The sequence below is a fragment of the Cohnella cellulosilytica genome (assembly GCF_042431195.1).
In the GTDB taxonomy this organism is placed as follows: Bacteria; Bacillota; Bacilli; order Paenibacillales; family Paenibacillaceae; genus Cohnella; species Cohnella cellulosilytica.
In genome coordinates this window covers 1-57,671 of sequence record NZ_JBHMDN010000015.1, presented here as the reverse complement: position 1 = coordinate 57,671, position 57,671 = coordinate 1, and the positions used below count along the sequence as shown (strand labels likewise).

Below are 57,671 nucleotides of genomic sequence, written 5' to 3'. Positions count from 1 at the left end.
CCGAGCAGGCCCATGCCCAGCCCTTCGAGCGCGTACTGCATCGCGACCAGGTGCGGGCTCGCCCCGAGCAGCAGCTTCAGCCGAATCTCCCGGCTTCTCTGCAGCAGCGCCAGGCGGATCGCCAGAAACACCGTCAGGAAGCCGGCCGCCGCGAACAGCGCGAGCAGCAGCAGACCGTACTGCCGGGCGAACGACGCCCACTTCGCCGCCTGCTCCGCGAGCGCCTGCGGATAGACGACCTTCTCGATGCCGTCCATCTCACCGAAAGCCGCCGCAAGCTGCGCGTAGTCCGTCCCGGGAGCAAGCTGCAGGGCGATCGAGTCGGGGATCGCCCCGTCCTCGGAGAACGCTTCAAGCAGCCGCGGCTTATCCTGGAAAAACCGCGCCAGCGCCGCAAGCTGCTCCTCTCCCGTCACCTTGTCCGCGCGCTCGACGACCGACATATCGACGATCGCCTCCGCCACCTTGTCCGCCTCGTAGCCTTCCGCGACATACAGCTTCATCGTCAGCTGATCTTCTACATAATCGTACAGATCGGCGAAGCCCGACCGGAGCCAGACGGCGAACGACAGGAACAGAATCGCGAGGAACAGCAGCAAGCCGGCCGCCGCCGTCGCGCGCCAGTTCCGCGCCATGCCGAGTCCGGCCTCGCGCGCGAAATATCCGGCTTCCCTCATCCCGACCGCACCTTCCCGTCGGCCACTTCCCAGCAGGCCGCCGGAAACCGCGCCATCAGCTCCCGGTCGTGCGAGACGATAAGCATCGTCAGCCCCTCTTCCCGCTGCAGCTCATGGAGCAGGCCCATAACCTCCCCGGCCGTCTCCCCATCGAGGTTTCCCGTCGGCTCGTCGGCCAGCACCAGCTTCGGCTGGCCCATAAGCGCGCGCACGACGGCCACCCGCTGCTGCTCGCCGCCGGACAGCTCGCCCGGGTACTCCCGTTCGCGGCCTTCCAGACCGACGCGCGCCAGCAGCCGCCGCATATGCCGCTCGGTATCCGCGCCGTACAAGCCCCGGACCTGCGCCGCCAGCGCGATGTTCTCGCGCACCGTCTTGCGTTCCAGCAGCTCGTAGGCTTGAAACAGAATGCCGATGCGGCGGCGAAGATGATGCTTCTTCCACTCGTCCAGCGGCCGCCCGGCCACGCGGACCTCCCCGCCGACGGCCGACGTCTCCCGGGTAATCAGCTTGATCAGGGTGCTCTTGCCCGCTCCCGACCGCCCGGTGACATACGCGACGCCGCCTTCCGGCAGATGAAAATCCGCCTCGTCCAGCACCGTGCGCCGCCCGTATCGCACCGTCACTCCTGTCAGTCGAATCATGATGACGACTCCTTCTTACCTGTGAAATTCCAGCAGCGCATCGATCAGGCTCCGCGTGAACGGATGCCGCGGATGATCGATGAGCCTGTCCGGCGTTCCCTCCTCCGCGATCCTTCCTTCGTCGAGCACAATAAGCCGATCGCAGAAGCGGTAGGTCAATGCCAAATCGTGCGTAATAAAAATAATCGCCGTCCCGTACTTCCTCTGCAGCTCCGTCATGCAGGCGAGCAGCTCGAGCCGCAGCGAGGCGTCGAGCATCGAGGTCGGCTCGTCGGCGATCAGCAGCCGCGGCCGGCTGACGAAGGCGCGCGCCAAGCCGACGCGTTGGCGTTCGCCGCCGGACAGCTCGTGCGGATAACGCAGCGCGTATTTCCCGGGATCGAGCGATACGTCCGCCAGCGCCTGGTGTGTGCGCGCCCGCAATTCTTCCTTGTCGCGATGTTCCTTGCGAATGACGAGCGGCTCGGCCACCAACTGCTCGACCTTCATGCGCGGGGACAGAAACTCGTAAGGGTCCTGAAACACAACCGAGATCGATTGGCCCGCCTCCCGCCGTCTCTTGCGATGAAGGCGCGCCAGATCCCGGTTCAGGTAATGAATGCTTCCTCCGTCCGCCTGCTCCAGATTGGCGATAATGCGCCCGATCGTGCTCTTGCCCGCTCCCGATACCCCGACGATTCCTACCGTCTCCTGCGGCATAACGTGAAAGCTGACACCCTTCAGCACGTTCTGCGGACGGCCTCCGCCTCCGGCCGACGGATAGCTTTTTTTCAAATCCTTGACGGACAGCAGCGCCGGCTCGCCAAGCGCCGCCCCGTCACGAAATTTCACCCGGGGCATCAGACGCCCTCCTTCTCCCTACACCGTCGTCGCCGGCTCGCGCGCGGGGCCGATCTGCGGAACGGCCTCCAGCAGCTTGCGCGTGTACGGATGATTCGGATATTTTCGCAGCTCGGCCGTTGCACCCTGTTCAACCGCTTCCCCGCCGTTCAGGATAATCATGCGGTCTGCAATGCGCATGACGAGCGGCAGATCGTGCGAAATAAAGATCATCGCAATGCCGTACTGCCTCTGAAGCCGCTCCAGCAGCCGCACGATCTCCACCTGCACCTTCACGTCGAGGCCTGTCGTCGGCTCGTCGGCGACGATAAATTCCGGCTCGTTCAGCAGAGCCATCGCGATGATCACCCTCTGCTTCATGCCGCCGGACAGCTCGTGCGGGAATGCGGCCCCCCAATGCGCGCTCAAGCCCACCTCCGCAAGCAGCTCGTCGATGCGCCGATTGGCCTCCGCCGGCTTCATCGGCCGATGAAGCTTGATCGCCTCGAGCATCTGCATGCGGATATTCAGCACCGGATTGAGCGCGTTCATCGCCGCCTGCGGAATGAGCGCGATCCGGTTGCCGCGCAGCCGGCGCAATTGCTCGGCCGACAGCTCCGCCAGATCGAGCCCCTTGAGCCGGATGCTGCCTTCCACGCGGGCTGGCGGCTTGAGCAGCTGCATGATCGCCGCGCCGATTGTCGTCTTCCCGCTTCCCGATTCGCCGACGATGCCGACGATTTCGCCCGGGCGGACGATCAGGTTAAAATCCTTGACCGCCCGCACGATGCCTCCGTCCTTGGGGAACGTCACCTGCAGACGCTCCACAGTCAATACCGGAGCCTCCGCCCGATTGTCCATCCCCCGCTCCGACAAGCGCGCGTACAGCGTTCGGTCGGCGCGTTTCTTTCGCGCCGGGGCAGCGGCATAGGCGGACAGCCTCGGGTTCGCTTTCTCCTCCAGCCAGTAGCCGACGAACGTGCAGCCCAGCACGACGATAATGATGCAGATTCCCGGCGGGAGCACCCACCACAGCCACGCCTCCGTCAGGAAGGCGCTGCGCGCGTTCGCGTAAAACAGCATGCTGCCCCAGCTCTTGGCAAGCGGGTCCCCGAGACCGAGGAAGCTCAGCGACGATTCCATCATGATCGCCGCGTTGACGCCCTGGACGAACTGCGGGATCAGCAGCGGGAACACGCCGGGCAGCACGTGCCTGCGCATAATGTAGCCGTTCGTCGCGCCCATGGAGCGCGCCGCCTGGACCGATCCGCGCGAGCGCAGCGACATAATTTGCGAGCGCAGCTCGCGGGCCACCTTCGCCCACATCACAAGCGAGATGATCATAATCTGCGTCGCGATGCTCGGCTTCAGGAAGACGCCGATCACGATCATCAGCGGCAGGAAGGGCAGCGTCATCATCACGTCGACAAGCCGCATCATCAGCGCGTCGATCCAGCCGCCGAAGTACCCGGCTACGATTCCGATCGCCGCTCCGATCAGCATGACGCAGACCGCCCCGACGATTCCGACGGTCAGCGATACGCGCGCGCCGCTGACAAGCTCGGCCAGAATATCCTGGCCGATGTCGTTGGTGCCGAGCCAATGGGCCGCGCTCGGCGCTTCCAGCGGGCCGCCCGAACGCTCCTTGGCGTCGTAGGGCACCGCGAGCGGTCCAATCAAGGCCAGCAGCACGACGAGCGCGATCAGCCCCATGCCGATTTTGCCCAGCGCCGCCGCCCTGTTACTTTTCCCGCTCATCCGGCCACCCCCGATCTTCTGCGGTAACGCGCGCGCGGATCAACGAGCGGGTAGGTCAAGTCCGCCAGCATATTCGCCAAAATGACGGACACCGTGGACATGAGGAACACGCCCTGCATCAGCGTAAAATCCCGGGCCATCACGCTCTCGTACAGCAGGCTGCCGATGCCGGGATAGCTGAACACGGTCTCCACGATGACCGCTCCGCTGAACAGCATGCTGAGACTCATCGTCACATGCGTGTACACGGGCAGCATCGCGTTGCGCATCGCATGCTTGAACATCAGACCGCGCTTGCCCACGCCCTTCGCCTCCGCCAGCATCATGTAATCCTGCCCGAGCGCGTCCAGCATCGTCGAACGCATCAGCAGAAAATACGTGCCGATCGACGCGATCGTAATCGTCGCGACAGGCATGGCCAGATGCTCGGCGACGCTGACGTAATACGACCAATCGTCGGTGCGGATCATCGGCGCGGCCCCGTAAGTCGGAAACCAGCCCAGCTTGACGCCGAATACGGCGATCAGCACCATGCCGAACCAGAACCCGGGCATCGACTCCACCGTCAGCACGGCGGTCAGCAGCGCCGCGTCCCTTTTCCTGCCTCGGTTCCATGCGGCATACACGCCCAGCGCAACGCCGATGAGTGGCGTCAGCACCAACGGCGGAACGACGACAAGGAAGGTCCATGGCATCCGTTCCCTGAGTACCTCCGTTACAGGCTTGCCGTACTTTGTGGACAACCCCATATCCAGAGTCGCGACGCTGGCGATAAACCTGCCATACTGCTCCAGCACCGAGCCGTCCAGCTCCAGCTCCTTGCGCACGGCCTGGCGCTCGTCCGGCGTCATCTCCTCGTACAGCTCCTGGCCGATGACGAACGCGAGCGGATCTCCCGGCGCCAGCCGCGGCAGAGCAAAATTGATCGTCAGCGCGAGCGCGATAACGGCGAAATATTGTATGCATTTACGACCGAGCCGCAGGAAGAAAGAACTTCTTCCCGCAGCCCGCACAGTTGTCCGGCTGGACATGCCGCGCATCCCTCCTTACCTGACCGGTTATAGCGGCGCGCCTACGGCCGCCTTCTTGCCCGTCTCGCCCAGGAAGGAGAACTTGTGAATAATGCCGAAGCCGGGGGATTCTACCCAATCGTCGTATTTCTTCGCGTTGTAGGCCCAATTCTGCTCCGGATAGTAGACCGCGATCGCGGTCGGCTGGTCGTTATACACCGCCTGCATCTTGAAGGACACCTGCTTGCGGCCTTCGATCGTCGTCGTATCCATCCATTCCTTGGTCAGCGCGTCCATCTCCGGATAAGGAATATCGCGGCTCCACAGGTAACCCGAGCGATGCGACATAATGAATTGGTCCGGGTCGCCCACGCCGTGGGCGGTAATCGAGCTGAGCATGAAATCGTACTGCTTCTCCGAGGAACGCGCCGACACCGTGGACGCATCGAGCACCTCCACCTTCAGCTTAACGCCGATCGCCGCGTAATCGTCGACCATAAGCTCCGCCGCGCGAATCCAAGACGGCTCCGCGCTCGTCACGATCAGGCTCATGTTCATCGGCGAGCCGTCCTTGTACTCGCGAATGCCGTCGCCGTCGGAATCCTTATAGTCGAGCGTATCGAGCAGAGCGTTCGCCTGCGAAGGATCGTAAGGCTGCGCATTGTCCGGATTGGTCCACGGCGAGTCCGGGTGAGGGTAGCCCTTCAGCCCCGGCCGGCCATGGCCGAGCAGCACCGTGTCGGTAATATCCTGACGATCGATCGCCATCGACATCGCTTTGCGGAAATCCTCGTTGTCGAACGGCTCCTTCTGATAATTTTGCACCAGCTGAATAATCGTCAGCTCGTCGGTGCGCTGAACCTTGAAATCTCCCGCGTTGTCGAACGACGTCAGCAGCTCGGGCGGCACGCTCTTCGCCGAGACGTCGATATCGCCCGCCTTCAAGGAGTTAAACATCGCCGTCTGATCGGTAATGATCGGCATATATAGCGTCTGAACCGTCGGTTTGCCCAGATAATACTGCTCGTTGGTTTCGAACTTGTAATACTGCTCCGGCACGTATTCCACGAGCTTATACGGCCCCGTGCCGACAGCCAGATCCGTGAACTGGCGCGGGTTCTCCACGTTCTCCCAGACGTGCTTCGCCAGAATCGGCAGGTCGGCGAACGTGACCGTCTGCAGAGAAGGACAAGCGTATTCGCAGACGAACTCCAGCTCGTTGTCGCCGAGCTTATTGATTTCCTTAATGCTGGGCACCTCGTTCACGTGGTGGGTGTGGCGGTTCTGCGGACCGTCCCGGTAATACTCGTACGTGAACTTCACATCGTCGGCGGTAAACGGCACGCCGTCATGCCAAGCAATGCCGCTGCGCACCTTGAGGCGCCAGGTCAAGTCGTCGATCTGTTCGGCCGATTCCGCCAGCATCGGGATCGGATCGTCTACGTAAGGAGACGGACCGAACAGCTTATCGAACACGAGCTCCGTCATAAAGTCGACGCTGGTCGTATAGATGTTCAGCGGTCCCGCATCCGACGGGATGCCGATCGTCAGCTTGTCTACGGCGGCCGTAACCGCCTGCGCCGTCTCCTGCGGCGACGCGCTTGCAGCGCCGGCGGCGCCGGACGGACTGCCCGCGCTGTCGGTATTCGATGAATTGCTGCACGCCGTCGCGACAAGCAGCAAGGCGATAATTCCTCCCAAGATCCACTTTCCAGTAAAATGATGCATGAAAATTTGTCTCCTCCCGAACCCTTTGAGCAAGTATTTTATGACACTCACACGATATATGATAATGATTCTCATTGTCAACGGCTCCGAGGGGCGGAGAAAAGCCGTACTCTCTTGAGTTCCTTGCCTACGCACCGCATTATTCAAATTTTGAATAGTTTCATTGAAAGGATCGAGCCTTCCGTTCACCGCCTGCGCAACCGGGAGACAGGCATGGCCGTCTCACCGCATGCCAAATAGGACTGTCCCCTTATGGAACAGTCCTATCGCCATGTTGACGATTGCGCAACCTCGTCCTTTTGTTCTGCAAACGGTCGATTAACCGACTCAGCGCTGCGTATCGACCACAATTTCTCCTACCGCGGCATAAGCGTCGATCTGGAAGCTTGGCGTCCCGATCGTTCCGATTTTTTTGTTCGCGGCCTGCTTGCTGTATTCGACTTCATCGAGTCCCACCTTGATTTCCCCGACCTCGCTTTCCAGCTTAAAGCCGGCGTCCCGCGGAGACTCGCTCAGATGGATGGCGATTCTGCCCGCGTCCGTTCTCGCTTTCACATCGTTGGCAAGAACAAGGCTTTCCACAACGATTTCTCCCGCATTCGCTTCCAGGTCCAATTTTCCGGAAACGGCCTTCAGCCGAATGTTCCCCGCATCGATCCGAATATCCGCGGCTGTCGTCTTTACGTCGGAAGCTTCCACAGAGCCAAACGCGTTGCGCACCTTCAGCTTCCGGTACATTTTGTCCGGCAGAGAAATCCGCAGCTTTCGGGCTCCGGTCCGATCCTTAATCGAAAGTCCCGATTTCTCCTCGATTTTCACTTTCAACAAGCCGGACTCCACCTTCGCCTCGAACGCGAACCGATCGCGCAAACCGTCGTCCGCCAGCAGTTCCACTTCCGCCAGCTCGTCCGCCGAGCTTTCAATCCGAATCTCCATCGCCTGCGCGCTTACTTCAAGTTCCTCAATCTCGTCCTGTGCATAGGAACGCTTCTCCACAGAAACAAGCTTGTCCGAGCCCGAATCGTCGCCCATAACCGTTTGCTGAACCTCTTCCGTTATCGAGCCGGCCAAATCCCCGCATGCAGTCAGCGCCGTCGCCATAACGAGAATCGCGAACAGCTTCGCGTTATTTCTCTTTTTTCTCACCTTGTCCGCCTCCGGTTTCCTCCACTCTATCTTCCCTCATTATAAAGATACTTGCGGATGATCATTCATCATCAACCGCACAGCTGTTCCGGCGATAGCCAGTTATTGATATCCAGCGGCTCAATGGTTACGTTCATCTATATATTTTCCATCTCATAGATTTTTTGAAGGGGTATGGATGTGTTGCATTTTTTCATCGTCCGCCTCTGCGTTCATATATGATAAGACGGTACAATCTATCCAAGCCTTCTGGAAAAGCACGGAAGAACTATGGAAACCGGAGGACTGAAAGTGAGACGGCATATTCAAAGCCTCGTGTTGTACCTATTGGCGGACGATGGAACGAAACTAGCCGGTCAGATCGCCCAGCTTACGGTAGACGAATCGAATGCCGCAAAGGTAACCCTCGCGGACATAGCCCCCTATGGCACGGCGACGGACGCTCTGACCAATAAGCCTCTTCAAGGCGTAAAAGTCTCCGTCTATTGGGCGGATACCAAACTAAACCGCAGCATGGGCCGTAAGCCGAACACCCGTGTTGAGTTGCCTAGAGTCCAAGGGATGGCCAACCGAAATACGAATCTTCAGTCGACGGCAACGGATGGGCAATTCGGCTGGCTGCTTCCTCCCGACGGAGATTACTACGTCATTGCCGAAAAAGAAGGTTACAAAACATACGACGGCCACGGCTCAATCCTCCATGTCGGCAAAACTGCCGTCAAGTTGAACTTTGCTCTACAAGCAAAAGTACTGGAAAAAGGGGGATTAAAAGCGTTCGTCTCCGGCTACCCGAACGGAACGTTCCGGCCGAACGCGGGCGTAACGCGAGCCGAATTGGCCTCCATGCTGCTGAAGGCGTTAGGGCTCCAACCTCGAGCTTCAGCTGTCGAATACAGCGACGTTCCCGATACCAACTGGGCTGCCGGAGCGATCGCACATTGACCGAGCAAGGCTTGATGGGCGGTTATCCAGACGGTACCTTCGGACCAGACCGGCCGATTACGCGCGCCGAGTTCACCGTCGTGCTAGTCAGAGCCAATCAACTGTCGCAAGGGAATGGTGAATCTTCCCTATGCGATATCGACGGCCATTGGGCGAAAGGATCCATTCTTCTCGCCGAGCAAGCGGGTCTGATCCACGGAAATCCGGACGGCACGTTTAATCCGGATTCGAAATTGACTCGCGCTCAAGCCGTCGTCATTCTCAACCGTATGCTGGGCTTGACCTCGCAGGAGAAGTTCGAGCATCGGGAGCTATCGGACGTTCCTGCCGACTTCTGGGCCTACGACGACATTATGCGGGCTATCGCCGATCATGAATACCAGAAGCTAGGTAATGGCCTTACGCTCTGGAAGTAAGACAACTAAAAAACCGGAATCTGCCGCGGCAGACTCCGGTTTTTTAGTTGTTCTCCAGCCATATGTCATGCCACGGCATCGGCCAATCGCTCGCCGACGGGACGCTTATTCCAGGGATGAAGGTTATCCGCTTCGCCCAGGTCGCGAATAGAGACTCATTCCCTTGCTCGTCACTCGCTCCAGCGTTCGTCGTTGAGCTTCCCGCACGGCTTCCCACTGTTCCGTCCTTCCGAAGTAGTACCGGTACGTCAAGCAAAAGTGACGCAGCAGGGGGTGATAGATGCCCCCGAGCGGGTTTGAAGACACGCCCTAGGGTAATGCTTCTCACCAGTTGCACGTATAATTGCCTCATGCTATCATAAGAATAGAATCAAGGAGCCGGACGCCATCCGACTCCCCTGTACAACATTTGGGTGGGAAGCCTCCCCAGAGAAGACTTATTTGAAAATAACCCGTTCCCCTGGCGCTAACCTGGGCGGGTTATTTTCGCTTTTTCAGATAAGTGAGCAACGTCAGCAAAAACATGCCGAGCATAATCACTTCTGTAAGCGAAAATTGCATGAGCATCACCTCCACTCTGGAGGCGATACTTCCCCACCCAAGCCTATTGTACATCCGTATTATAACAAACTAAAAAAGAGATTCATAGAATATGGAAGTACCTGCATCTCAAGCGATTTATCTCTATTTTCATCATAATGACAAGCCTGAAGCTGCATTCGAAACCAGATCCTCGCGTCTGCTCATAACCTCAAAGATCATGTTAGCCCCGAGCTTGAACCCGTGAATAAAGGCGGCTTCGACATGTATGCTGTCCATGCTGTCGCACAAATCAAAATATTCTTCAAGTTCACGGTACATTTCCTCGTCCAACCTGCTACTCCACTGTTCCTTCATAGCACCAATTTGCCTGCCTAACGGTCGATACTCCGGATGAGACGGCACAATTGTCTCGTCGGGTTGAATCTGCCCACGGTATAAAGCTGACAGGATCGATTCCATGTTCATCCTCCCAGAATGTCATCGCATCGCTTGAATGAGGTTCCTGCACATGGTAGGATATTTATGCAGTCTGCTCACGTAGCGATTGCGTGCAGGAAGTAGCGGTATTCTTCTCGGGATGCTCGCTACTTCTTCTTTATTTTTGGAGATCGTCATACACCTTCTCAATCCCTTTGCGAACGATATCTGAACGTGTCGTATTTAGCTTCTCAGCGGAAGCATCGAGCTTGTTCATAATTTCCTGATCGACACGTATCTCAATCGTTCTGCTTTTGGGTTTGTCTGATGGAGGACGCCCCATTTTTTTAGTGGACATCGCTTCACCTCGCTTTTTGTCCTGACAACAATATATTATTGTCTGGACAAAAAGTCAATCTGATCATTTTGCAGAACAATAATTTTTCCCATCCAATACCACTCAGGACACGATGAGATGAATTGTCTCGTAGCGTCGCAAGCACTGAATTTGGTTGCCCATCAAATTCGCTTGTTAGGCGCATACTTCAAATTGCATCAAGCAGATTTGGCATAAGCAAAAAAAACCGTTACTACTCCTCCAATCAATCTCCTATCCCCTCACTCCCCATACTGCATCCGAAACTGAACCGGGGTCATGCCGGACAGCCTATGGAACGTGTGTACGAAATGGCTGTCGTCCTGGAAGCCGACCTCGGCGGCGATGTCCTTGACCGTGCGGGAACGCCCCGCGATCAGCAGCTCCTTGGACTTCTGAATGCGGAACCGGACCAAATATTGATAGGGGCTGATGCCCCAGCTTTTGCGGAACAGCGTGTTCAGATACTGCGGGCTGACGCCCAGCGTATCCGCCATGCGGTCGAGGCCGAGGTCCGGATCGCCGTATTTTTCCTCGATAAGCAAATAGATCGGCGTCAGCCTTTCATGGCCTTTGGACAGCGACGGCTGGCCGCTCGATCGGCCATACTGTTTCAGCCACGAAAGAAAAGCATAGACTTCGAGAGATCCGCTAATGCCCGCAAAATCGTAGCTATGGCCGATTCTCTCCCGATAATGCCCGTGAACGCCGGCAAGCGGGCAATCCTCGTCCCAGCCGATCGGCATCGCCACGGGAATGTCCAGCGCGGCGGCGATCGGACTGGCGAGCGCCCCGTCGAACGTCATAAACCAGGAGGACCAGCCGCCCGGGTCGGGCGCATAGCTGTGCGGCACATGAGGTTTCAGCAGAATACCCTGGTTCGGCTGCAGCCGGAAGGTCGTCCCGCTTACCGTAAACTCTCCGCCCCCCTCCACCGTATGAAGCCAGTGAAAATCCTGAAAGCCATGCTCCCGATGAATCGGCGTCTGATCGGTATAGCCGATGCTCGTCAAATGAAGCGGCAATCTCCGGTCCCACTCCGTCGTGACGAAATGCCTTCCGTAGTACATCCTCTCGCCAACCTCCTGGAGTTTCATTTTTCGATACGTTTTAGGCAGTATATTATATTTAATTCGGATATTCCTTCAACTACAATAAGGGCGTAAGTTGAATTATACAATATCCAACCGAGTAGAGGAGCGGATAAGCGCATGACGTTAAAGCTTGGTTTTATCGGAACCGGAGGCATTGCCAATCAACACATTCGCAATTTGGTGCAGATGGAGGGCGTCGAGCTGGCGGCGTTCTGCGACGTCGATGCCGGGCGGGCGCAAAAAGCCGCGGACGAGCACGCCGGAGCGAAAGCGTATTCGAAAGTGGACGATATGCTGGACGGCTCCCGATTGGACGGCGTTTACGTATGCGTCCCTCCGATGGCCCACGGGGAAGCGGAAGATCGGCTTGTCGAGCGAGGCATCCCTTTTCTGGTGGAGAAGCCGCTCGGAATCGACCGGGAGCTCCCGCGCTCCATCGGCGACAAAGTAAAAAATCGCAAATTAATTACTTCCGTAGGCTACCACTGGCGTTATAATGAATCTGCGGCCCTGGCCAAAAAGCTGCTGGCGGGCAGCAAGCCCGGCATGGCGCTCGGCTACTGGATGGGCGGAATGCCGATGGTTCCGTGGTGGAGAGTGCAGGCCGGGTCCGGCGGACAGTTCGTCGAGCAGACGACCCACATCGTCGATCTGCTCCGCTACGTGTGCGGAGAGGTGCAGGAGGTGTACGCGGCTTATGCGCTCCGGGTTATGGGAGACAAGGTGGAAGGCACCGACGTCCCCGATGTCGGCACCGTAACGCTGAAGCTGGCTAACGGCATGATCGCGACGATCTCGAATACGTGCCTGCTTCCGGTCGGCCATCACGTCGGGCTGGACATTTACACCGGCAGCGGCGTGCTGGAGCTTAGAGGAGACGGGCTCAAGGAAATTGCCGCCGAGGGCACGAGCGTGCATCCGAACGTCACCAACCCTTATTACGTCGAGGACGAGGCCTTCCTGCACGCCCTGCGTACCGGGGACGCTTCGCGCATTTTATCCGACTACGAAGACGCGCTGAAAACGCACGAAATTACGATCGCCGCGAACGAATCGGCTTTGTCCGGACGTCCGGTGAAGCTTGGCTGAGCGGATCATTACATTTGGGAGTCAGAGGAGGAGCTTGGAGCGACATGAAATTTTCGTTGTGCATCGGGGCTTACCAAGGCAAGGACGTCGTCTATCATCTGGAAAAAGTAAAAGAGCACGGATTCCAGGGTCTGGAATATTACGCGTGGTGGGATTTGGGCGATCTGAAGAAGCTGGCGGCGGAACAGGAGCGCATCGGCGTCGGACTTAGCGCCACCTGCACGAGGTTCGTCAGTCTGGTGGACGAGTCGCTGCGCGACGCTTATCTGGATGGCGTTCGCCAGACGATCGAAGCGTGCCGCATTCTCGGCGTTCGCTCGGTCATCTCCCAGACGGGCAACGTGCTGGACGGCGTGCCGCGGGATCGGCAGCGTCAGACGATGGTGGAGACGCTGAAGCGCTGCGCGCCTCTGTTCGAGGAAGCCGGAATCGTGCTGGAGGTCGAGCCGCTGAACGGACTGGTCGATCATGCCGGCCATTTCCTGCAGCGCTCCGACGAATCGGTCGACGTCATCGACCAGGTCGGCAGCCCGAACGTCAAGCTCGTGTTCGACGTCTACCATCAGCAGATTACCGAGGGCAACGTCATCCGCAACGCCACCGGCTATATCGACCGCATCAACCACTACCATATCGCCGACAATCCGGGACGCAAGCAGCCGGGCACCGGCGAGCTGAATTACGTCAACATTTTGCGGGCCATCAAGGGCACCGGCTTCTCCGGCTTCGTCGGCCTGGAGTGCGGTTACACGATCGATCCGGACGAGGCGATCCAGCAGTTTAAGGAAGAGATTTTGTCTCAAGTGCTGTAATCGAACAAGGAGGCCGCCGGAATGGCGGCCTCCTTTTGAATTGAGCGGTCTGCGGAACGTGTACTTTAATGAGGATAAGCCATCTCGAACTCGATGCCGCAAGGACCGCCGTCCGGGTTCGGCTCGAGATCGACGGCCGTGCCGTCGGCGCGGAAGAGCGGCCGATAGTGCGTATTGATGCGCGTGGCCGACGCATTGGCGTAGTGGCAGATGAACGCGCGGCGGAACCGGTCCTTCGTCTTGTTCCGGTAGGAGCCGTGGATCAGATTGCCGTTGAAAAACAGCACGTCGCCCCGGTCCATTACCGCCGGGATCGCTTTCTGATCCTTTGGCGGCTTAACGTAATGCGTGGTAAACGACTCGTTCGAGTCGGCCGTCTCCGGACAAGAAATGTCGTAGTCGCTCGTCTTCGGCACGACAAGCAGTCCGCCGTTCTCTTCGTTCGCCGCGTCGACCGCGGTCCAAGCGGCGATGCAGTTGCCCGGCTCCACCTGAAGGTAGAAATTATCCTGGTGCAGCGCCTGTCCGCGCGATCCCGGCGGCTTGTAGTAGAACATGCTTTGCGCGGCCAACGCCTCTTCGCCGTACAGATCGGCCAACACCTTCATCACCGGCTCGTGCAGCATGTATCTCTTGGCCGCTTCGTTGAACCGGTGAGGATGCATGACCCGCGGATACCTCTTCAGCGGATCGGCGTTCTCCCCGTTCAGATCAGGCTCGAAATAACCGGGCACCGCCGTATGACTCATCTCCTCGAACGTCTCGTCGATCTCCCGCAAATCCGCCTCGGAAAACAATCCTTTTACGATGACATAACCTTCCCTTTCGAAAAAAGCAAGCTGCTCGTCCGTCAACGTCTTCCGTTTCGTTTCCATCTTCATCGCTCCCTGCTGGCAATTTCATTGCTCTTGACATCAGCTTACCCGCTTTCGTATGTTGGATGAAGTAAGATTGCTGCTGTAAAGTACCTGTATTCTGCTGCAAATCATGCCGAATGGAGATTGCCTATGCCGCGCCATAACCGTTCCGGGGAATATGCCGATACGCCGGGGGACACGATGCTCGCCGGACACTTTCACGAAACCGACCGCTACTTCATCGGCCGTCCTGAGGGAAGGGACGACTGGCTCATTGTCATGACGTTAAGCGGGGAGGGTTATTTTCGCACGCCGGCGGGCGAGAAACGCTGCCCCGCCGGTCAAATCGCGATTCTGCGCGCCGGAATCCCGCACGAGTACGGAACGATGCCGGGACAGCAGTGGAACTTCTTCTGGGCGCACTTCGGCAAACTATCGGAAACCAGCTATTTGCCGGAAGAGGAGGTGCTCGTCTCCGAGCTGCCGGAAGGCGAAACGCGCAAACGGGCCTACCGTGCGTTCCGCAGCCTGCTCCGCGATTCCCGAGAGCGTTCGGCCTACTGGCAGGCGCTGTTCGAGAACGCAATCCGCGAATTGCTGCTGCTCGTGGCGCAGCGCCTGGAGAAGCGGCTCGATCCGCGCATCGAGCAAGCCCTGCAGTTTCTGTCGCAGAACATGCAGGAGGAAATCCGGCTGGAGCGCGTAGCCGCCGCCGTCGGCCTCTCCTCCTCCCGGCTCTCGCACCTGTTCAAGCAGGAGATGGACGTTCCGATTCTCGACTACCTGAACGGCATGAGGCTTCGGCAGGCCGCCCTGCTCATGCGTCACATGGGCAGATCGGCCACCGAAGCCTCTCTCGACGTTGGGTTTAACAACTACAATCACTTCGCGGCTTTATTCCGCCGCATGTACGGGGTCAGTCCGCGAGGTTTTTCCAATTCACGCTAAAATTAATAGGTTTGGCCGACCGTCTCGACATATTTGCCGCTCGTTGAATCCTCGAAGGGGAGGCTCCCGCATCCGGCCCTCTATTCGGAGGCCTCCGCCTGCTTGAAGTAATACGCGGCGCCGGACTTGAAGCCGTTGGCGAAGTTCACGATATCCGCGCTTCCCTTCACTTCTTTGCCGACCTGTACGTCTTCGAAATGCTTCGCCAAATAATCGAATTCGGCGTCGGCCATTTTCAGCTTAAGCGGGCTCATGTAATACTCCAACTTGGCCAAATCTTTATTGTCCATCATTCCGCCGAGCACCTCGCCCAATCCGTAGGTGTATTTTTTGGCTTCTTTAATAATCTCCTTGTAATCGTCCAGCTCCAGGGAAAAGGCGCTCACGCTCCAGACGGACGAACTGACTCCGATAAAAGCGCCCGTCATAAACACCAAATAATCGTCGCCGGTAGGCGATACGGGCTCAAGCGCCATCAGATAGTCGGCAAACCCGCCGTGCTCTCCCGTATCCATGACGGCAATCGTCTCGTAGGTCTCCGGATCGATCTCCAGCCACGCCCAACGGTTCTCTCCGTATATCCTCGTCGCTTGATCGGGAATCAGCATCGCATTGGAGGAGTCCTTCGCCCGTTGTTGGAGAAGCTCCGGGAAGCCTTTTTCCTCCATGTATTTCAGATCCTCCTTGCGATTGGCGGGAAGGCTCAGGATAAGCTTGGCATCGTCCGGGCTTCTCGACCACACCTCCATGAAGTCCGCCGAATTGCCCGGCAGCACGGCGCCCTCGAACCGGGAAGCGTACAGACCGCTCATAATATGGAAAGCCCGCTTGGACTCCTCCGTACCCCGATGCAGCCTATTGGCGGATTGCTGCAGGTCGACGCTTGTTCTCAGCTGCGATGAACCGTCCTTGGCGCGCACGGTAACGACGATAACCCGTTCTTTATCGGTACGGCCTGCAGTCACGTCAAGGCTGTGGGCAAGCTCATCCTCATAGGTCGTCTGACTGGCAATAAACCGGTATAAAATATTGCGCGTATACCAGACAAGCGTCGAGTGGTCATCCGGCCGCTTCGCTGCCTGATAGGCGCGGTCGGCCGCCTTCTGGATCGTTCCGGTCGCTGCGGCGGACAGGTCCGGAAGATTGACGGCCAGCGTGTGGAACACGCCGCCGATCTCCTCCCCTTCCTGAAGCTTCGTTTCGTGAACAAGCTTCTTCTGCGGCAGCTGAACTTCGATTCGTACGCCTACGACCTTGAATTTCCGAGGATCGATCTGCTGATCGCCTGCGATTTGTATCGTCTGATTTTCCAGAACCGCGGTATACAGGCCATTGGCTCCGCCTACGCGAATATCCACCGCCTCCTTGCCTAACTGATCCAGGTCAAGCGAGGTATTCAGCACGCGCACTTCCTGTATTCCGGGGTCGCCGCCGCTTTCGCTGCCTCCCAATGCGCCCGCCACGTCTCCTGCAACGGCATTCACTCCCTTGTTTTCCTTCGGTTTGATTTTGTAATAGACGCTGATCGTGCTTTGCACAGGCGTCATGCTCCGTCCTTCTTGCCCGGCGGGGAGGAAGACCAGCCCGGTCAGCTCGGACAAATCCTTCATGAAGGGCACGACAAACACTTTCGCTTTGCCCTGCTCGTCGGAATAGGACCAGGCCGGCAAATCTTGCAGCTCCGCTTTATCCACGCCGCCCAATTCCATCAAAGCTTGCCTGCCCTGATCGGTCAGCTTCACCATTCTCAGCGACGGGCTGTAACCGAGCTTGGCCAGCAGGCCTCCCGTCAGATTGGCCAAGTCCCCTTCCGTTCCCCACCCCTGGGTCAGCACGGACTCGGGCGAATTGCGGTACATATAGTAATAATCCGACGCTGGCAGCCATTTCAGCCCGTTGATCAGAGCTTGAAAATCCGCCAACGTTTTCACCGACTGCATTTGCTGCAGCCCATGCACGGTCGGCAGAGGAGCCGGAACCGTCTCCCTTGGGCCGTTCCCGGCATCCAGATCCGCCGTCTGCGCGGCATTTGGCGACGACTGAGCCGCCGCCAGCGCTTTGTATTGGCTGATCGCTTCCGTCAGCGCCGTCGACAGCTGAATATCGAACTTCCGGTCAAGCTCGGGAGACACCCGTTTGACCAAAAGCCCCTCCTCCTGGAAGACGTCCTTCGTCACCGGCAGCTCCAGGCCGCTGAAATAGGCGGATTGCAGCTTCCAGGATAATTCAGCCTGCTTCGCCGGGAGAGAGAAAACAAGGAAGCCGCGCCGGGAAGTCCCGTCGAATACCGCCCAGTCCTTATCGATGCCGAGCAGCAGCCCGTCGGTGATCGGATCGGGCAGCAATTCCGGCGGCTCGTCTGCGAATTGCCCCCCCTCCGCAACCAGTCGGAAGGATTCCCTGAACCCGGACGTGCCGGAGCCGTCCTTGATATCGGCAATCGTTACGTCCGCCACGATATAGTCTCCGCTGCCGGACTCGATGTTTCTCACTCTGGAGAGCGCATTTACCGTAAGCGCCATGCCGTCTCCCTGGTAAGCCGAGCGCTTTGCGCTGCCTGAGCTATTGCCTGATCCATTGCCCGCGCTCGCAGCACCTGAACGATCGCCCGCACCATTGCCCGCATCCGCAACGCTTGCGCTATTGCCCGAACCATTGCCCACACCCGCAGCGCCCGCCCCCTTGCCGCCGATCGGCAGAACGGTCGCTCCGCCATACAAATCGACGTACAGGTCCATCGGCATGCTTTTCAGAGCGTTCGGCGTCTGGAAAGCGAATCTCGCCTTGTTGGAGGAACCGGGCCCTATCGTCACAGGCCGCAGCAATCCGTAGGGCAGAAGCGCGGTAGCCGTATTCACCGGAATAAGGAACGGCCCCTTTCCGGTCTTGACGCTCAAATAAAACCGTTGCCCGGGGTCCAGCTTCAGATCGGCTTGAACGTTGGAGTTCAATTCCGCGTCTATCACCTTGAATACGCTCGTTTTTCTTTTCAGCTCGACGTTTTCGATTTTCTCCATCTCGCTGCTCGCCTTCAACGTCAGACCGAACGTATCCGACAGCTTGCCCGTTACGCTTGTCGGCAGCTTGGTCAAGGCAAGCTCCTCCCGCTTCGGAGGCGCCCCGACCAAGGACAGCGCGATATGACCGTACGTCGTGTCATAATAATTCAGAGATGCCTGCTCGATCCTCTCGTCGGGAACGAGGAAGACCAGCACTCCCCGAATCGTCTCATCGGGCCGGATGGACACGCTGCCTTCCCCGGGCGGAGCCAGAGGCGTCTCTGCCAGCCAGGTTGCCGTCGAAGCCGGGTAAGAGCCGGATTCATTCACATCCATAAAGAAATGAGAAGCGAAATCGGGAATCAAATACGGAACGCCTTCCGCATAAATATTTTTGATATCCATATCGACCGCGGCAAAGCTCTTTCCGGGAGGCGCGTCAACGCCTTTCAGCCGCTTCAGGAAATAGATCTCGCGAGCGCTCCATTCCACGGCCTTGTTCTTCCCTTTCACAGCGTTTAGCGGAATGCGCTTGTAAATCTTCACGTCCTCGCTCGGAATATCCCGACCATAGACAAGAGAAGCCGTCGCAAGCTCGTATTACGCGATTTTCTTGCCGGCCTCGTAGCCGATCGTATCCAGCGCAACCCGATCTTGGGCGTTCAGCCTCACGGGAAAGTCGACCAACTGGCTGTCCGTATATTGACGAGAGACACCTTGCTCCGAGCCGTTGTTGATGGAAAGGGACAACGACACCTTCTCGGCAGGCTTCCGCTTCACCTCGGCCAATGCCTCCTGGAAGGCTTGAGCCAGCACCTGCGGATCTTCGGAGATGACGTATTTGCCGCCCGACTTGTCCGCGGCCCATTGGAACGCTTCTTCGCTCTCTCCCGTTCCCAAGCCTACCCACAGAACCTGAATGCCCTCCTCCTTGATGCCCGACAGGATTTTCTCGAACATTTCCTTCTGATACGGCTCAACGTCCAAAGCCGCGTCGGTCAAATAGACCATCACTCTTTTGTCCGAAGGAACCTTCTTTAACGAGCGGTACGTCGCGGACACGGAGTCGAGTATGTTGGTGCCCCTGCCGACCTCAAGATGGCCCAGCGATTGCAGAATCTCCGCCTTGCGGCGGGTAAACACCTGTTCAACGCTAATTCCGGAGGAAAAGCTGATCAGCTGCATCAGGCTATTTTCCGGAATTTGCCCGATAAAATCGTGAAAAAGGTCTTTCATCTTATCGATCCGGTAGTTGCCGTCCCCGCTGGCAGGATCAACATCCATGGAGCCGCTGACGTCCAGCGTCAGAGAGATCGCCGGAACGTCGGAGGGCGCCTGCTCCTTCGGCCGTTCGTAGATCAGCTCGAATTGATTGCCCAGCCGGTCGTTAATCGAGGTAAACACATGCGCAAGCACGGCTGCGTCCTTGGCGGAATAATAGGTGCCTTCCGACATTCCGGCCAGCTCGAGCAGCGTCGCGGAGTCGTGATCCGGGCCGAAGCCGATCATGAACAGCGGAATGCCCGAGGCTTTGACGGCCTGCACCACCTCCTGCTTGGTCGCTTTGCTCCCCGTTCCCGCTTTCTCGGCGCTGCTGTCCACGCCGTCCGAGAATACGACCATCGTCGGCCGCTGCTTCTCCTGCAACAGATCGAGTCCTTGCACGATAGAATCGTATAAGGCGGTATTGCCTTTCGCTTTGACCTGCTTCAGACTTTCCAGCACTTCCTTTTTGCCGATTCCCGGCAGCAATCGCGCCTCCGAGTCGAAGTCGATGACCTGAATGCGGGCGTTCTCCGGAAGTCCCTGAATAAAAGTCCGCGCGGATTCCAGCACCTGATCCATCGACTTCGCCATGGAGCCGGAGGAGTCGAGCGCCAGGACGACGCTGGGCGGGATTTGCAGCCGATCGAGCTTGAGGACTTTTCCCGGCCGCCCCCCTTCGAGAATCCGGATATCCGCCAACGTCGGGGTATATTTGGGACTTTGGGAATCGAGCAGCATAAAGTCGATCTTGGCCCGATCCCCCTGCTCGGCGATCTTCTCCATCTTGAGCAGGCTCTCTCCGCCGCTGGAATCCCCCAGCTCGTCGTTGCTGTAGGAGTTGGCGAGCAGAGGCTTGATTTCAAGCTCGGTCATCTCTCCGGCGCTGACCGGAATCAGTCTTGTATTCAGGTCGACAGCCCCCGTCTGGCCGCCCCGCTGCGTCGCCTTTACATTCCAATAGCCGGGAGGGAGCCAGAACAACGTATCTCCTTCCGGCGTCTTATCGCCCGTCAAATTAAGCTCCGGATGGCTCATCGTCACCCCCGGGGACATTTCCACCTGGATCGAGCCCAGCATGTTTCCCCGAACCTTCAAGGCGCCCAACTGCTCCCCGTCCCGGAACGAGCTGATTTCCTCCCCCTCGTCGAGCGTAAAGGAGATCTCCCGGGGATCGGAGCCGCTGCGCCAGGTCACTCTCCACAAAATAGGCACGGACGGGTCCTGCGGAATATCGCTTAACGTATACTCCTTGGTTTTGTACACGTACATCCACTTGCCGTATTGGAGATCCCTTCTGTATTGGCCTTGCTCGTAGGCCCCTTTTCCGAGCACCTGCATCTCGCCTTCCGCCAGCGTGGCTTTGATGCTCTGGTATTTGTGATCCTCATTATTCGTCATAAAATAGAGTTCCTGATTGTTGAAGTCGGCGGTTTTGAAGGTTACAGTCTCTCCCTGCCGCAGCTTCAGCTCCCGGTACGCCGTCAGCAGGTACCCTCCGCCGTTCTTCGAAGCCACGCCCCACCAGCGATGTCCTTCAGGGTCGTCGACGCGCATCACCCATTTGTCCTCTGCCGGTCCCCGGTAAAATGCGCCGCCAAGCTCCGCAACGTACAAATTCAGATCGTCGAACGGATCGACCGTTTTATCCGTCCACTCCACCTGCATCTGCCAGGCCGTGCCGCTGGTCATTCGCGACGTTTCCATATTGTTTTCATCGATATAGCGAAGCTCCTGATATTGGTTAGGCAGCAGCTTGACGGATTCGTAGTTATTCTGGGAGCCGAAAGGATTCAAGTAAGGAATCGCGATATCCCACTTTCCGATTGCGTACGTCTTTCTGCGGGGGGCCTCCTTAACAACTCCGTTTACCTCGGAACCGCCGGCTGCAGCGGAGGGATTCAAATCCATCACTCCCTGGATTCCGCCGGGCTTGACTTCGTTATTGCCGCCGAATATCGCGATAGCGCCGTACGCCAAAATGCCGCCAATCAGAAGGAGAAGGGCGATTTTGACGTTCTTTTTAATGAACAGGTTTTTCATTACAGACCTCCGCTTCTGTCTTGTTCCGGGAAGTACGATCGCCAACCCGCGTTATCCCCTGCCTTCCCCTTTCAATCGACATCCGAAAATGTATGGCCGCAGGAAGAACAGAAGCGCGCGTCGATGGGAACGGATTTGCCGCAGTCGCAATCCTTTTCATTCGCGAGCAATTTGATCTGCTTTTTTAATTCCTGAATTTCGTTTTCCAGCCTTAAAATCTCCTCTATGTTCGTATGATAGTCCGCTTGCCCGCCTTCCGGTTCGCGATTGTTCGCAGCCAGAAACACGATCCGGCCAATATCCCGATAGTGCTGCTCGATTTCTTTTTGCTTGCCGCCGCTCTGCATTTTGAGCTTATTGACTTCCACCAGCGTCTTCGCCTTGCTGCCCGCTTCCGAAAATCCCGATTTCACTTTGTCCATAAAACTCATCGCAATTCCTCCAATTTTTATGAAAATGGTCTGCCTTACTCCCACCACGCGATCCTCCGGCAACTCCCTCTCCCCAATTTAGCACCGCGGCATTTTTTGCGATATTATACCTTCGTATACTTTTGAGTCCCTTTGTCCGGCAAACGTAAAAACACCGCCCCCCGATTGGCTGCAAAGCAGCCTTCAGAGAGCGGTGTTATATTAATTAAAATTAGACTCCTTCATGATAATAAACTCGAACTCTATATTTAGGGATAAGAATTGAACCAACATTGGCTGGAATGTCCCCATGAGAATGCATAAAGAAAGCTGCGATGCCGGGTAGGCTCGCAGCTTTCCTTCAGATTTCAAATTCTACCGTACAGACGAGACGCGTGTCAGTGTCATTGGGGGCGTCTCCATCGATTTCATAGCGCTCATACTCGCATACGATCAAGCGATACGGTTTGTCCCCTCGGGGACTTGGCAATGTAATTTGGCCAATCCATGTTTCTGGATTTTCAATTGGCGCCAGATAATAAGTAAAGTTGGGAACCGGCAACCATCCCTGCTCATGTTTATGCGGATCCATCGTCTCAAGCTTTACCACAACTGCCCCGATTAATGGCCCACTCGGAGCAGGACCGGATAGGCTGACGTTTAACTTGCGTGAATCGGCCAGATCCTCTTGGATAGTAACTAGTCGGTTGGAGGCTGTCTGGATAAAATCCATCAACACCACAGGTGAGAGGTGTGCGCCTTTTAAAGACATAGGTTGGTAACGTGCCAGCGCCAAACGAACAAAAGGAAAATACTCATTGTAAGTGTTAATATCCACATTGCAGTACCAACGTTTATTATCTTGGTCATATTGTACGGTATGGCCCGCCACATGAAAGTCTGTGTTGGGCACTTCTTGTAAATCATTTACAGTATCCTTAACAACTGCTCGCTTGAAATCTTTAAGTTGGGGCAGGGAAGGAAATTCTCGTGTTTCACTGTTTCGGATACAATCTTTGCCCCACTGCGTAATATAAGATACTGGAATTGAGGCGCTGGTAAGGTCGGGCCAGAGAATGACTCCAAGCAATTCTCCTTCGCCAGATGAGAACCATGGCCGGTCCAGATATATTCGCAATCCGCCACCCTTTCGATGAATCTTCGTTCCGTTCATGTCGTGTTCACGCTCCCATTCAAACGCGGGAACGGCATATAGCACCTTAGGCGAAGCAGGAGGGGCCGAATTATAAATATCCAGAGTCACACTTTCCGACGATCGCGTAATTGGACCGGGGAGATACAAATACAGAACATGAACCGACTCCCCTTTCCGTATAGCGCCAGTAGCGGTTCGGGTAATGGTTCCACTGCCGTAATCAATTGTATAATCTTTTTTTCGCTCGTATTTGATTTTCTTGTCTTTGCTAAGCACAATCTCCGTGTTCTCAACGATACGCGTGTGTCTCAGCTCCGTGCCCTGAGAACGATTTAGCGTACACCAATCTTCATAACGAGTATGAAAGTACTCACTAAACCGACTCGTGGCATCCGCGGTATAAGTCACCCGGCGGTACTTGGTATCGCCAAATTCATGCCGGTGGTCCAAGTCCAAAGTAGTTTCGTTCGTAGTGGCGTCTACTTTAATTTCACTAACATGAGCTTGATGAGATATCGTCATACATTCGGGCTCGGATAACGCATCTACAGGCTCCTGCCAGCTTGCACTAATATCGAGTTTAACGGTTGACTTTCCATCCATCCCAATGGAGCCCGTTAAAGTTACATAGGTCTGACTCTTTTCTCGGTTTGGGACAATTTGTTGAAAGACTGGCTCAATCAGTGGCTGCCTAACAGCATGCACGAGGGTTAGTTCTCTGTTAGGTGTTAACATCCATAGTCGGCCTTCAAGCGCTAGCCTTCGTAGATAATCGCGAGTAGCCGCTGATGCAAGCGCGGGATCCGCTTCTTCTATTATTTGACGAATTCCCATCAAGTTATAATCCTCATCTGACAGGTAGGAGCTTAGACGGATGGTTGCTGTTTCTGCCTTTGGCAAATACACCTTTAATAATCGGCGGTGCGGATCCCAGTTAGGTTTTTCGGTACCCTCTTCAAGCCGCAAGCGGAAAGGCAGTGCCTCGAACCAGTCACCTTCAGTAGAAAATGGTATCATTATTGTCTGGTCAATTCCCGCCCCAGGTAGTCCTAGAAACGCGGCCCCCCGTGAGACTGGATCAGGCAAATAGGGTAAACGGAGCTGCGGATCTTCGTGTGGCTCTTCTGAAAAACTGCCGTCTTTATTGATCATAAGCTGGTATGCATTAGGATCCAAACCTGACGAAATATCAAAACATCCGTGTTGTTCCGCCATTACTTGAGATACTTTTGGTGGCGCAATGTGACGCTCATTATAGGATTCAGCAGACGAGTTGAAATTACTTCGTATGACCAGATGATGTACCGACTCACCTGGACCAGTGTCCTTTCTTAGAACGACAACTGGAGATTCCACAGGTTCATAGCGGCTATAGAGCAGATCTCGCGTCTGAGCGGTGTCCGCAACTGACTTCGGTAGCATTTCATTCCAGTTCCTGCTGTTGCCGGCCAGATCCACAGCCCTCATCCGAAATCGATAAGTCCGGCCGAATCGTAGTCTGGGAAGAGATCCTGAAACAGGTTTGAAGTGGGTCTCCAATTGAAAATTACTGCTGGCATTATTGCTCGCCGATGCGACAGCATCCTGTGGGTCGATGACCTTACCGGGTCGCGGCGCTACCAAGCTCCAGCCTCCCCAAGTAAAAAGTGACTGATGGAGATAAAAATCTGGCGAAGTTTTGTCTGCGGCCGTTGTTAGACCCATGGAAATAAACCCCTCGTCGGTGAGCCTAATCCTATGATTGCCGAAGATATATTTACCCTCTCTTCGGCACAAAGAATGCCAAACTTCGGACTCAGAATCCCATACGTCGACGCGATACCCGCGTACCAACTGCTCCGCAAACAGTAAACCTCCTCCACTCTCGACGTCGGCATTAAGTCCGACGCTGCTATTAAGGGTTTGGGACAGCTCCGAGGCTCGATCCGCATGCACAATAGAGATGCCATTGGAACGGAAGGAGGGGAGAGCGCTTCCCGTGGAGTAATCCAACTGTTGATTCCCCGCAATGTTCCGGACAAATTCCAGAAACTTAAGTGAAGTACTATCCGCATCCACCTGAATGACCGAGTAAGGTTCCACGTCATCTACAGGATTAATTTGCCTATCGACAAGTTGCACATATCCTTCTGATATTCCTAAACTGGCTGGGGCTGCTGTAAAGCTGTTATGGGCAAGGTCGATCGAATACTGGGTCTCGGGGCACCGGTCTATGCTATCGCCTAGTGTCGATGTCCAGTTGGGTACGATAGCTACACTTCCGACCAAAGGAATCCCTGCTTCGAAATCCACTTCTAGATCGAATGCCAGGGCCAATTCACGGAGCAATAGCGGATAATCTCCGAGACTCGAGATGACTTGGTGAAAATCCAATGTTGGGATTTGAGGCTCTACTCTGGATTGAGGATCACGTTGCGGATAGAATTGCTGCAACTGATATAGATCATTTCGCCATTGATCAATATCCCGGCCCTTTATTGATTCTCGTGGCAGTGCCAATTGTTCACTAAGCATTTTTTCTATTTCTTGTTTGGCTCGCTCGGTGGGAATAAGATTTTTCAGATATCCCCATTTTTCTTCATCAAAACGTGGGTACTCAGTTGGCTGTTTTAGGGCCACCTCTTGATAAATACGTTTGATCAACCGAAGAATGTTGCCAACAGGATAGGAGCGGATCTGTCGCTTGTGAAACTCGTCAGGGTTAAATACATAGGGCAGCACAGACGTTTCCACTGGAAACAATACTCCCCATAAATCCCATCGAGGTGTAGTCGTACTTACGACAGTTGCCTTCAGCGTAGGGCCATTAATAAAGCGAATAGAGAAATCTCGATTTTTTTTCGGCCAAGTCAGGAAGTCGGGAAATTGCTGAAGCTCCAAAGTTCCATCCGGGCGAGTTGGTTCTGTACCATCACCCATCAATCTCGGAGAGACTACAGCTGAAAGGCGTAGTCTTGGCTTATGATCAGCTATTACCCCGTTCGGATGGGCCGTCCATAGCACAGTCTGTTTAAGCATATGGAATCCTCCTTATATTAAGCAAAGGCACTACAATATGCATACCATTCATCTTCATTGATCATTTCTTCGATGAGGGGGTCTCCATCAGAGCCTGAGAACTGTTTTTCCACTGTCAGGTTCACACTCTTGGTCGTTAGAAGCAAATGTATCTTTACCGTCAACGTCGCTTGTCCCCATGCTTTACCAGGGTCACGATAATTTAGACTAAGATAGAACTCAGCAGAAACTGTGACTAACCCGAGTACTTGTAGCACTCCGCCGCAGCGCACATAGCCCGTGAGTTGGCAAATGCGCCTGTCTGGGGCGACATTCTCCATCCTGTAGTATATGCCCGCCATTAGGTAGATCCCGCCACTAGCCACTCCTAGATCGAGCGCTTGATTACCGCCGAATTCAAAGGAGGCTTCAAGCAATTTGATTGGATTAGCTTTGTCCAGCGACAACATAATGCCGAAAAAGCCACCGCCTCCGAATGTTCCGACCGTAAGCACGAAGGGATTCTCCCGCGAAGCGAATGCAAAGTAAAAAGTAGCAGGAGAGCCATCAAAGGGAAGATTAAAGCGAGTGAAGAATGTCAGGTTCTGAAGAGCCAAAATACCCAGTGTCACGTTAGGAATTGCCATACTGGAACTTACAGAAACCCCTGATGGCGTAACATCAATCCCTGAATCCTCCCCAACAGACTTCAGGAAATTCTGAAGGCTTGTTACAAATTGCAGTGCGCCACCAAATTCAACATTTTCGATCTTGGGGCTGACTACCGGCTTTTGGCCACTTCTTGCTTTAAAGGTCAATTCGCTGAAATGCAGAGTCAGGAATTGAGTTGTCTGGTCAGTACCGATCAGATTAACCTTGAAATTACGCAGTTCCCCAGTGACATCGTACGTAGATTCCGGAGAGGTCAGTTTGGTGTAAATCAAGGCAGAGAGTTTCATTGAGGTATCTTTGGTTGCCTCAAAGATCTTATCCGCATCGGACTGCATTTGGGGCTCCAATCTATAGAGGGTCTCAATGGCTTCAGGCGCTTTATTCCTGTCTTCGTGTCCATTTACCTTCGGATAAATCACTCGGTTGGTCAATTGGGGGATACTGCCTGGAAATTCAGAAACATTTACAGCTTTAACAATCTCTTTGAGTAGTATTCCACCCAACAATTTGGCTTCTCCGAGAATAAGTCCCGGATCTAAACAATTCGTAATCGCATTTTCCGCTACTGGGCCGTAAGTGCGTGACAGACCTTTAATGGATAAATCAGGCGTAATAATACCACCTGCCTTGTCTCCTGGGAAAGGCTTTGGAACAGCGGAAGGCAGTTTGAAAAATACTTCTCCCGGGTTGTTATCCTTATTTTCCAACCCCCATTGAAGATAGGTGTCGTCATATTGAAACAGTAATTGTTTATCATTACTGTCGAGATCGCTGCCATCTGCATCTGCACCTGCAATTTGCTCAACTGCAGGAATCTTGACGTCTGCCGCGCTCATAAGGGGATAGAATTTCGGTAACTCATTGGTAATCTCTGCTCCAAAAATTAAGGAATTCGTAACGAACTCAGTGTCCCCAGGTTGGTGCGTGGGTGCAAAGGATACCTTTTGCCCATCCATTGACCGTTGTTGTCGCAATGGACTATATTCTGCAATGAGGTCTTTAACCAAATCATCATCAGAAGAATCATTCTTTATCTCCACGAAAGCAAATGCGTGGGTAAACTCAGTCCATTTACCTCCTTGGTCTTCTCCCTCCAATTGGAATAATAAATCTTGGTTGTCGACCTGCAGCCATGGTGTTACTTGGACATGAGGTGTTTGAAGAGTCTTTATCCTAATGCGTTTGTAAGGGAAATTACGGCCTTCATTCGGCATGCCAGGTGCCGGATAGAACCGTTCAGGCTCGCGAACGACCACAATTATCCAAGATACGAGATAGGCTACCATCTCTTGGGAAGGGGAGAGCTCGCATCTGCGCTCGGTGACAGTGATCTTGGCCGCACGATGGCCGAAGGGGAATAGATATCCCTCACGAACTGTTTTGACATAGTTGTCGCGTCCCATAGCCGCCCTGTGGGTCCAATTGCTTAAATTAGGGAGTGTAGAAGTCGGATCATATGGCCAATTCCCCTCGATGTTTAACCAAGCGCCCAGCGAAGAAAGCATCATGTTGTTAACTTTGATAGCCTCAAGATGGTTCGAAGAGTTAATAACAATATCTTTGCGATCCTTTTCATCCAGTGACATCTGGAAAGGATTTGTTTCGTCCTTGTCCTTGCACCAGACTGCACGCACGGTGCGCAAAGAAGTCTCCTGTTCATCGACGCCGTCCTTTGTTCGCACCCCTAGTCGAGTATGCCAGAGCTCGGTCATCCCACCGTGAGTTATTGGTCTAGCTGCATGTCTCCATCCTGCAAACCAGTTGGGAGAGAGGACGAGCCGGTAAGGAGCCTCAATTGCCGTATGCTCCACGCTCGGAGCCTCTGTTTCTTGCGCTGGTAGTTCTGGTACCAACAAAGGGTTAGTCTCGTCTAGGTTATATCCTGTTACGTGGCTAAGTAAAAGGTTAGGGGCGACTGGTGACGGCATGGACGATGGAACGACGCTCTGTTCAAAGCTGCTCCAATTGAGAAGCGTCTCCAATGCATACGGAAGCTCGCTCACTGTTCTCGGAACACGGAAGGCTAGCCGGCTAGGTCCCGCCATGCGTACAGATACTGGTGGGTTTGGATACGACTGACCTTCCGGGAATGCTTCCTCCGCGATGTGTTGCGGGGGGAAATAGACAATCAGATAGGCAGGTTTGTTGGCTGACACCTGTTCCCAATGAGCATGCTTGCCTCCGCCGGCTCGAAAGGACATGTTCACAAAAGCGACTCGGAGCGACAGCAAATCTTTTGGACGAAGCAATGAAATCGTGAGATCCGACATAGCCAGAATCGGCGATGGGAGTTCCGGGTCGATTTGTAAAGCAGGCAGTCCTAATGCTTCTGTATTTGCAAAACCTGTATGCCGTCCAATTCCTGCCGGATATATACCTAATACATTGAAAGGCCTGGCTGGAATTGCCTCTACAATCATCCCCTTCAGGGGCGCGGCAAAAGATAACAGGGCTGGTGCAACAACGGCAGACTCAATACGTTTGTCCCTGGCGACTAGCACAAAATTGGAACCCTGTCCGTCACCTAAGAGCAGGCTGCACCCGCTCAGGTGGTACCAGATGGGTTCTGTGCTGAAACGTCCAAATTGTGCAGCTTGCATCGTGCTCTCGTCAAAACCCATGGCATAGCGTACATTGAAGAGAAGAAATGGATTTGGCATACCATGAAGTCTAAATGTCCAGACTTTCTTATCTTCTTGAGCTGGCTGGGCAACAAATGCTTGTTCTTTACTTCCATTTCCATTGACCGCTGTTTCTAAATGTAATTCATCATATAGATAATTCGTAAATTCAGGTGGTTCCACTTGCCAACCTTCCGGTAGTGTGATTGAAGGGGTTAACGATGAAGTTCCCCTTAATCCGTGAAAAGAGAATAGGGTGCGCCGAGCTGGTATCACTGCAAATAGACTTTTGTGAAGGCGATCTGCCATCCCTAGAACGATTTGATCTGATTTGACAGTTGCACCTAAACAGTGTAACCAAGCTATAGCCCGACCTTTCAGACGGAAGACCCATCCAGGGAAAAACTCCATCATCTCTGCGTACCCATCAAGGAGCACTTCTCCGTGCTTTCCCAGCTTACAGATCAAATCTTTATCAAACTCAACCCATTCACTACTAACTGGATGTTCTCCTGCCAACCATTCAGCCAACGAAACCTGACTTTTGATCTTCCCAAAATCAAGGCTCAAGTCCATTACATGGTTACCGTTGCTATAGTTCACTTCACAGGTTAGATTTGCCGAAAGATTGGTTCCAGGAAAAAATGCGTTATTCAGCTCTACATGGATCCTGTCCGGGATAGAGTCATCCACCGTAAGATTCGGAATTCCGCCAAAATGTGATTCGTCGATCACCCATCGCTCCTCGCCTCCGAGTAGAAATACAACCCGTTTCGGCGATTCAATTCTCACTTCTGGAGTCTGCTCTGGCATCGGAGAGGGGATCAACATATCTGGATATCGCTGTTGTTTCAGGAATGTAGTGTTCAGTTCTATGCTCACTTACTCACCCTCCCTTGTCATTACTCTTCGCATTTACGATGCTTGATCGATCTCATTCTTATTCGAGCGGAGCTGTCGGGGCGTCAGCGGGTCCGTACGTTTGTAATTCATTGAAGGTTGAGGGAATAGGCCAGCAAACTTTGTCACTGTCATTACAGCCGGATTTTTCGGGTTTGAATATGGCGTTTGGAGCCGTGAGTATGGTGTATGTCGGGAATCCTGGAGTACCTTCATAAGAAGTGACTCGAATTCTTTTGAGATTGTCGTATTTTGCGGCGAACGGTCCGTCAAGGATGGTTCCACCGGGAAATTTCGCCTGAAATCCCTGAGGGATGTACACTCCATCGCAATCAAAATCATTGGGTGTTGCGCTCTTGCTTTTCAAGACATACAAGGAATTATGCAAACCATCATTTTTATAGTTTGGGCCATAGATGACTACATGCATATCGGTTTCATTGAAGCATCTGCCACTGACTAAGTTCTCCGGCTTTTCTTTTTCAACTAGAGAGCGTGACGCTTCTCTAACCAATTCTTCAATAAGGATGCCCTTAGTTAGCACTTCGTTCATCAAATCTCCTCCTTGACAGGGGCTGTGCCATGATGGGAACTAATGGCTGATATTGTTTGCACTTTTCTTGAAATTATACATTTCACGCAAATCACTCACAGCTAGTCATTGTGAGTCTAAAAAAAAGACTATCCAGCTTCTAAATATTTGATTGCGGATAATTGATTGAACTAACAAATCGTGCTCGGTTTTATATTCGGTATGCCGCTGTCACTAAAGATGACTTGGAGTTTATTGTTCGTTCTGAGTTTCTTGCCGAATCTCAATACCTGTTCAATGAGTAACTTAACTTGGATTCAAAATCCACTGCCGCATCCTGATACGCTAACCGCGGATCAATATCACGGGTCAGTATGAGCAGGTTCGACGGCTTGAAGGCGGAAGCTGCACCTCGGCCGACCGAATATTATACGTTCGGATAATAGACCGCTTGAGAGGAACGATGATACCGTAAATATTATCTTAAAGGCGATTCCGGAGAGGAGAACAGAAGGTTATGCAGTGGTTGGTATTGATTCATGTTTTGTCGGCGATTGTCGGGGTTGGGCCTACGTTTTTCGGACATGTGCTGGTCAGGACCAACCAGACGCCGGAACAATTGCGGCACTCTTTGAAGCTGGCGGGGAGGTTGGATTTTTTTCCGAAGGTCGGGGGCACTGTGGCGGTATTAACGGGAATTTTACTCATTGCGCTCAACGACTACGGCGCTTTCACGCAGCTGTGGCTAGTCGGGTCGCTTGTCCTCTATGTTCTGATTCAAATCGTCGTGATCGGCTTCGTGGCGCCGTCGCAGAAACGGCTCGCCCAATGGGTATTCGACGAAGCGAACCTGCACGCGGCCGAATTGCCGGGGGATCAGCGGGACGTCCTCGCGCGTGCGAATTCGCTGCTGTACGTGGCGTCCGCAATGGGCCTGGCCCTGTTTGTTTTCATGATCTTGAAGCCGTAACTCATAAAGCGGCCAACGCCGATGCGTCTCCATCCGTTCTCGGCGCGAACGACACAACCGTGCGGATATCGGAAAGAGGCTGTTCCCTAAGCAGAGTTGCCTAGGGCGTGTATGCATACTCCGAGGACAGCAGATTTTACCGAATTTTCGTTCCATGCAAGGAACTTTTGTGAAGGCGTACCGGGGGTACGTCAAGCAAAAGTGACGCAGCAGGGGGCGAAAAGGCGGTGAAAGACGCCCCTGAGCGGGTTTGCATACACGCCCTAAGATGATCGATAGACAAAGAAGGGGTATATATCTCCTGGAGACTGCCTCATACGCTCCTGAAATTTCGGGAGCGTATAGCAGCGGAAGGAGATATATCCCCCTTGCACCTTGGTCATCGATTATCTTTTACGGCAACTTGATTCGCTTAGGGGACAGCCTCTTCTCACCGGGTACGAATTGTCGGTCACATCTCGGGTTTAACCCGCCCTTGCGCTTGCTGCACGACGTGCCAGGCCTCGTGAGGCAAATGCCGCTCCTGGCCGGAAGCAACGTGAGCATCGCTCCCTTGCGCGTACGCATGGGCGTTCAGCTGCGCCGGCTGGCTTGAGTTGTAATGCACCCTCACATCGTCCATGGAATAGCCGGATAAGTTTTCGATCCCGCTCTTCAGGTTGTCCGGAAGCCCGGATGGCTTCTTTTTCATCATGTCCATCGTCGCCTGATTGCCGACCGACGCCTGCCATTCAAGCATCTGAGCCGCTTGCACGCCGTGCGACGGAGAAGCACTTCCCCTTGCGATCACGCGCTCGCGGGAGCTGCCGGCCTCCGATTTTCCCGCTTGAAATCGCCTCGTTCCCATCCTTCATCCGCCGCCCTTCGCTCAGACTCGAAATAATCCGTAGCCGTTTAACGGAACGACCGGCGCCTTGTCGATTGCCAGTCCGTCCATGCTGCCATAAAGCGCGACGTCCACAAGCCATTGCGTGAACGGCGCGACGTTCATCGCCTTCATTTCCTCCACGCTGTAAAATCCGGCGGCATCCACCTCGTCCTCGTCCGGAACCGGTTCGCCGTCGACGTAATCCATCTCGAACGCAATGTACACGTTATGTATGCTTCTGGGCTGGTCGCGCAGCGCGACGATTCCCTTCACCCGCGCCTCGACGCCGCTCTCCTCCCGCACTTCGCGGACGATCGTCTCCTCGATCGGCTCGAGCTGTTCGATGTAGCCGCCCGGGTTCGTCCAATAGCCTTTGCCCGGCTCCTGCGCCCGGCGAACGAGCAGCACTTTGTCATCTTTCACGACAAGCGCGCCCACGCCGATGCTGTAATTGCCCCAATGCACAAAGCTGCACTTCGTGCAGGCTCTTCTCGGCGTGCCGTCCACATCTCTGGTCTCCATGGGACCGCCGCATGCCGAACAATAATTGACTTCCATCCGATGTCACCCGCTTCATGGTCTGTTAGTGGCTATTCTCTGTTATACTCCCGATAGGAAAATGAAGCAAGAGGCATATCCTTCCCTCGGCGTCCGAAGGAAGAATATGCCTCGTCTTAAAATCGTTCCACTATAGCCGCCGAGCCGCCCTTGCCTTGAATTCCAAGCGCCGGCGATACAAAATCGGTTCCGTGTAGCCGTTAGGCTGAACGGCCCCCTCCAGCACGAGCTCGCAGGCGGCCTGGAACGCCAGGGACGTCTCGAAATCCGGAGCCATCGGCCGGTAAGCGGGGTCCCCCTCATTCTGGCGGTCGACCACCGCCGCCATTCGCTTCATCGTCTCGATGACCTGCTCCCGGGTGCAGATGCCGTGCTTCAGCCAGTTGGCGATATGCTGGCTGGAGATGCGAAGCGTCGCCCGATCCTCCATCAATCCGACATTGTTGATGTCGGCCACCTTGGAGCAGCCGATGCCCTGCTCCACCCAGCGCACAACATAACCCAGAATGCCCTGCGCGTTATTGTCCAGCTCCTGCTGAACCTCCCCGGCGCTCCACTGCGGAGCCCGCTCGATCGGAAGGCTCAGCATGTCGTTCCGCAGATCGGCGAACTCCGCCTTCAGCCGATTTTGCCGCTCGCGCACGTCGACCTGGTGATAATGCAGCGCATGAAGCGTGGCGGCCGTCGGCGAAGGCACCCAGGCGGTGTTCGCTCCCGCCTGGGGATGGGCGATTTTCTGCTTCAGCATCTCGCCCATCAGATCCGGCATCGCCCACATCCCTTTGCCGATCTGGGCTTTGCCCTGCATGCCGAGATCAAGCCCCGCGAACACGTTCGACCGCTCGTAGCTCTGCAGCCATACGGACGATTTCATTTCGTTTTTGCGAATCATCGCTCCCGCTTCCATCGACGTATGAATTTCGTCTCCGGTACGATCAAGGAAGCCGGTATTGATAAATACGACTCTGTCCCGGACCTCCCGGATGCACGCCTTCAAATTGACCGACGTTCTCCGCTCCTCGTCCATGACGCCGATTTTCAGCGTATGCCGGCGCAAGCCGAGCAGATCCTCCACGCGGTCGAACAATTCGTTGGCGAACGCGGCCTCCTTCGAGCCGTGCATCTTCGGCTTTACGATATAGATCGAGCCTTTCCGGGAATGAGCGAACCGGCCGTTGCCCAGCAGCGCATGCTTGGCGATCGCGCTCGTCATTACCGCGTCCAGAATCCCCTCCGGGATTTCCTTCCCGTCCTCGTCCAGCACCGCGTTCGTCGTCATCAGATGTCCGACGTTGCGAACGAACAGCAGCGAGCGTCCGGACAGGCTGAACGGCTGTCCCTCCGGCGCAAGGTAGTCGCGGTCGGGATTCATCGTCCGGGTTACCCGGCGGCCGCCCTTGTCGAAGTCGGCGGACAAATTCCCCTTCATCAAGCCGAGCCAATGGCCGTACGCCTCCGTCTTGTCCTCGGCGTCGACGACCGCGACGGAATCCTCGAAGTCCATAATCGTCGTCAGCGCCGCCTCCAGCACGACATCCCGGACACCCGCGCGGTCCGAACGTCCGATCTCGCTGTCCCGGTCGATCCGAATGTCCGCGTGCAGGCCGTGGTGACGCAGCAGCACCGACTCCGGGGATGCGGGCGATCCTTGATAACCCGCAAACTGCTCCGGATTCCGCAGCCCGACAGATGCGCCGCCGGCCAGATCCGCTTGCAGCCGGCCGCCGCGAATCGCGTAGGCGACCGCGTCGCGGTGCGAGCCCCCGTCCAGCGGGAACGTCTCGTCGAGAAACGTCTTCGCGAAGGCGACAACCTTCTCTCCGCGCACCGGATTATAAGATTTCGTCCGCTCCGCTCCCGCTTCGTCTCCGATCGCATCCGTTCCGTACAAGGCATCGTACAGACTGCCCCACCGCGCGTTGGCCGCGTTCAAGGCGTAACGCGCATTGTTTACCGGAACGACCAGCTGCGGACCGGCTTGAAGCGCGATTTCGTCGTCCACATTGTCGGTCGTCACCGCGAACTCCGCAGCGTCCGGCTCCAAATAGCCAATCTCCCGCAAGAACGACTTGTACTCCGCAAAATCGAAGTCGCCTCCGTGCGCCCTGTGCCATTCGTCGATCAGCCGTTGCAACCGGTCCCGCTCCTCAAGCAGCGCCTTGTTGCGGGGAGCCAGCTCGTGCGCGAGCTCGTCAAAGCCGCGCCAAAAGGCCTCCTCCCCGACCCCGCTCCCGGGAAGAACCTTCTCGTTAACAAAGGCATAGAGCTCCCGAGCCACCTGCAGACGGTTTATATTTACATAGCTCATCCGTTTTCCTCCTCCATATCTCCACTGTTGATGAATTTAGTTCATTATTATGAACAATGACTATCAATATGAACGATTCTAGCATTTTACGACCGATCCGGTCAACCGTCACTCTGTCTCGCCCCGATTCCCTCCGCTGCCGTCCGCAGGAATAATCGCCGATTCCCGCGCCGCGCGCCGCTCCGTCGATTGACGACCCTCCGCTGCAATGGTAGCATCAGTATCAGTTCAAAATAACGAACGAACGACAATAAGGAGAGATGATCGATGGATCAAAAATACAGCGTTCCCGCCCTTGACCGCGCGCATGCCGTATTAACGGAGCTTATCGACGAGCCGTACCGGTGGAAGCTGTCCGATCTGGCCAAGCGGCTGGACATCAGCAAGAGCACGCTCTATTCCCTGCTTCAGACGATGGAAAGACTGCAATGGGTCAACCGGGACCGCAACGACACCTATGCGATCGGCGGCGCGCTGGGAAGATTCGGCGGCGCGTTCTTCCGCCAATACAGCCTCGTCGAGAGCTTCCGCAAAATCGCCGAACCGGTCATGCGCAGGCTTCAGGAATCGGTTCAACTGGCGGTGCTGGAAGGCTCCGACGTTCTGTACCTGGCGAAGGTGGAAGCCCCCGGACCCGTGCAGATGGTCGCCGGCCCCGGCGTCCGCTTCCCCGCCCACGCCACCGGCCTCGGCAAGTCGCTGCTGGCGGGAATGGACGAGAAGCGGCTCCGCAGCCTGTTCCCCGACGAGTCGCTGCCCAAAATTACCGTCCATACGATCGGCTCGCGCGAATCGTTCATCCAGGAGCTGCGGCGCGTCGTCGAAAATCGCTATGCGACCGACATCCAGGAGGGCATTATGGGCTTCTGCTGCGTCTCCGCGCCGATTCGCGACGCCTCCGGCGGCACGACGGCCGCGGTCAGCTGCTCCATGCCGATTCACCATTGGGAAGGAAAACGCGAGGCGGCTCGCCAGGAGATGATCGAGCTGGCCGGGCGGCTGTCTCTCGGGAGCTGATCCCGAACGGCCTTTGCATTCCCCATTGACAAGCGGCTCGAAATGTAGGACGATCACTCTGTACCGTATAATAAATATTGTTCATAATAACGAACAAAATAGGAGTGATTCGTATGACGACCTACATTCGCTTTACGACAACAGCCGATTCCGCCATTCGCAGCGGGGTGCTGGACGGCGACACCGTCAGAGAATACGAGGGAACGCCGTTCGATCGTCCGACGCTGAACGGCCGAACGCACAGCGTCGCGGATATCGTCCTGCAAGCCCCTTTCCAACCGACTCATATTATCGGCATCGGCAAAAACTTCGCCGGCGAAGGCGAGATCAAGCCGGACGTACCGGATTTGCCGATTTTGTTTTTCAAGCCGCAGACGTCCGTCATCGGCCCGAACGAACCGATTGTCGTCCCTGAAGGCGTGTCGGAGGTGAAATTCGAGTCCGAGCTGGCCGTTGTCATCGGCAAGCGCTGCCGCGACATTCGGCCCGAGGACGCCGCTTCGCATATTTTCGGCTGCACGATCGCCAACGACGTCGCCGCGCTGGACCTGTTCCATCCGGAAGGCCACTGGACCGTCGGCAAAGCGTTCGACACCTTCTGCCCGCTGGGGCCGGTGCTTGTGACGTCGTTCGATTACGGCAGCGCGCGCATTCGGGCGCGGGTCAACGGAACGGAAAAGCAGAACAGCGCGATGGAACGCATCATTATGCCGATCGACCGGATGATTGCCTATATCAGCACGTTCATGACCTTGTCGCCGGGAGACGTCATTTTGACCGGAACGCCTGCGGGGGCCGATCTCGTGCGCGCGGGCGACGTCGTCGAATGCCTGATCGACGGCATCGGCTCGCTGACCAATCCGGTCCGCGCGGCCCGGTCGGCGCAATGAGCGAAGGAGGCTCGGGAACGATGACGAGAACGACCACCACCGTTGTTTTCCGGCTTGAAATCGCCGCGGCGTCCGCCGCGTTCGGAGCCGTTGTCGCCGCCGTCGGAGACGCGGGCGGCGACGTCGTCGCCCTCAACGTCGTCCGGACGGGAGGCGATACGACCGTGCGCGACGTTACGGTGCAGCTCAGTCCGGACAGCCAGCCGCTGCTTGCCGACCGCCTGCGGTCGATGCCGGGAGTGCGGCTGATCGACGAGTCCGACAGCATCTTCCTCGCTCATCTCGGCGGCAAAATCCAGGTCGTTCCCACGACGCCCGTCCGCAATCGCGAGGAGCTGTCCCGCGTCTATACGCCGGGCGTCGCCCGCGTCAGCCTGGCGATTCGCGACGACCCGTCCAAGGCGTTCACGCTGACGGCCAAGCGCAACACAGTCGCCGTCGTCACCGACGGATCGGCCGTGCTCGGACTCGGCAACATCGGCCCCGAAGCGGCGATGCCCGTCATGGAAGGCAAGGCGATGCTGTTCAAGCAGTTCGCCGATCTGAACGCGTTCCCGATCTGCCTGCGGACGCAGGACCCGGACGAGATCGTTCGCATCGTCAAGGCGATTTCTCCCGGCTTCGGCGGCATCAACCTCGAGGACATCGGCTCTCCGCGCTGCTTCGAGATCGAACGCCGGCTCCAGGAGGAGCTGGACATCCCCGTATTCCACGACGATCAGCACGGCACGGCCGTCGTCATTCTGGCCGGATTGATCAACGCGCTGCGGCTCGTCGGCAAATCGACAGGCTCGCTGCGGGTCGTCGTCTGCGGCATCGGCGCCGCGGGCGCGGCCTGCGCCGAGATGCTGCTGGCGGCGGGCGTTCGCGACCTGATCGCGGTCGATCGGGAAGGCGCGCTCGTGCCCGGAGTCGATTACGGCAATCCGACGCTGAACCGCATCGCCGCCGTCACGAATCCGCGGAGATTAGCCGGCCCGCTCTCCGAAGCGATCCGGGGAGCGGACGTGTTCATCGGCGTGTCCGGCCCCGGCGTCCTACAGGCGAACGATTTGCGGCGGATGGCTCCCGACGCGATCGTGTTCGCGATGGCCAACCCGGAGCCCGAGATCGATCCGGACGTCGCGGCGCCGCTCGTCCGCGTGCTGGCTACCGGGCGCAGCGACTACCCGAACCAGATCAACAACGTGCTCTGCTTTCCCGGCATATTCCGCGGCGCGCTCGACTGCCGGGCCTCGGTCATCAACTCCGAGATGAAGCTGGCGGCGGCCCGGGCCATCGCCGGCATCGTGACCGAGGAGGAGCTGCACGAGCGCTACATCGTTCCGAGCATTTTCAACGAACAGGTCGTCACGCAAGTGCGAGCCGCCGTCATCCGCGCGGCCGTCCGCACCGGAGTCGCCGCCATCGTAACGGAGCCCGGCGAGTAAGCCGCCTCCAGGGAGAGCGCCTCTCGGCCAGCAGCGCTGCCGGGGAGGCGTTCTTCCGACCTCCCGCCGTCTCCCGAGCCCCGAAGCGCCAGCAAGGCAGCAAGGCGCAGGCTTCTCTCCCGCTAACGTAAGAGAAGCCTGCGCCTCGAACTCGTTAAATATATCCGTCATCATCGGATGTCCGCCCGGACAGCCGGTTCGGGCCCGCTTCGGATCAGCCCTTCACCGACCCCAGCATAACCCCTTTGGCGAAATGCTTCTGGAGAAACGGATACGCGAGCAGGATCGGAGCCATCGCCAGCACGATCGAAGCCATACGGATCGTCTCCTGCGGCAAAATCGCGTCGTCCCCGGCCGCCCCCGCTTCGCCGACCCCGTTCGAATCCGAGTCGATGACCAGCGATTTGACCAGCACCTGCAGCGTCCATTTGTGCGAATCGGACAAATAAATAAACGCGTTAAAATAGGTGTTCCAGTAAGCGACGGCGAAAAACAGCGTAAACGTGGCGATCGCCGGCATCGACAGCGGAATGACGATCCGCCAGAAGACGCCGAGGTCCGTGCAGCCGTCGATCCGGCCGGCCTCCTCCAGCTCCGGCGGCAGCGATTCCAGGAAGCTCTTGATCACGATCAGGCTCCAGGCGCTCGTCAGGCCGGACCAGATCAGCGACCAGAGCGAATTCAGCAGCCCCAGCTCCTTGATCAGCAAGTAGTTGGGCAGAATGCCCGCGTTGAACACCAGGGTGAAAATGACGCCGCCAAGCAGCAGCCTGCGCCCGGGCATCGATTTCTTGGTCAGCGCGTAAGCGAAGGAGAACGAGACGGCCAGACTCAGCACCGTGCCGATCAGCGTGACGAACGTCGTGCTCTTCAGCGCGTTCAAGAAGCTGTTCGTCGATAAAATATAGTGGTACGCGGCAAGCGACCATTTCTCGGGAAACAGCCGGAATTCCAGCGGCACGTACACCTTCGGATCGGTAAACGACACCGCGAATACGTAGACGAACGGGAACAGGCTCACCAGCGAGATGAGGCCGAGCAGCGTGTAATTGACATAGTCGAACAGCGTCAGGCGTTTCGCAGACACAACACTCATTCCTCCTAATAAATCCCCTCATGTCCCATTTTCTTGACGATGTAATTCGACCCCAGCACCAGCACAAGCCCGACGATGCCCTTGAACGTGCCCACGGCGACGCCTACGCTGACCTGGCCGCGCAGGATCCCGACCGTATACACGTACGTGTCGAACACCTCGGATACGGAAGTCACAAGCGGATTGGTCATCAGAATGACCTGCTCGAAGCCGACGTCCGCCATGTGCCCCAGACGCAAAATGAGCAGAATGATAATGGTCGGACGAATCGCCGGCAGCGTAATGTGCCAGATTTGCCGCCAGCGCGACGCACCGTCCACGACCGCCGCTTCATAGCGCTGCGGATCGACTCCGGCCATCGCGGCAAGGAAGATAATCGTGCCCCAGCCGGCCTCCTTCCACATGCTCTGCGCGGTCAGCAGCCCCCAGAAATACTTGGGCTCCGACAGGAACGCGATCGACTCGAAGCCGTAATCGCTCAGCACCTTGTTGACGATGCCGACGTCGGTGGACAGGAGAAAGAAGGTCATGCTCGCCACCACGACCCAGGACAGAAAATGAGGCAAATAAACGATCGATTGGTTGATCCGCTTGAACGCCTCGTGCCGCACCTCGTTCAGCATGACGGCCAGCACAATCGGCAGCGGAAACATAAACACGATGCCGAAAAGATTGATCGCCAGCGTATTGCGCAGCATGATGTAAAAATTGCGGCTGGCAAACAGCTCGGTAAAATGGGAAAAGCCGACCCACTTGCTCGCCAGCAGCCCCTGATACGGGCTGAAATCCTGAAAAGCGATCAGCAGCCCCCACATCGGCGCGTATTTGAACAATAGAATATACAAAGCTCCCGGCAATGCCAACGCGTACATCCAGCGGTGGCGCACAATATTCCGCCACAGGGAGGGCCGGACCGCGAGGCTCTGACCCGGCCGGATCGCCGTCGTCGATTTCACTATAGGTTCCCGCCTTTCCAAATCCTTCTGCCGCCGGATCGCTCCGGCGAGCTACTCGCTGACGAAATGTTCGGCCCGCTCGAGCCATGCGGGATTGACGTCCACGCCCCAGCCCGGTCCCTCGGGCACCTGCACGGCTCCGTCCGCCACGATCAGCGGCGACGTCAGCAGTTCCTTCGTCCACGCATCCTGCTCGATCGTAAACTCCGCGTATTCGCCCGCATTCGGAATAGCCGCGGCCAAGTGCAGCGTAAATACGGTGACGAGCGACAGGTTGGCGGCGTGCGGCATGCAGGGAATTCCCGCCGCGCGGGCCATCTCGGCCACCTGGCGCGCACGGCCGATGCCGCCGATGTAGCAGATGTCCGGCTGCACGATATCGACGGCGCGCATGGCGATCATACGGCGAAAATGGGCCAGATCGGTATCCTGCTCGCCGCCCGATACCGGCACGTCCAGCGCGTCCGCCACCCGCTTCGTCCACTCCAGCTCCGGATACGGACAAGGCTCCTCGAACTGGCTTACGCCGAATCTTTCCAGCATCCGGCCGACCTCGATCGCTTTGCCCGGCGTATAGCCGCTGTTGGCGTCGACGTACAGCTTCGTATCGTCGCCCAGCGCCCGGCGCACCTGCTCCACGATCCGCTCGGTGCGTCCCGGATAGACGTCGGCGTCGTTGCCGAAATTGTTGGCGACGCGAATTTTGAACGCGCCGAAGCCGTGGCGTTCCTTCAGGCGCTTCAGCCTTTCCGCCTCGTCCTCCGGAGAGATGTCGCGCCGCATGCTGGACCCGTACACGCGAACCGGACGCGGCGTTCCGCCCAGCAGCTCGCATACGCTCTTGCCCAGCCGTTTGCCCTTCAAATCCCACAGCGCCGTCTCCAGCCCGCCGAGCGCCCGGCACACGTAGGAGCCCGGAAACTTGTGCTCCTCCCGGATGCAGTCCTCCGTCAGCTGTTCGATCCGCTCCTCGTCCGCATGCAGCGCGCGCGGGGCGAGCTGCTGATGCAGCACAAGCGCGGAGATGTTCGCATGATAGGGCGCGATCTGTCCGTAGCCCTGCGCGCCGTCGTCCGCCGTCACCCGCACGATCGACAGCTGGCGGGTCGTAAACGTCTCAATCCGTTTGATGCTCATCCTTTGCTCCTCCTTTGACTGTTCCCATCGTACGGCAGCCGGAAGACGGCGGGGAAGAGACATCTTTTTCTCCCGGCCATCCGGTCAAAAACCGTCCGCCAGCGCAAATTCCGTCCGCCGTCCAGGGCGTGTCACGCCCTAGCGATGCTTGCCTCGGTAGCTTCCCGGAGAGCTTGAAGCGTGACGTTGAAAAATCCGGTTCAGATTGCGTTCGGAATAGCCGACCGCCGAGGCGATCTCGCTGACGCTCAGCTCGGTGTCGCGCAGCAGCCGCTTCGCTTCCGCGACCTTGCACTCCACGACGTACTCGAGAAAATTCATGCCCGTCTCCTTCTTGAACAGACGGCTCAGATAGGATGGACTGACCCCGATCAATTCGGCGCACTGCACCAGAGACAAGTCCTCTCCGCAGTGGTCGCGGATATACTTGCACACATAAGGGATGCCGAGCTTCGTCTCGGATTCCCGCATGCTCTGCGCCAGCCACGCGTACAGGGGAAAAACGGTCTCTTCGAACCATTCGCATATTTCCGCGAAGGTCATCTTGTGCTCCAACTGGTCGAACAAGCGGTTGTCCACGACCTCGACCAGGTTGACGTTTTGCTTGTCGAGCGACACGATTATCGAGGACAGCAAAATGCAGCAACTCTGATGAATGAACGCATACGATTGATACGGGCGCAGCGCGTTCGCGAAGGCGCGCAGCGATTCCGCCGCCCGTTCCGTGTCGCCCCGCTCCAGCGCGTCGACAATGTCCGTCTCCAGCTGGCCCGGATACCGCAGCACCGCCTGCGTCTTCTCCGCCTCGGCGTCCTCGATGTACAAGATTTGCTCCGAATCCCGGAACATCCGGTACCTCAGCGCGTTCTCGGCTTCCTTGTAGGAGACCGGAACGTCGGCGATATGCGCATAGCCGCGGCCGATGCCCGCGACGACCTCGAAGGACAGAGAGTCCCGCAGCGCCGCGACGACCGCTTGGGCGTATTCCTGCGTGCTTTGCCGCATTTCCGCCTCTCCCGTGTCCGGATCGAACTGCAAAATGGCGATCCCTCTGCCTTGAAAAGGAACGACATATCCGCCCGCCGACGGCTGACCGCGCAAAATTTCCTGCATCACGTTGGCCAGCGCGAAGGCTACGATGCCCCGTTCCTCGGGCAGAAAACGGTTTTCCCTGTATATATGCTCGGCCTCGACCGCCAGCACGACATGCGTGCCGCGCGTGTGAATGCCGTATTTTGCGCAATCCTGGAGCAGCGCCTCTTGCCGGGCATATTCGCCCGCCAGCAGCTGCTGAAGACAATTTTCCCGGAGCGACGGTTCGATCCCTTCCATAAATAAAGCCAGCTTGTTCTTCTCGGCGCTCAGCGAATCGAGGCACGCTTTGATGAAATCCAGCTCGTTCTCCTTATCCGGAACGCGGCCGACGCTCAGCGCCCGGCTGCGCTCGATGAGCTGCCGGATCGGCGAATACGCCCGGCGGGAAGTAATCACCGTCAGCACGACGCCGATGCCGACGAAGGACAGCAGAATGATCGCCGTCAGCCCGCGGATTTGATCCAGCTGCCGGGTGATCGCCTCTTCCGGCACGACGGCGACGTAAGTGCGGGAATACAGGTTTTTCGCGTAGCTGTACTGCGCCGGCCTGCCGTCCGGCCCGTCCGCGACGAATCGGCCCGAGCTCTCCTCGGAGGAAGCGATAGCCGCGATCCCCTCCAGCTCCGGGGCGCGCCGCAGCAGCTCGGCGGCGTCCAGATTATGGGACGCGAACAAATCCTGATAGTTGAAAATGATCAGATCCCCGTCGTCGGGAATCAGCACGGTGTCCGTCTCCAGAAATCGGCTGATCGAAGCGGCGTCGATCTCGAACGCCAGAACCGCCTTCGGTCCGCCCGTGCCGATGACGGGAAGCAGGCGCGAGAACGTAATGTAGCCGTCGTTCAGCGCTTTCGGCAAATAGACCCATTGGGTCGGGTGCTCGCCGGCCAGCAGCCCTTCGAGATCGGAATTGTATTTGTAATGCTCCTTGGAGACGACGCCGTACTCGTGCGACAGCACGATTTCGTCGGAGCTGACGTACAGCGAGATTTCGCCGATAAACCCGTTCATGTTTTTGACGAAGGCGAGCTGCTCCAGCAGGTCGCGATGCCATTCGAACGAATCGTCGTTCGCCGGATCGGCGATCATCCGCTGCATCAGAGGCGCCTGGGCCAATTGAAGCGACTCCTGTTCGATCTCCTGCAGAATGCGCTCCGAGCGATCCTTCAGCTGGAGCAGCGACGATTCGCTGCGAGAGAGGATGTACTCGCCGATCCGCTCGGTCGCCACGTAATGATAAACGACGCTCGCCAGCACGACCGGAATGCACGCCGCAATGCAGGTGAGCCATATGAGCTGGTATAAATATTTTTTCGATCTGGCCGCCGCGGTTCGGCTGCGGCTCCAGGCGACAAGCCTGGTTTTCCAATGGGTCATCGGACCTCGCCTCGCTTCTGCCGGAATAGGGCGACAACGCTTTCACAAAGCCGCGAAGCCGAACATCGCAGGCGCGTTGCTCCTGCGATGTCCAGCTCCCCGACGGCTTAATTGCCGGTTGCGATTTTCTCTTGATACGCCTTGGCGAATTCCTGATAAGCTTCCTTGAATTCCGGCCGCTCGTTCAGACCCGCCACATACTCGGCATACTCTTCCATCGATATTTTGCCGACGATCGCTTTAATGACCATCGATTGCCATTCGGCTTCGAAGCGCGGCCATGCCGCCGTCCACTTCTCCGAGCTGATAATCGAGAAGGCGTTGATCTTGCCCTGCTCGGTGAACACCTGGACCGAATCGAGCACCGCGTCGTTATAGGCTTTCGGAGCGGCGGGATTGATGACCTTCATCTTGTTGTTGTACGCCAGCGGGAACAGCGCTCCCGTGCCGTTGGCCGTCACCTGCTCGATGCCCAGCGCCGTCAGCTGCGGCTGTCCGTCGACGATCGTGTGGTGCACGTTCTCGATGCCGTAATAATTGTAGTCGGTTTCCTCCAGCGTTGTCGTCTGTTCGAAGAAGTTCAGAATTTCCCGCACCTTCTCCTCCGGCACCTGCTTGGAAATGAAGAACGCTCCCGAGAACGGCGTCGCCAGGTTCACGCTCACGCCTCCCGGACCTTGCATCGGCGGCAGCGCGATCACCTCGGCCTCCGGCTGCACCTTGCGGATCTCCGTCTCCCAAGTGTAATTCCGCCAGATGTTCCGCGCGTAAGAAGCGGCGCGTCCCGTCTGGAAGATTTCCTCCGCCTGCGTCTTCTTGATCGCCGAGAATTCCTTGGGCAGCACGCCGTCCGCGTACAGTCCGCGGAACCAGGCGACCATCTCCGTGTAGTTCGGCGTCAGCCAGTCTTTAATCAGTCCGCCTTCGCTGTCGTAGACCGGATCGAGCGCCCCGAAGGCGGCCTCGAAAGCTCCGTCCCCGTCCGCCAGCAGGAAGCCGTGGCCGAGAAGGCCGATCGTGTCGGGCTTGCCGTTGCCGTCGGGATCGCCCTTGACGAATGTGCGCAGCGCCTCCGCATATTCGTCGAGCGTCGTCGGGATCGGCAGATTGAACTTGTCGAGCCAATCCTTGCGAATGTTCAAGCCGACGTCGATATGCGGACGGTTGCGCGGAATGCCGTAAATTTTGCCGTCCACTCTCATGTAGTTCCAGACGTTCGCTTCACTGTTGTTTTTCAGATTCGGATATTCGCTGAAATCGCCGAGCAGCGGCGTCAAATCCCAGAACGCGCCTTGACGGATGGCGTTAAGCAGCGTCGGGCGCGTCACGTTGGTGGCGACGATCACCTCCGGCAGCCCTCCGGACGCCAGCACCAGGTCGAACTTCGTATCGTAGTCGCCGGACGGAACCCATTCGACGTCCAGCCGCGTGTTCGTCCGCTGCTGCCACTCCGACCAATACTCGTTTTGCATATCCGGCACATCGGCATAGGAAGGCGTAATGAATTGAATCGACAACGGCTCGCTCGGCGATTCGGCCGAACTTGCCGTTCCTCCTGCGGCGGCGGAGCCGCCCCCGTTCTCCTTCGTCCCGCCGCCGGCGCAGCCCGCAACCACCAGGCTAAACGACAGCAACAGGCACATCATCCTACTTGAACGCGTTTTCATACTGACCCACTTCCTCATGGCTTGCCCCTCCACAGATACGGAATTGAAGAAGCGCGGCTCCGGCGGCAGCGGGCTGCCCCGGCCTCCGCGCTTTTTCTGTCCTGATTGTAGCTTGCCGCCCAACCGCACGGTACCGACAGTTTTTGCTTTGCGCGGCCGAACGGGGCCGAGTGCAATAATTGTCCGGCGGTCCATAATCTGTCCGGCGGGGGCAAGCTTGCACCCGGAACAATCCGTATCTATTAAACGGGACGACCGGCGCGCCGTCGGAGAACACCCCGTCCATGCTTCTCGGGCAGCGCGTCATCCGCCGGCCGTCTCCGTCGCTGTCGTCTGCTTCGGGGTCTGTCGACGGCTATTCTCTGTTATACCCCCGATGGGAAAATGAAGCAAGAGGCATATCCTTCCCCCGGCCTCAAGGGAAAAATATGCCTCTTCGTCACTTAATATCTTCGGCTTACTTGCGCAGCCGCAGCGTCTTCACCTCGAACGGCCGGAACGACATGGAGATCGTTGTCCCGCCCGCCCCGGCTTCCACCGCCAAATCCGCGTAGACTTCGTCCTCCAGCAGGTTCGTCTCCCGGGCTTCCGCGACGTCCGCTCCGATCGCGAAGGCGCAGCGAACCGACGCTCCCTTCGCTTCGTACGCTCGGGCGATCCAGTCGCCCGAGCCGTCCTCGGCCAGCTTGATCGCGTCGATGACGACGTTGTCCGCGTCGCAGACGATCAAGCCCGGCCGGGCCGCTGGCGCCTGCCCGCGGACCTGCAGCAGCGGAACGTTCAGCGCGTAGGCTTCCCGGACGACCGGGTTGCTCATCCATCCGTCGTTCCAGACATGGACCGCGTAGGCGAACTCGTGCGTCCCTTCGTCCGCGCGATCGTCCGGCCAGTCCGGAGAGCGCAGCAGCGTCAGGTTCATGTCCGCTCCCAAGACGTTAATGCCGTACTTGCAGTCGTTCAGCAGCGAGAAGCAGCGATTGCCTTCGATCATCGCCGACCACTTGTGCTGGCCGACCTCGTAGCGGTCGGCGTCGTGCGGCCGCGAATAATGGTTCGGCCGCTTCGCGTACCCGTACTGGATTTCGTGCAGCGCCTCGTTCGCATGGAGATCGACGCCGAAGCCGACCTTCAGCAGCTTGTGGCTCTCCTTCCAATCTATCCGGGTTAAGAACTTAAGCGTCCGGCTTCCCGCCTCGAGACGGATTTCCTGAGTCAGAAGGGAGCGGTGAATCCGCCGCTTGACGAGCACGGAAGCGACCAGCGGGCCTTCCGAGGCGACGGCGATCTCGGCGGGCTCGTCCAGCGCGACCGGCGAATCGGCATACCGGCGGTCGATCTCCCAGGCGTCGAAATTGGACGTTTGATCGCGGTACATCCTGAACCGGTTGCCCGGCCCGCTCAGCCATTCGCGCCCCGTCTCCTTGTCGTACAGGCTCGCGATTTCTCCGTACTCGTTAAGCGTCACCCGCAGCAGCTCGTTTTCCAGCCGTCCGGCCGTCGCCTCGACCCGCGTTTGAGCCGCGGCGGCAGCGGACTCGCTTAGCGAGACGTGCCCGAACGCAGGCACGGTCACGCTCGCGAATCTGCCGTCTCCCTCCGTCCCTTGCGCCGGCAGCTCCACAATCTCCGTCCGCTCCCAAGGCAGCGAATTGAAGAACGTTACGGCTTCGCCGGAACCGGAGCCGTTACCGGTGCTGGTGCCTCTGCCGATGTCCGTGTCGGCGCCGTCCGTCAATGCCGCGGCCGCCTCGTCGGCTATTTTCCGAATGTCCCGCAGCAGCCCCTCGAACTCCCGCTCGGCCTCCTCGTGAACCCGCGTGATCGAGGTTCCGGGAAGAATGTCGTGGAATTGCAGCAGAAGCAGCCGCTTCCACAGCTCCTCCAGCTCCTTGGCGGGATACGCTCTCCCCTCCTGCAGGCTGACGACGGAACACCATACCTCCGCCTCGCGCAGGGCGAACTCCGCGCGCCGGTTGCCCGTCTTCATTTTCGCCTGGGACGTCAAGGTTCCGCGATGCGCGGGATAGTACAGCTCTCCGACATAACGCGCCTCGGGCATGCCCCTCGTTTCCAAATCCTCGAAATAATCGATCGGCGACGCGATCGCCGTGCGGGGAACGCCTTCGAGATTTCCCATTCGGCGCAGAAATTCGAGGTCGTCCCGGTTCGCTCCTCCCCCGCCGTCCCCGTAGCCGAACTGCACGAGGCGGGTCGAGATGCCTTCCTTCTGCACGCGCTCGTTCCACTGAATCATCGCGTACTTGACGTCCGCCGGATTCGGGAACGGGCCGTAATCGAGCAGATGAACGGGAACCGACGATCCGTCGATGCCCTCCCAGGCAAAAGTGTTGTAAGGAAACGGGTCGACAACGTTGTCGTACGTCTGGAACATTTTGACCGATGCGAAGTAGCGGATGCCGCTCTTGCGCATAATTTGCGGCAGGCTGCCCGAATAGCCGAAGACGTCGGGAAGCCACAGCATCCGGCTGTCCGTGCCGAACTCCTCGCGATAAAACCGCTGGCCGTACAGAAATTGCCGGACAAGGCTTTCGCCGCTCGGAATGTTCGTATCGGGCTCCACCCACGTTCCGCCCTCCGGAACGATGCGGCCTTCGGCCACGTACGCCTTGATCCTCCCGTACAGCTCGGGATACAGCTCCTTGACCATACGGAACAGATAAGGCTGGCTTTGCGTGTACCGGTACTCCGGATATTCGTCCAGCAGGGCGAGCTGATTGGACAGCGTCCTGGCGATTTTACGTTTCGTCTCCTCAAGCGGCCACAGCCAGGCGATGTCCAGATGGGACTGACCCATCATAAACAGCTTGGGCGCGGTCGAGCCGTTCACGCATTCGAGCAGCGGCTTCAGAATCGCCCTCGCCCGCAGCGCGGCTTCCGACGCGATCGCCGCATCCTCGGACGCGGCCAGTCCCCAATCGATCTCGGCGATCAGCCGGACAAGACCTTTGTCGATCTCCGCCACTCGCAGCGAAGAAGCCTCCAGCCCTTCGCGAAGCTGATACAGCGCGGCCAGATCGATGAAGAACTGGTACCACTCCTCGTTCACAAGGAATACGGTCGTGCTCCCGCAGACGGGCAGCTCACGGTCGTGACCGGCGTACGCTTCGCCCAGCACGTCGAACCGTTCCCCCGCCTTGGCCTGCAGCGACAGCGTCGTCCGGCGATGCTGCCAATCCTTCGATCCCGCCAGCTTGCCGTTAACGTAGATCGTGCTCTCCGAGCCGAAGTCCGGCTCCAGCGCGATTCGCCGTCCTTCCGCCTCCGGCGGCGCCTCGAACGTCCCTCTGAACCAGCCGTAGTGCCATTTCTCTCCCCATTTGTCGCCCGGCCGGATCGAAGAGAACTCCCCTCGGGCGGCTTCCTCGGCGGGCATCCACCGATTCGCCGGCAAATAGGCGATGTCGAGCGGTTCGCCGATTGCGCGGTAGATGAACCGATCCTTCTCTTTTAACCATTTCTCGATATGAAACAAAACTTCTCTATGTCGCATGTTGGGGAAAACCTCCGCTTATTATCGTTGTCGCAGTCGGGTCAGCCTTTGGTCGCTCCTGCGGTAAGCCCCTTCACGAGAGCTTTCTGGAATAGGATGAAAATAAGGAGCACCGGCAACGTCGTCACGATGCCCGAGGCGTTAAGCGGGCCCCATTGAATGCCGGATTTCGTAATGAAGCTGTTGATCCCCGCGGGAAGCGTCCTCATCGCGTCGGTGCTCACGAACGTCATGGAAATCATAATTTCCTGCCATACGGTAATGCAGACGGTCAGGCCGACGGCGACCAGTCCCGAGCGCGCCAACGGCAGCACCATGCGCAGCAGAATGCCAAGCGAGGAGCAGCCGTCGATCTTCGCCGCCTCGTCGATGTCCCTGGGAATGCCCTTGAAATAACCGGTCAACAGCCAGATGGCCATCGGCAGCAAAATCGAGCAGTACGTCAGAATGATGCTCGAATACGTATTGAGCAAGTCGAGCTTGCCCCACATCATATAGAGAGGAACGATCAGAGTCGTAATCGGCATCACTTGCGCGAACAGAATAATCGTGAAAAAGGCGACCTTGCCTTTGAACTGATAGCGCGTCATGCTGTACGCGGCGAAGCTGGCCACGGCCAGAATGACGGCGACGGAGACGGCGGTAATCAGAATCGAATTGTAGAAATAAGTCGGAATCTCCGACGTGCGGAAGACGCTCCGGTAATGGTCCCAGCTCCAGCTGTGCGGGAACAGCGTGGGCGGCGCGGCGAAAATTTCATCCGACGGTTTGACGGACGTCGCGAACAGCCAATAGAGCGGAAACAGAATAACGACGGCGATCGCCGCGACGATGGCGGCATTGGCTCCGGTCCTGATGCTTCTCAACGAGGCTCACTCCTTTATGGATTTCAGCATAGACCTCATGTACGGCAGGCAGATGATCCCGATCAGCACGAGAGTCACGAACGCGAGCGCCGACGATTTGCCGAAATCGAAAAACTCGAACGCGAGCCGGTACGTATAGATCGGCAGGGTGGACGTGGCGTCCATCGGTCCGCCCTTCGTCGTCACCCAGATCAGATCGAAGTAATTCAGCGTCCAGATTGTCGTGATAACGCCCGTCGCGCCGATGACCGGCCGCAGATGAGGCACCTTGACGTAGCGGACAATGCCCAGCCACCTGGCTCCGTCGATCTTCGCCGCTTCGATCTGATCGTTCGGGATATCCTGCAAGCCGGCCAGCAGCATCAGGAACCAGAACGGAAACGCCTTCCACGTGTTGACGAAAATCAACGTCCACAAAGCGTGATCGCCGGAACCGAGCCAGGAAATATCCTTCCCGATCAGATGCAGCGACTTGAGCAGATGATTGACGATGCCCATGTCGGATTGCAGCATCCAGCTCCACATCAGCGCGGTTACGACGCCCGGCAGCACCCACGGCAGCAGCAGGAGGGAACGAAGCACGCCCTTGCTCCTTCTTCTCTCGTCCACGTATAGAGCGCCGAGCAGCCCGATGACCATCTGGAGCACAACTCCCGCAATTGTCCAGAGCAGCGTCGTCGTCATGACTTTGGCGAACAAATCGTCCGTCAGCACGGCCCGGAAGTTGTCGAGGCCGATGAACGGCTTGTCGGGGCGGCTGAGCTGCCAGCGATGCAGGCTGACATAGAGATTGTAGAACAGCGGGTAGGCCAGCAGGCCGGCGATAATCGCCAAGGAAGGAAGCAGGTAAAAATAAGGAACGCTCTTGCGCAACAGCTTATTCGAAGTCATCTTCATGTCTCCCCGGGAAGTCAATTCGCAGGAAACCGCCCGGCAGCGCGTCTAGTCGCTGTCGAACGGCTCCTGCCCGTAATCCTCGGATGGTTTATTGCGAGGTGATCTGACCGATCTTGCTTTCCAGCTCGGCTATTCCGTCATCCACGGACTGTCCGCCCAGCAGCACCTTCGATACCGTGTCGTATACCGCCGAGTCGATCTCCTTATAGAACAGCGTCTTCGGCTGCGACTGCCGCGCGAACTTGATCTGCTCCATGAAAATGCCGTAAGCCGGGTCGGTCGCGAACTTGGACACCGCCAGAGAAGCGTTGTTGGCAGGAACGTCGCTCATCGTCCGCGCGTTGAAGTCGACCGAGGTCAGCAGCTCGGCCAGCTTGACCGCCTGCTCCGGATGCTTCGTATTGGCCGAAACCCCGATTCCGAAGCCGCCGCCGAAGGAGCCGTCCGGCGCGTTCTCGTCATGCTTCGGCACAAGTGATTGGCCGACGAATGACGCGCCCAGAATGTCCGGATTCTGATCCGTAACCCACGTGCCGGCGATGACCATCGCCACTTTCTGCTGGGCGAACAGCGTTCCCAGCTTCAGATGGTCAAGCGTCGCGTAGTCCGCCTCGAAGTTCGGCTTCAGATCCGCCAGCAGTTGGAGATAATCCTTGAATTCGGGCGTGTTGACGGTTGGCGTGATGCCGCCCGCCTCGTCCACCTGGATGATCGAGCCGTTCGATGCGGTGAACAAGCTCTGGGCCGGGAACTCCTTGAGCCCCAGATCCATTCCGAAGCCCGCCGCCTGACCACCGGTCGCCTGCGTGATCTGCTCGGCGTATTGCTTCAGCTCGCTCCACGTTGTCGGCGGCTTCTCCGGGTCCAGCCCCGCCTGCGTGAAGAGGTCCTTGTTGTACCAGAGCACGCGGGCGTCGGTCGTATACGGCAGCGCCATGTTTTTGCCGTTCCATTTGTACATGGAGAGGATTCCGGGAAAATAATCGGCGAATGCGCTCTCGTCGAGCTGCGTCCCGAGATCCAGCAAATAGCCGGAATTGGCGAACGTCGGGAAATCGGGATTGTTGACGATGAACACGTCGGGTGCGTTGCCGCTTGCGAACATCACCTTGTATTTCGTTTCCCACGTGCCCCAGGGATCGCTTTGGAACTCTACCTCGTATCCCGGATTTTGCTCGGCGAACTTCGCCTTCAGCTCCTCGAACACCGGAGCGAACGCCGGGTCCGCAACCCACTCCGAGAAGCCGTAGTAAACCAGCTTTTCCGTCTTGCCCGAAGGCGCCTTGCTCTCGGCGGGCGTCTCGGATGCGGACGCCCCCGAGCTTGGGGAGGAGCCGCCCTCGTTAGCGGAATTGCCGCCGCAGCCCGCGGCGAGAAAAGCGATCATGACGGTGACCAGACTGACCAGAACGAGCTTGCTTAGCTTTGTTCCCATTGCCACTACCCCTTTATCGTATGATTTCGATGCCAAGCGGACAGAGGAGCAGGGTCCGACAGCGCTTACACAATGCCGCCGACAACCGAATGTCCCTCGTCCTCTTCATCCCTCTGTATCATTATTTTGATACAAATGAACGAAAACTGTGTTACTTTTCACCGTAATCATAATCCCGCGAGGAGACTGTGTCAATATATTTTGTTTATTTGGAATTATATCAATACAGATGATACAGAAAAGAGGCTGTTCGGGCATCGAACAGCCTCCGGACGATTGGCCTTACTCCGGCTATTCTTGGGCAGCTTGGGCTTTGCTTGGTGCTTGGGCTTTGATTGGGGCGTGGGCTTTAATTAGGGCATGGGCTTTGATTAGGGAGTGGGCTCTACTTGATACTCGGGCCTTGCTCCACACCTTCCTCCCGCGTCCCTTATCGCGCGACTTTGACTTTGGCCACGGTGCTGCCCTTATGGATTTCGGCTTTGCAGATTTGGCCCAGCACGGACAGATGCTCCTTGCCTTCGATCAGGTTCATCAGTTGGACGGCCGCGGTTCTTCCCATGTCGTAGAAGGGCTGATTCACGCCTGTGACGTCCAGCTTGAACTTGCGGTTCAGGTTGATCGCGTCGTACGACACGAGCGAGACGTCTTCCGGCATCGTCATCCCCAGCGCGTCCAGCGCGGCGATGACCGCTTCCGCGATCTGGTCGTTCGCCGCGAATATGGCCGTGCATTGCCGTTGTTTGATTACTTCCGCGACACGCGCGGCGTACGTTTCGAATTCCGCCTCGAAGTTCTCGAACCGGGTAGGAATAAGAACGTCCTGCTCCGGCGAAAATTCGATCCCGCTGTCCAGATAAGCCTGCTTAAAGCCGAGGAGCCGCTCGTTTAACGTGCTCAGGTCGGAATGGCGGATAAAAGCGACATTACGGTGGCCATGTTCGATAAGCAGCTTCGTCAGATTGTAAGCGCCGGCTACGTTGTCGCTGGTGACGAACGGAATATCGCTGTCGTACAGATGACGATCGAGGAACACGAGCGGCGTTCCGTTGCCGCGCAGCCACGCGAACAGCTTCTCGTTGCGCTCCAGGTTTTCCCGGTCCACGAACGGACTCAGAATAACGCCGTCCACCCGCTTGGCGACCGCTCCCTTGATCAACGATTCCAGCTTGTCCAGGCTTCTGTCGTCGCTGTAGCTGAGCAGATGAAAGCCGTGAATATGCAGCACGTCCTCGATCCCCCGCAGCGCCGTCGCCCAGAGAGGGTTTTCGATGCCGATGACGGAGGCCGCGACAAGACCCGAGCCGCTGTGCCCCGCCCTCGCCTTTACCCCGTTGTCGACGAACGTCCCTCTCCGGCTGTCCCGCTTCAGCAGCCCGTCGGAGCACAGCTCCTTGATCGCCTTCTCGACCGTATTGACGCTGGCCTGATAATACACGGCGAAATCCCGGCTGGAGGGCAGCTTCGCGTTTTTCAGCCATTCGCCCTCCATAATTCTGCGTTTGATATCGTCTTTAATTCGGGAATAAGGATAACTCGACATAGCCTACGATTCCTTTCTTTCTACGAACAAGAATACATAGACTATATTCCATTTGTATCAACTGTGTCAATTTCAACTCTCCGATTTAATACAATTTCTACTCCCGCTCAGCCAATGCACCCTCGGCATCTTATGGAAGGAGGAAGCACATAAAAGTGTGTGACAATGTGGGATTTTGAGCGAGATGAGAATTGGGAGCTTTTGGCGCGGCGATAGCAGGTTTCTTAGAACATCTCGAGCGGAATGGAGGCTTTTGGCGCGGCGATAGCAGGTTTCTTAGAACATCTCGAGCAGAATGGCGGCTTTGGGCCTGGCGATAGCGGGTTTCTTAGAACATCTCGAGCGGAATCGGGGCTTTTGGCAGGGCGACCGGGTGGCTATACGAGAACGAAGTGTACGCGAATGAATGTCTGGTTAATTCCGGTCTCCCCCGCAGTCCTGCGCGCAGGGGAGGCCGGTTAGCAGGAGCCGCTCACGCTTTAGATGACTTCCCGTTCGTCGTTGCCCGGAAGCGTCGGGAATGGAGCGTGAGGCTCGGCCTGGTACCAGAAAACGGTCGAAGCGATGTCGCTTTGCTGCGGCAGATAACGTCCGCCGGAGCGCCAGCCGAGGTCCTGGATCGTCACCTTCAGCTCGGATTCGAAGCGGATCGGGTCCATGATGTGCCAACGGTACATGCCGAATCGCTGCTGGCTGCGATACAATCCGTCGGGCTTGATGACTTGGTGCATGCCAAGATACGGTGTGGAGTAGGTGCCGTATTCGCCTTTGGGCTGCTCCCAGTTCCACGCGCCGCCGAAATAATCCTCGGTGCCGGTTCCGCAGATGGTCGGATATTCCTTGTCCCCGTCCATGTAAAACTTGATTTCCCCTTCTCCCCACCAGCCCGTGTTGTTGACCTGCCATGCGAGGTAGGTGCCGATATAGTGGCCTTTGCCTCGAATGCCGTCGACGATCGTGTGCACGTCTTTATACGGCACGGGATTGGTTCTGCGCCACTGGGCATGGAAATACGCCGTATCTTCGGGAACGTCGGTCAGCGTGTAGTCGATCTGATAATAGAGAACGGCTTTTTCCCCGGACGCGTTCTCGACGGTTATCCGCGCCGCTTTCCGAAAAGGCATAAGCCAGTAGCTGTTCATCCCTCCGGCCGGATTAACGGCGACCGGCAGGGAGTTCACGTTGCATCTTTCCTGCCAGCCGTTGCAGAAAAGATCGCCGACCGGCACTTCCACGGAAGGCTGCTCCTCGTCGTCCCAATACATGCGCACGATCAAATTGCGCCACATGGAGGGAGCGCAGGTCAACCAGATGTGCTGGATGGCGCCCATCCCTTGAATATGCGCCGCCTCGAACGTCGTTCCCGGCTCGATCTCGACGGAGGGCGACACCTTCCAACCGATTCCCAGATCGCGGGCGCATCCGGCGCCCGTCCCCTCGGTCGCCATGCCGCCCTTGCCTTTCTCTCCCTTGAAGTTCTCCGCGCTGATCGACCTCGTGACCGCGTTCGACAGCCGCGACAGATTGCCCAGTCCCATGTCCAAACCGTTAAAACCGTTCATTCGTTCCCTCTCCTCGCCTATGCGGATGTCGTTCATTTTCGGCCCTGCCGGTCCCCTCCACGCACGGAACCCTCCTTCTCAGACGGCCGTCCGGGCATACCTAAGTGGCGAAACATTGCTTGAATCGCTCGCACCTTCTATAATCGTTATAACCTTACAGCTGTTATTCTATAAGAGCTCTATGAAAATAGCTTTAGCAGAAAAGGCGACATATTTAACTTAAATTGCTCAGCTTGATTGAATGGATGGAGGATCTGTACGCCATGGACCTGAACACGCTCTCCCCCTATATTCGCGTTGCCTGGGATTCTACTCTCTACCCTCCTGTCCATCTTGCGGAAAGGGTAATATTTGACTACGAGCTGTTGTTCATAAAAGAGGGAGAGTGTGAAGTCGTCGTGGATGGGAATTTGTACCGGGGTATTCCGGGGGATTTGTTCCTGTTTAAGCCGAACCAGCCTCATTCGCTTCGCACGATGGACGATCGGCCGCTGCGTCAGCCGCATCTGCACTTCGACTTGTACTATCGCGACGACAGTCCCGAGGTTCCGGTATCGTTCAAGCCCTACGAGCGGCTAAGCGAGCAGGAAAAGCGATGGCTGCGTCCGGACGACTTGCGCGACTTCCACCCGCCGCTGCCCAGCCATATTCGCCTGAACAAGCCGGAGGCGATCGAGAAGCTGATGCAGGACATCATTTTCGAATTCGACCGCAAATTCCCGTATTACGAGACGACGGCCAAAGGCTTGTTCATCCAGCTCTGGGTGCTTCTGCTGCGGGAAATCCATTGGCAGCGCAATCCGCATCTCCTCTCGAACCGCGAGCAGCTTGACCGGGTCAAGAGCTATCTGTCCCACCATCTGCACCGGGACGCGACGCTCGACGAGTTGGCCGAGCTGGCCAATATGAGCAAGTATTATTTGTGCCGTCTGTTCAAGAAAGCGTACGGCGTCACGCCGATACAGTATCATGTGTCCGTCCGCCTGGAGAAAGCCAAGGAAATGATCCGCTTTACCGACTTGTCGCTGACCCGCATCGCCGAGGAACTGGGCTTTCAGAGCATCCATGCGTTCAGCCGGGCTTTCCGCATGCGCGAAGGCGTATCTCCTTCGGCTTATCGGAAGCTGAGATAGCCCCTCCCTTACTCAACCAACCCCCTTTACGACCCGTAAGCCTATTCGTGCAGATGCCTGTATTTAGCGGTCTGGGAGACCGTTACGCTGGCCTATTCGTGCAACTGCCTGCATTTAACGGTCTGACAGACCGTTACGCACGCCCATTCGGGCAACCACCTGCATTTAGCGGTCTGACAGACCGTTACGCACGCCTATTCGTGCAACCGCCTGCATTTAGCGGTCTGACAGACCGTTACGCACGCCCATTCGGGCAACTGCCTGCTTTTAGCGGTCTGACAGACCGTTACGCACGCCTATTCGTGCAACCACCTGCCTTTAGCGGTCTGACAGACCGTTTACGCACGCCTATTCGGGCAACTGCCTGCTTTTAGCGGTCTGACAGACCGTCCCTCGGGTTTAGGGGGTTTTCTCACGAATGCTCACTCATTCGCAGGATTTCACAGGGTTTAGATGTCAGATCATATGAGGGGATGTAGGGTAGAT

41 protein-coding genes (1 of these 41 running past the window's edge) are annotated in these 57,671 nt (G+C 57.0%); 10 read left to right on the top strand and 31 right to left on the bottom strand.

All coding sequences use genetic code 11. From position 1 onward, the window contains the following. From ACFFT4_RS11445 to ACFFT4_RS11415, 7 genes are all read right to left on the bottom strand, one after another. Positions 1 to 677: the 5' portion of a cell division protein FtsX gene (locus tag ACFFT4_RS11445; protein ID WP_378047705.1), read on the bottom strand. Its footprint begins 199 nt before the window's first position; only the first 677 of its 876 coding nucleotides appear in the window; its start codon is at positions 675 to 677; its stop codon lies beyond the left edge, outside the window. Beyond that, entirely contained in the window at positions 674 to 1,321 is a 648-nt protein-coding gene (locus tag ACFFT4_RS11440) for a cell division ATP-binding protein FtsE (RefSeq protein ID WP_378047704.1), read from the bottom strand. The genes ACFFT4_RS11445 and ACFFT4_RS11440 overlap by 4 nt, the downstream gene beginning before the upstream one ends. Before the next feature lie 15 nt (positions 1,322 to 1,336). Continuing rightward, complete coding sequence (locus ACFFT4_RS11435; RefSeq protein WP_378047702.1) at positions 1,337 to 2,161, bottom strand: ABC transporter ATP-binding protein; 825 nt, start codon at positions 2,159 to 2,161, stop codon at positions 1,337 to 1,339. An 18-nt stretch (positions 2,162 to 2,179) separates the two neighbouring features. Continuing rightward, on the bottom strand, positions 2,180 to 3,898 hold the full coding sequence (locus ACFFT4_RS11430; RefSeq protein ID WP_378047700.1) for a dipeptide/oligopeptide/nickel ABC transporter permease/ATP-binding protein: 1,719 nt from the start codon (positions 3,896 to 3,898) through the stop codon (positions 2,180 to 2,182). Continuing rightward, positions 3,895 to 4,929 (bottom strand): ABC transporter permease, encoded by a 1,035-nt coding sequence (locus ACFFT4_RS11425; RefSeq protein WP_378047699.1) that lies wholly within the window; start codon positions 4,927 to 4,929, stop codon positions 3,895 to 3,897. Before ACFFT4_RS11425 ends, ACFFT4_RS11430 begins: the two co-directional genes overlap by 4 nt. Positions 4,930 to 4,956: 27 nt before the next feature. Then, entirely contained in the window at positions 4,957 to 6,636 is a 1,680-nt protein-coding gene (locus ACFFT4_RS11420) for an ABC transporter substrate-binding protein (protein WP_378047697.1), read from the bottom strand. 327 nt (positions 6,637 to 6,963) lie between these two features. Then, positions 6,964 to 7,782: a DUF4097 family beta strand repeat-containing protein gene (locus ACFFT4_RS11415; RefSeq protein ID WP_378047695.1), complete on the bottom strand. Its 819-nt coding sequence runs from the start codon at positions 7,780 to 7,782 to the stop codon at positions 6,964 to 6,966. A 291-nt stretch (positions 7,783 to 8,073) separates the two neighbouring features. Between ACFFT4_RS11415 and ACFFT4_RS11410 the strand changes: the two genes are divergently transcribed. Together ACFFT4_RS11410 and ACFFT4_RS11405 are read left to right on the top strand one after the other, a co-directional pair. Continuing rightward, positions 8,074 to 8,724, top strand: a complete 651-nt coding sequence (locus ACFFT4_RS11410; RefSeq protein ID WP_378047694.1) for an S-layer homology domain-containing protein — start codon at positions 8,074 to 8,076, stop codon at positions 8,722 to 8,724. Next, positions 8,721 to 9,140, top strand: coding sequence for an S-layer homology domain-containing protein (locus ACFFT4_RS11405; protein WP_378047693.1), 420 nt, complete (start codon positions 8,721 to 8,723; stop codon positions 9,138 to 9,140). The genes ACFFT4_RS11410 and ACFFT4_RS11405 overlap by 4 nt, the downstream gene beginning before the upstream one ends. A 693-nt stretch (positions 9,141 to 9,833) precedes the next feature. Here the strand turns inward: ACFFT4_RS11405 and ACFFT4_RS11400 are convergent. The 3 genes from ACFFT4_RS11400 to ACFFT4_RS11390 all read right to left on the bottom strand — a co-directional run bounded on the left by ACFFT4_RS11400 (position 9,834) and on the right by ACFFT4_RS11390 (position 11,546). After that, positions 9,834 to 10,142: a DUF6809 family protein gene (locus ACFFT4_RS11400; RefSeq protein WP_378047692.1), complete on the bottom strand. Its 309-nt coding sequence runs from the start codon at positions 10,140 to 10,142 to the stop codon at positions 9,834 to 9,836. Positions 10,143 to 10,278: 136 nt separating this feature from the next. Beyond that, positions 10,279 to 10,458 (bottom strand): ribbon-helix-helix protein, CopG family, encoded by a 180-nt coding sequence (locus ACFFT4_RS11395; protein WP_378047690.1) that lies wholly within the window; start codon positions 10,456 to 10,458, stop codon positions 10,279 to 10,281. A gap of 260 nt (positions 10,459 to 10,718) precedes the next feature. Further along, entirely contained in the window at positions 10,719 to 11,546 is an 828-nt protein-coding gene (locus ACFFT4_RS11390) for an AraC family transcriptional regulator (protein ID WP_378047688.1), read from the bottom strand. A gap of 141 nt (positions 11,547 to 11,687) precedes the next feature. Between ACFFT4_RS11390 and ACFFT4_RS11385 the strand changes: the two genes are divergently transcribed. Together ACFFT4_RS11385 and ACFFT4_RS11380 are read left to right on the top strand one after the other, a co-directional pair. Further along, positions 11,688 to 12,659 (top strand): Gfo/Idh/MocA family protein, encoded by a 972-nt coding sequence (locus ACFFT4_RS11385; protein ID WP_378047687.1) that lies wholly within the window; start codon positions 11,688 to 11,690, stop codon positions 12,657 to 12,659. A gap of 44 nt (positions 12,660 to 12,703) precedes the next feature. Further along, the gene (locus ACFFT4_RS11380) at positions 12,704 to 13,471 is read left to right on the top strand and encodes a TIM barrel protein (protein WP_378047685.1); all 768 of its coding nucleotides are present in this window, start codon (positions 12,704 to 12,706) and stop codon (positions 13,469 to 13,471) included. A gap of 65 nt (positions 13,472 to 13,536) precedes the next feature. Here ACFFT4_RS11380 and ACFFT4_RS11375 read toward each other — a convergent pair whose 3' ends face one another. After that, a complete protein-coding gene (locus tag ACFFT4_RS11375; RefSeq protein WP_378047683.1) occupies positions 13,537 to 14,346 on the bottom strand; it encodes a phytanoyl-CoA dioxygenase family protein in 810 nt (269 codons plus the stop codon). 132 nt (positions 14,347 to 14,478) lie between these two features. On the opposite strand from ACFFT4_RS11375, the gene ACFFT4_RS11370 reads away from it, so the two are divergent. Next, positions 14,479 to 15,276: a helix-turn-helix domain-containing protein gene (locus tag ACFFT4_RS11370; RefSeq protein ID WP_378047682.1), complete on the top strand. Its 798-nt coding sequence runs from the start codon at positions 14,479 to 14,481 to the stop codon at positions 15,274 to 15,276. A gap of 80 nt (positions 15,277 to 15,356) precedes the next feature. Here ACFFT4_RS11370 and ACFFT4_RS11365 read toward each other — a convergent pair whose 3' ends face one another. The 6 genes from ACFFT4_RS11365 to ACFFT4_RS11340 all read right to left on the bottom strand — a co-directional run bounded on the left by ACFFT4_RS11365 (position 15,357) and on the right by ACFFT4_RS11340 (position 30,890). Further along, a complete protein-coding gene (locus ACFFT4_RS11365; protein WP_378047680.1) occupies positions 15,357 to 18,767 on the bottom strand; it encodes a hypothetical protein in 3,411 nt (1,136 codons plus the stop codon). A 108-nt stretch (positions 18,768 to 18,875) separates the two neighbouring features. Then, entirely contained in the window at positions 18,876 to 21,581 is a 2,706-nt protein-coding gene (locus ACFFT4_RS11360) for a VWA domain-containing protein (protein ID WP_378047678.1), read from the bottom strand. 71 nt (positions 21,582 to 21,652) lie between these two features. Next, on the bottom strand, positions 21,653 to 22,075 hold the full coding sequence (locus ACFFT4_RS11355) for a zinc ribbon domain-containing protein (RefSeq protein ID WP_378047676.1): 423 nt from the start codon (positions 22,073 to 22,075) through the stop codon (positions 21,653 to 21,655). 277 nt (positions 22,076 to 22,352) lie between these two features. Next, a complete protein-coding gene (locus tag ACFFT4_RS11350; protein WP_378047674.1) occupies positions 22,353 to 26,165 on the bottom strand; it encodes a hypothetical protein in 3,813 nt (1,270 codons plus the stop codon). A gap of 17 nt (positions 26,166 to 26,182) precedes the next feature. Then, the gene (locus ACFFT4_RS11345) at positions 26,183 to 30,319 is read right to left on the bottom strand and encodes a hypothetical protein (RefSeq protein ID WP_378047672.1); all 4,137 of its coding nucleotides are present in this window, start codon (positions 30,317 to 30,319) and stop codon (positions 26,183 to 26,185) included. A 58-nt stretch (positions 30,320 to 30,377) separates the two neighbouring features. Next, a complete protein-coding gene (locus ACFFT4_RS11340) occupies positions 30,378 to 30,890 on the bottom strand; it encodes a hypothetical protein (protein WP_378047670.1) in 513 nt (170 codons plus the stop codon). 496 nt (positions 30,891 to 31,386) lie between these two features. Between ACFFT4_RS11340 and ACFFT4_RS11335 the strand changes: the two genes are divergently transcribed. After that, on the top strand, positions 31,387 to 31,839 hold the full coding sequence (locus tag ACFFT4_RS11335; RefSeq protein WP_378047669.1) for a DUF2269 family protein: 453 nt from the start codon (positions 31,387 to 31,389) through the stop codon (positions 31,837 to 31,839). Positions 31,840 to 32,290: 451 nt separating this feature from the next. Here the strand turns inward: ACFFT4_RS11335 and ACFFT4_RS11330 are convergent, their stop codons facing one another. The 3 genes from ACFFT4_RS11330 to ACFFT4_RS11320 form a co-directional block, all read right to left on the bottom strand. Next, complete coding sequence (locus ACFFT4_RS11330) at positions 32,291 to 32,686, bottom strand: eCIS core domain-containing protein (RefSeq protein ID WP_378047667.1); 396 nt, start codon at positions 32,684 to 32,686, stop codon at positions 32,291 to 32,293. A 21-nt stretch (positions 32,687 to 32,707) separates the two neighbouring features. Further along, complete coding sequence (locus ACFFT4_RS11325) at positions 32,708 to 33,265, bottom strand: NUDIX domain-containing protein (RefSeq protein ID WP_378047666.1); 558 nt, start codon at positions 33,263 to 33,265, stop codon at positions 32,708 to 32,710. A gap of 130 nt (positions 33,266 to 33,395) precedes the next feature. Beyond that, on the bottom strand, positions 33,396 to 35,573 hold the full coding sequence (locus ACFFT4_RS11320; RefSeq protein WP_378047664.1) for a malate synthase G: 2,178 nt from the start codon (positions 35,571 to 35,573) through the stop codon (positions 33,396 to 33,398). A 267-nt stretch (positions 35,574 to 35,840) separates the two neighbouring features. Between ACFFT4_RS11320 and ACFFT4_RS11315 the strand changes: the two genes are divergently transcribed. From ACFFT4_RS11315 to ACFFT4_RS11305, 3 genes are all read left to right on the top strand, one after another. After that, complete coding sequence (locus tag ACFFT4_RS11315) at positions 35,841 to 36,590, top strand: IclR family transcriptional regulator (RefSeq protein ID WP_378047662.1); 750 nt, start codon at positions 35,841 to 35,843, stop codon at positions 36,588 to 36,590. A gap of 113 nt (positions 36,591 to 36,703) precedes the next feature. Beyond that, on the top strand, positions 36,704 to 37,480 hold the full coding sequence (locus ACFFT4_RS11310) for a fumarylacetoacetate hydrolase family protein (RefSeq protein WP_378047660.1): 777 nt from the start codon (positions 36,704 to 36,706) through the stop codon (positions 37,478 to 37,480). Positions 37,481 to 37,500: 20 nt separating this feature from the next. Next, positions 37,501 to 38,910, top strand: a complete 1,410-nt coding sequence (locus ACFFT4_RS11305; protein ID WP_378047658.1) for an NAD-dependent malic enzyme — start codon at positions 37,501 to 37,503, stop codon at positions 38,908 to 38,910. Between the two features lie 214 nt (positions 38,911 to 39,124). Here the strand turns inward: ACFFT4_RS11305 and ACFFT4_RS11300 are convergent, their stop codons facing one another. The 11 genes from ACFFT4_RS11300 to ACFFT4_RS11250 form a co-directional block, all read right to left on the bottom strand. Further along, positions 39,125 to 40,006, bottom strand: a complete 882-nt coding sequence (locus ACFFT4_RS11300) for a carbohydrate ABC transporter permease (RefSeq protein WP_378047657.1) — start codon at positions 40,004 to 40,006, stop codon at positions 39,125 to 39,127. A gap of 5 nt (positions 40,007 to 40,011) precedes the next feature. After that, positions 40,012 to 40,962 carry an ABC transporter permease gene (locus ACFFT4_RS11295; protein ID WP_378047655.1) on the bottom strand — a complete coding sequence of 317 codons (951 nt, stop codon included), beginning with the start codon at positions 40,960 to 40,962 and terminating at the stop codon, positions 40,012 to 40,014. 51 nt (positions 40,963 to 41,013) lie between these two features. Next, a complete protein-coding gene (locus tag ACFFT4_RS11290) occupies positions 41,014 to 42,099 on the bottom strand; it encodes a mandelate racemase/muconate lactonizing enzyme family protein (RefSeq protein ID WP_378047653.1) in 1,086 nt (361 codons plus the stop codon). Positions 42,100 to 42,237: 138 nt separating this feature from the next. Beyond that, entirely contained in the window at positions 42,238 to 44,571 is a 2,334-nt protein-coding gene (locus ACFFT4_RS11285; RefSeq protein WP_378047651.1) for a helix-turn-helix domain-containing protein, read from the bottom strand. A 107-nt stretch (positions 44,572 to 44,678) separates the two neighbouring features. Continuing rightward, positions 44,679 to 46,214 (bottom strand): extracellular solute-binding protein, encoded by a 1,536-nt coding sequence (locus tag ACFFT4_RS11280; RefSeq protein WP_378047920.1) that lies wholly within the window; start codon positions 46,212 to 46,214, stop codon positions 44,679 to 44,681. Positions 46,215 to 46,695: 481 nt separating this feature from the next. Then, on the bottom strand, positions 46,696 to 49,749 hold the full coding sequence (locus tag ACFFT4_RS11275; protein ID WP_378047649.1) for an alpha-mannosidase: 3,054 nt from the start codon (positions 49,747 to 49,749) through the stop codon (positions 46,696 to 46,698). 41 nt (positions 49,750 to 49,790) lie between these two features. Beyond that, entirely contained in the window at positions 49,791 to 50,615 is an 825-nt protein-coding gene (locus tag ACFFT4_RS11270; RefSeq protein WP_378047648.1) for a carbohydrate ABC transporter permease, read from the bottom strand. A gap of 6 nt (positions 50,616 to 50,621) precedes the next feature. After that, positions 50,622 to 51,506, bottom strand: coding sequence for a carbohydrate ABC transporter permease (locus ACFFT4_RS11265; RefSeq protein ID WP_378047647.1), 885 nt, complete (start codon positions 51,504 to 51,506; stop codon positions 50,622 to 50,624). A gap of 94 nt (positions 51,507 to 51,600) precedes the next feature. Next, the gene (locus ACFFT4_RS11260) at positions 51,601 to 52,947 is read right to left on the bottom strand and encodes an ABC transporter substrate-binding protein (protein ID WP_378047645.1); all 1,347 of its coding nucleotides are present in this window, start codon (positions 52,945 to 52,947) and stop codon (positions 51,601 to 51,603) included. 430 nt (positions 52,948 to 53,377) lie between these two features. Further along, positions 53,378 to 54,490 (bottom strand): GntR family transcriptional regulator, encoded by a 1,113-nt coding sequence (locus ACFFT4_RS11255; protein ID WP_378047644.1) that lies wholly within the window; start codon positions 54,488 to 54,490, stop codon positions 53,378 to 53,380. Between the two features lie 479 nt (positions 54,491 to 54,969). Next, positions 54,970 to 56,052, bottom strand: coding sequence for a glycoside hydrolase family 172 protein (locus ACFFT4_RS11250; protein ID WP_378047642.1), 1,083 nt, complete (start codon positions 56,050 to 56,052; stop codon positions 54,970 to 54,972). 245 nt (positions 56,053 to 56,297) lie between these two features. On the opposite strand from ACFFT4_RS11250, the gene ACFFT4_RS11245 reads away from it, so the two are divergent. Beyond that, a complete protein-coding gene (locus ACFFT4_RS11245) occupies positions 56,298 to 57,185 on the top strand; it encodes an AraC family transcriptional regulator (protein ID WP_378047918.1) in 888 nt (295 codons plus the stop codon). Positions 57,186 to 57,671: the final 486 nt, after the last annotated feature.

Bases quoted from the DNA above. Each gene is read 5' to 3' on its own strand.
- ACFFT4_RS11400 (WP_378047692.1), bottom strand. From the start codon at position 10,142: ATGGAATCGATCCTGTCAGCTTTATACCGTGGGCAGATTCAACCCGAC.
- ACFFT4_RS11335 (WP_378047669.1), top strand. From the start codon at position 31,387: ATGCAGTGGTTGGTATTGATTCATGTTTTGTCGGCGATTGTCGGGGTT.
- ACFFT4_RS11360 (WP_378047678.1), bottom strand. From the start codon at position 21,581: ATGAAAAACCTGTTCATTAAAAAGAACGTCAAAATCGCCCTTCTCCTT.
- ACFFT4_RS11285 (WP_378047651.1), bottom strand. From the start codon at position 44,571: ATGACCCATTGGAAAACCAGGCTTGTCGCCTGGAGCCGCAGCCGAACC.
- ACFFT4_RS11340 (WP_378047670.1), bottom strand. From the start codon at position 30,890: ATGAACGAAGTGCTAACTAAGGGCATCCTTATTGAAGAATTGGTTAGA.
- ACFFT4_RS11245 (WP_378047918.1), top strand. From the start codon at position 56,298: ATGGAGGATCTGTACGCCATGGACCTGAACACGCTCTCCCCCTATATT.
- ACFFT4_RS11430 (WP_378047700.1), bottom strand. From the start codon at position 3,898: ATGAGCGGGAAAAGTAACAGGGCGGCGGCGCTGGGCAAAATCGGCATG.
- ACFFT4_RS11350 (WP_378047674.1), bottom strand. From the start codon at position 26,165: ATGCTTAAACAGACTGTGCTATGGACGGCCCATCCGAACGGGGTAATA.
- ACFFT4_RS11385 (WP_378047687.1), top strand. From the start codon at position 11,688: ATGACGTTAAAGCTTGGTTTTATCGGAACCGGAGGCATTGCCAATCAA.
- ACFFT4_RS11380 (WP_378047685.1), top strand. From the start codon at position 12,704: ATGAAATTTTCGTTGTGCATCGGGGCTTACCAAGGCAAGGACGTCGTC.
- ACFFT4_RS11275 (WP_378047649.1), bottom strand. From the start codon at position 49,749: ATGCGACATAGAGAAGTTTTGTTTCATATCGAGAAATGGTTAAAAGAG.
- ACFFT4_RS11425 (WP_378047699.1), bottom strand. From the start codon at position 4,929: ATGTCCAGCCGGACAACTGTGCGGGCTGCGGGAAGAAGTTCTTTCTTC.
- ACFFT4_RS11390 (WP_378047688.1), bottom strand. From the start codon at position 11,546: ATGTACTACGGAAGGCATTTCGTCACGACGGAGTGGGACCGGAGATTG.
- ACFFT4_RS11280 (WP_378047920.1), bottom strand. From the start codon at position 46,214: ATGTGCCTGTTGCTGTCGTTTAGCCTGGTGGTTGCGGGCTGCGCCGGC.
- ACFFT4_RS11305 (WP_378047658.1), top strand. From the start codon at position 37,501: ATGACGAGAACGACCACCACCGTTGTTTTCCGGCTTGAAATCGCCGCG.
- ACFFT4_RS11395 (WP_378047690.1), bottom strand. From the start codon at position 10,458: ATGTCCACTAAAAAAATGGGGCGTCCTCCATCAGACAAACCCAAAAGC.
- ACFFT4_RS11250 (WP_378047642.1), bottom strand. From the start codon at position 56,052: ATGAACGGTTTTAACGGTTTGGACATGGGACTGGGCAATCTGTCGCGG.
- ACFFT4_RS11265 (WP_378047647.1), bottom strand. From the start codon at position 51,506: ATGACTTCGAATAAGCTGTTGCGCAAGAGCGTTCCTTATTTTTACCTG.
- ACFFT4_RS11320 (WP_378047664.1), bottom strand. From the start codon at position 35,573: ATGAGCTATGTAAATATAAACCGTCTGCAGGTGGCTCGGGAGCTCTAT.
- ACFFT4_RS11260 (WP_378047645.1), bottom strand. From the start codon at position 52,947: ATGGGAACAAAGCTAAGCAAGCTCGTTCTGGTCAGTCTGGTCACCGTC.
- ACFFT4_RS11370 (WP_378047682.1), top strand. From the start codon at position 14,479: ATGCCGCGCCATAACCGTTCCGGGGAATATGCCGATACGCCGGGGGAC.
- ACFFT4_RS11290 (WP_378047653.1), bottom strand. From the start codon at position 42,099: ATGAGCATCAAACGGATTGAGACGTTTACGACCCGCCAGCTGTCGATC.
- ACFFT4_RS11420 (WP_378047697.1), bottom strand. From the start codon at position 6,636: ATGCATCATTTTACTGGAAAGTGGATCTTGGGAGGAATTATCGCCTTG.
- ACFFT4_RS11375 (WP_378047683.1), bottom strand. From the start codon at position 14,346: ATGGAAACGAAACGGAAGACGTTGACGGACGAGCAGCTTGCTTTTTTC.
- ACFFT4_RS11435 (WP_378047702.1), bottom strand. From the start codon at position 2,161: ATGCCCCGGGTGAAATTTCGTGACGGGGCGGCGCTTGGCGAGCCGGCG.
- ACFFT4_RS11310 (WP_378047660.1), top strand. From the start codon at position 36,704: ATGACGACCTACATTCGCTTTACGACAACAGCCGATTCCGCCATTCGC.
- ACFFT4_RS11440 (WP_378047704.1), bottom strand. From the start codon at position 1,321: ATGATTCGACTGACAGGAGTGACGGTGCGATACGGGCGGCGCACGGTG.
- ACFFT4_RS11315 (WP_378047662.1), top strand. From the start codon at position 35,841: ATGGATCAAAAATACAGCGTTCCCGCCCTTGACCGCGCGCATGCCGTA.
- ACFFT4_RS11255 (WP_378047644.1), bottom strand. From the start codon at position 54,490: ATGTCGAGTTATCCTTATTCCCGAATTAAAGACGATATCAAACGCAGA.
- ACFFT4_RS11325 (WP_378047666.1), bottom strand. From the start codon at position 33,265: ATGGAAGTCAATTATTGTTCGGCATGCGGCGGTCCCATGGAGACCAGA.
- ACFFT4_RS11330 (WP_378047667.1), bottom strand. From the start codon at position 32,686: ATGGGAACGAGGCGATTTCAAGCGGGAAAATCGGAGGCCGGCAGCTCC.
- ACFFT4_RS11300 (WP_378047657.1), bottom strand. From the start codon at position 40,006: ATGAGTGTTGTGTCTGCGAAACGCCTGACGCTGTTCGACTATGTCAAT.